This window comes from Halomarina rubra, assembly GCF_023699475.1.
In the GTDB taxonomy this organism is placed as follows: domain Archaea; phylum Halobacteriota; class Halobacteria; order Halobacteriales; family Haloarculaceae; genus Halomarina; species Halomarina rubra.
In genome coordinates this window covers 605,393-660,096 of sequence record NZ_JALXFV010000002.1, presented here as the reverse complement: position 1 = coordinate 660,096, position 54,704 = coordinate 605,393, and the positions used below count along the sequence as shown (strand labels likewise).

At 62.3% G+C, this 54,704-nt stretch carries 60 protein-coding genes and 1 pseudogene (1 of these 61 cut by a window edge); 29 read left to right on the top strand and 32 right to left on the bottom strand.

Translation table 11 applies throughout. From position 1 onward, the window contains the following. Both M1L36_RS04690 and M1L36_RS04685 read right to left on the bottom strand, forming a co-directional pair. Positions 1–1,131: the 5' portion of a mandelate racemase/muconate lactonizing enzyme family protein gene (locus M1L36_RS04690; RefSeq protein ID WP_250872551.1), read on the bottom strand. 105 nt of this gene lie to the left of the window's left edge; the window shows 1,131 of its 1,236 coding nt (coding positions 1–1,131); its start codon is at positions 1,129–1,131; its stop codon lies off the left edge, out of view. Between the two features lie 351 nt (positions 1,132–1,482). After that, on the bottom strand, positions 1,483–2,061 hold the full coding sequence (locus M1L36_RS04685; protein WP_250872550.1) for a DUF7344 domain-containing protein: 579 nt from the start codon (positions 2,059–2,061) through the stop codon (positions 1,483–1,485). A gap of 530 nt (positions 2,062–2,591) precedes the next feature. Here M1L36_RS04685 and M1L36_RS04680 point away from each other — a divergent pair. From M1L36_RS04680 to M1L36_RS04655, 6 genes are all read left to right on the top strand, one after another. Continuing rightward, complete coding sequence (locus tag M1L36_RS04680; protein WP_250872549.1) at positions 2,592–3,671, top strand: glucose 1-dehydrogenase; 1,080 nt, start codon at positions 2,592–2,594, stop codon at positions 3,669–3,671. Next, positions 3,668–4,291, top strand: a complete 624-nt coding sequence (gene gfcR / locus M1L36_RS04675; protein WP_250872548.1) for a transcriptional regulator GfcR — start codon at positions 3,668–3,670, stop codon at positions 4,289–4,291. The genes M1L36_RS04680 and gfcR overlap by 4 nt, the downstream gene beginning before the upstream one ends. A 158-nt stretch (positions 4,292–4,449) precedes the next feature. Then, the gene (locus M1L36_RS04670; protein ID WP_250872547.1) at positions 4,450–5,799 is read left to right on the top strand and encodes an ABC transporter substrate-binding protein; all 1,350 of its coding nucleotides are present in this window, start codon (positions 4,450–4,452) and stop codon (positions 5,797–5,799) included. Between the two features lie 25 nt (positions 5,800–5,824). Next, positions 5,825–6,877 carry a carbohydrate ABC transporter permease gene (locus M1L36_RS04665; protein ID WP_250872546.1) on the top strand — a complete coding sequence of 351 codons (1,053 nt, stop codon included), beginning with the start codon at positions 5,825–5,827 and terminating at the stop codon, positions 6,875–6,877. Beyond that, the gene (locus M1L36_RS04660; RefSeq protein WP_250872545.1) at positions 6,874–7,815 is read left to right on the top strand and encodes a carbohydrate ABC transporter permease; all 942 of its coding nucleotides are present in this window, start codon (positions 6,874–6,876) and stop codon (positions 7,813–7,815) included. Before M1L36_RS04665 ends, M1L36_RS04660 begins: the two co-directional genes overlap by 4 nt. Before the next feature lie 33 nt (positions 7,816–7,848). Continuing rightward, positions 7,849–9,015 (top strand): ABC transporter ATP-binding protein, encoded by a 1,167-nt coding sequence (locus M1L36_RS04655; protein ID WP_250872544.1) that lies wholly within the window; start codon positions 7,849–7,851, stop codon positions 9,013–9,015. Between the two features lie 60 nt (positions 9,016–9,075). Here the strand turns inward: M1L36_RS04655 and M1L36_RS04650 are convergent, their stop codons facing one another. From M1L36_RS04650 to M1L36_RS04635, 4 genes are all read right to left on the bottom strand, one after another. After that, positions 9,076–9,330 carry a BolA family protein gene (locus M1L36_RS04650; RefSeq protein WP_250872543.1) on the bottom strand — a complete coding sequence of 85 codons (255 nt, stop codon included), beginning with the start codon at positions 9,328–9,330 and terminating at the stop codon, positions 9,076–9,078. Between the two features lie 81 nt (positions 9,331–9,411). Further along, positions 9,412–9,681 carry a dodecin family protein gene (locus M1L36_RS04645; protein WP_250872542.1) on the bottom strand — a complete coding sequence of 90 codons (270 nt, stop codon included), beginning with the start codon at positions 9,679–9,681 and terminating at the stop codon, positions 9,412–9,414. An 85-nt stretch (positions 9,682–9,766) separates the two neighbouring features. After that, positions 9,767–10,741 carry a flap endonuclease-1 gene (gene fen / locus M1L36_RS04640; protein WP_250872541.1) on the bottom strand — a complete coding sequence of 325 codons (975 nt, stop codon included), beginning with the start codon at positions 10,739–10,741 and terminating at the stop codon, positions 9,767–9,769. Between the two features lie 52 nt (positions 10,742–10,793). After that, positions 10,794–11,111, bottom strand: a complete 318-nt coding sequence (locus tag M1L36_RS04635) for a DMT family transporter (protein ID WP_250872540.1) — start codon at positions 11,109–11,111, stop codon at positions 10,794–10,796. 133 nt (positions 11,112–11,244) lie between these two features. On the opposite strand from M1L36_RS04635, the gene M1L36_RS04630 reads away from it, so the two are divergent. Continuing rightward, the gene (locus M1L36_RS04630; RefSeq protein ID WP_250872539.1) at positions 11,245–11,559 is read left to right on the top strand and encodes a nucleoside triphosphate pyrophosphohydrolase; all 315 of its coding nucleotides are present in this window, start codon (positions 11,245–11,247) and stop codon (positions 11,557–11,559) included. A gap of 6 nt (positions 11,560–11,565) precedes the next feature. On the opposite strand, the gene M1L36_RS04625 is transcribed toward M1L36_RS04630, so the two are convergent. Further along, complete coding sequence (locus M1L36_RS04625; protein ID WP_250872538.1) at positions 11,566–12,111, bottom strand: GNAT family N-acetyltransferase; 546 nt, start codon at positions 12,109–12,111, stop codon at positions 11,566–11,568. Positions 12,112–12,272: 161 nt separating this feature from the next. On the opposite strand from M1L36_RS04625, the gene M1L36_RS04620 reads away from it, so the two are divergent. Continuing rightward, entirely contained in the window at positions 12,273–12,725 is a 453-nt protein-coding gene (locus M1L36_RS04620) for a DUF3054 domain-containing protein (protein WP_250872537.1), read from the top strand. 42 nt (positions 12,726–12,767) lie between these two features. Here M1L36_RS04620 and M1L36_RS04615 read toward each other — a convergent pair whose 3' ends face one another. Next, positions 12,768–14,081 (bottom strand): MFS transporter, encoded by a 1,314-nt coding sequence (locus M1L36_RS04615; protein WP_250872536.1) that lies wholly within the window; start codon positions 14,079–14,081, stop codon positions 12,768–12,770. Between the two features lie 260 nt (positions 14,082–14,341). On the opposite strand from M1L36_RS04615, the gene M1L36_RS04610 reads away from it, so the two are divergent. Both M1L36_RS04610 and M1L36_RS04605 read left to right on the top strand, forming a co-directional pair. Continuing rightward, positions 14,342–14,554: a DUF8015 family protein gene (locus tag M1L36_RS04610; RefSeq protein WP_250872535.1), complete on the top strand. Its 213-nt coding sequence runs from the start codon at positions 14,342–14,344 to the stop codon at positions 14,552–14,554. Between the two features lie 124 nt (positions 14,555–14,678). Then, positions 14,679–15,668, top strand: coding sequence for an ornithine cyclodeaminase family protein (locus tag M1L36_RS04605; protein WP_250872534.1), 990 nt, complete (start codon positions 14,679–14,681; stop codon positions 15,666–15,668). 50 nt (positions 15,669–15,718) lie between these two features. On the opposite strand, the gene M1L36_RS04600 is transcribed toward M1L36_RS04605, so the two are convergent. From M1L36_RS04600 to M1L36_RS04575, 6 genes are all read right to left on the bottom strand, one after another. Continuing rightward, positions 15,719–15,859, bottom strand: a complete 141-nt coding sequence (locus M1L36_RS04600; RefSeq protein WP_250872533.1) for a hypothetical protein — start codon at positions 15,857–15,859, stop codon at positions 15,719–15,721. Positions 15,860–15,915: 56 nt separating this feature from the next. Further along, the gene (locus tag M1L36_RS04595) at positions 15,916–16,917 is read right to left on the bottom strand and encodes a presenilin family intramembrane aspartyl protease PSH (protein ID WP_250872532.1); all 1,002 of its coding nucleotides are present in this window, start codon (positions 16,915–16,917) and stop codon (positions 15,916–15,918) included. A gap of 45 nt (positions 16,918–16,962) precedes the next feature. Further along, positions 16,963–17,406, bottom strand: coding sequence for a hypothetical protein (locus M1L36_RS04590; protein WP_250872531.1), 444 nt, complete (start codon positions 17,404–17,406; stop codon positions 16,963–16,965). Between the two features lie 190 nt (positions 17,407–17,596). Continuing rightward, entirely contained in the window at positions 17,597–17,824 is a 228-nt protein-coding gene (locus tag M1L36_RS04585) for an H/ACA ribonucleoprotein complex subunit GAR1 (RefSeq protein ID WP_250872530.1), read from the bottom strand. Beyond that, a complete protein-coding gene (gene srp19 / locus M1L36_RS04580) occupies positions 17,821–18,099 on the bottom strand; it encodes a signal recognition particle subunit SRP19 (protein WP_250872529.1) in 279 nt (92 codons plus the stop codon). The genes M1L36_RS04585 and srp19 overlap by 4 nt, the downstream gene beginning before the upstream one ends. An 84-nt stretch (positions 18,100–18,183) precedes the next feature. Continuing rightward, positions 18,184–19,326, bottom strand: coding sequence for a PGF-CTERM-anchored ABC transporter substrate-binding protein (locus M1L36_RS04575; protein ID WP_250872528.1), 1,143 nt, complete (start codon positions 19,324–19,326; stop codon positions 18,184–18,186). A 59-nt stretch (positions 19,327–19,385) separates the two neighbouring features. On the opposite strand from M1L36_RS04575, the gene btuC reads away from it, so the two are divergent. From btuC to M1L36_RS04560, 3 genes are all read left to right on the top strand, one after another. Then, positions 19,386–20,522 carry a vitamin B12 ABC transporter permease BtuC gene (gene btuC, locus M1L36_RS04570; RefSeq protein ID WP_250872527.1) on the top strand — a complete coding sequence of 379 codons (1,137 nt, stop codon included), beginning with the start codon at positions 19,386–19,388 and terminating at the stop codon, positions 20,520–20,522. After that, the gene (locus tag M1L36_RS04565; protein ID WP_379819586.1) at positions 20,519–21,364 is read left to right on the top strand and encodes a heme ABC transporter ATP-binding protein; all 846 of its coding nucleotides are present in this window, start codon (positions 20,519–20,521) and stop codon (positions 21,362–21,364) included. Before btuC ends, M1L36_RS04565 begins: the two co-directional genes overlap by 4 nt. Before the next feature lie 133 nt (positions 21,365–21,497). Next, positions 21,498–22,226, top strand: coding sequence for a CAP domain-containing protein (locus tag M1L36_RS04560; RefSeq protein ID WP_250872526.1), 729 nt, complete (start codon positions 21,498–21,500; stop codon positions 22,224–22,226). A gap of 212 nt (positions 22,227–22,438) precedes the next feature. On the opposite strand, the gene M1L36_RS04555 is transcribed toward M1L36_RS04560, so the two are convergent. The 5 genes from M1L36_RS04555 to M1L36_RS04540 form a co-directional block, all read right to left on the bottom strand. Continuing rightward, entirely contained in the window at positions 22,439–22,987 is a 549-nt protein-coding gene (locus M1L36_RS04555; RefSeq protein ID WP_250872525.1) for a DUF3267 domain-containing protein, read from the bottom strand. Between the two features lie 741 nt (positions 22,988–23,728). Beyond that, on the bottom strand, positions 23,729–24,037 hold the full coding sequence (locus tag M1L36_RS04550; RefSeq protein WP_250872524.1) for a hypothetical protein: 309 nt from the start codon (positions 24,035–24,037) through the stop codon (positions 23,729–23,731). Positions 24,038–24,171: 134 nt separating this feature from the next. Beyond that, on the bottom strand, positions 24,172–25,701 hold the full coding sequence (locus M1L36_RS04545; protein ID WP_250872523.1) for a glycosyltransferase family 2 protein: 1,530 nt from the start codon (positions 25,699–25,701) through the stop codon (positions 24,172–24,174). A 90-nt stretch (positions 25,702–25,791) separates the two neighbouring features. Continuing rightward, positions 25,792–25,917 carry a hypothetical protein gene (locus M1L36_RS21270; RefSeq protein WP_305794320.1) on the bottom strand — a complete coding sequence of 42 codons (126 nt, stop codon included), beginning with the start codon at positions 25,915–25,917 and terminating at the stop codon, positions 25,792–25,794. A 166-nt stretch (positions 25,918–26,083) separates the two neighbouring features. Further along, positions 26,084–27,121 carry an NAD(P)-dependent alcohol dehydrogenase gene (locus M1L36_RS04540; protein WP_250872522.1) on the bottom strand — a complete coding sequence of 346 codons (1,038 nt, stop codon included), beginning with the start codon at positions 27,119–27,121 and terminating at the stop codon, positions 26,084–26,086. Positions 27,122–27,273: 152 nt separating this feature from the next. On the opposite strand from M1L36_RS04540, the gene M1L36_RS04535 reads away from it, so the two are divergent. The 3 genes from M1L36_RS04535 to M1L36_RS04525 all read left to right on the top strand — a co-directional run bounded on the left by M1L36_RS04535 (position 27,274) and on the right by M1L36_RS04525 (position 30,090). Further along, on the top strand, positions 27,274–27,708 hold the full coding sequence (locus M1L36_RS04535) for a hypothetical protein (protein WP_250872521.1): 435 nt from the start codon (positions 27,274–27,276) through the stop codon (positions 27,706–27,708). A 138-nt stretch (positions 27,709–27,846) separates the two neighbouring features. Next, a complete protein-coding gene (locus M1L36_RS04530; protein ID WP_250872520.1) occupies positions 27,847–28,242 on the top strand; it encodes an Lrp/AsnC family transcriptional regulator in 396 nt (131 codons plus the stop codon). Positions 28,243–28,428: 186 nt separating this feature from the next. Continuing rightward, positions 28,429–30,090 carry a potassium channel family protein gene (locus M1L36_RS04525; RefSeq protein WP_250872519.1) on the top strand — a complete coding sequence of 554 codons (1,662 nt, stop codon included), beginning with the start codon at positions 28,429–28,431 and terminating at the stop codon, positions 30,088–30,090. A 199-nt stretch (positions 30,091–30,289) separates the two neighbouring features. Here M1L36_RS04525 and M1L36_RS21265 read toward each other — a convergent pair whose 3' ends face one another. Continuing rightward, complete coding sequence (locus M1L36_RS21265) at positions 30,290–30,424, bottom strand: hypothetical protein (protein ID WP_305794319.1); 135 nt, start codon at positions 30,422–30,424, stop codon at positions 30,290–30,292. A 111-nt stretch (positions 30,425–30,535) separates the two neighbouring features. Between M1L36_RS21265 and M1L36_RS04520 the strand changes: the two genes are divergently transcribed. Next, the gene (locus M1L36_RS04520; protein WP_250872518.1) at positions 30,536–30,727 is read left to right on the top strand and encodes a hypothetical protein; all 192 of its coding nucleotides are present in this window, start codon (positions 30,536–30,538) and stop codon (positions 30,725–30,727) included. Positions 30,728–30,871: 144 nt separating this feature from the next. Here the strand turns inward: M1L36_RS04520 and M1L36_RS04515 are convergent, their stop codons facing one another. After that, positions 30,872–31,021, bottom strand: coding sequence for a DUF7563 family protein (locus M1L36_RS04515; protein ID WP_250872517.1), 150 nt, complete (start codon positions 31,019–31,021; stop codon positions 30,872–30,874). 976 nt (positions 31,022–31,997) lie between these two features. Here M1L36_RS04515 and M1L36_RS04510 point away from each other — a divergent pair. The 5 genes from M1L36_RS04510 to M1L36_RS04490 all read left to right on the top strand — a co-directional run bounded on the left by M1L36_RS04510 (position 31,998) and on the right by M1L36_RS04490 (position 38,118). Then, entirely contained in the window at positions 31,998–32,690 is a 693-nt protein-coding gene (locus M1L36_RS04510; protein ID WP_250872516.1) for a DUF7504 family protein, read from the top strand. 2 nt (positions 32,691–32,692) lie between these two features. Further along, on the top strand, positions 32,693–34,786 hold the full coding sequence (locus M1L36_RS04505) for a hypothetical protein (protein ID WP_250872515.1): 2,094 nt from the start codon (positions 32,693–32,695) through the stop codon (positions 34,784–34,786). A 400-nt stretch (positions 34,787–35,186) separates the two neighbouring features. Next, positions 35,187–35,567: a DUF7344 domain-containing protein gene (locus tag M1L36_RS04500; RefSeq protein ID WP_250872514.1), complete on the top strand. Its 381-nt coding sequence runs from the start codon at positions 35,187–35,189 to the stop codon at positions 35,565–35,567. 300 nt (positions 35,568–35,867) lie between these two features. Then, positions 35,868–36,872 (top strand): aldo/keto reductase, encoded by a 1,005-nt coding sequence (locus M1L36_RS04495; protein ID WP_250872513.1) that lies wholly within the window; start codon positions 35,868–35,870, stop codon positions 36,870–36,872. Between the two features lie 781 nt (positions 36,873–37,653). Beyond that, a complete protein-coding gene (locus tag M1L36_RS04490) occupies positions 37,654–38,118 on the top strand; it encodes an ester cyclase (RefSeq protein WP_250872512.1) in 465 nt (154 codons plus the stop codon). 77 nt (positions 38,119–38,195) lie between these two features. Here the strand turns inward: M1L36_RS04490 and M1L36_RS04485 are convergent. Further along, positions 38,196–38,365: pseudogene (locus tag M1L36_RS04485) on the bottom strand (RNA-guided endonuclease InsQ/TnpB family protein); the annotation flags it as partial. A gap of 102 nt (positions 38,366–38,467) precedes the next feature. Here M1L36_RS04485 and M1L36_RS04480 point away from each other — a divergent pair. After that, complete coding sequence (locus M1L36_RS04480; protein ID WP_250872511.1) at positions 38,468–38,638, top strand: hypothetical protein; 171 nt, start codon at positions 38,468–38,470, stop codon at positions 38,636–38,638. A gap of 929 nt (positions 38,639–39,567) precedes the next feature. Here M1L36_RS04480 and M1L36_RS04475 read toward each other — a convergent pair. Next, positions 39,568–39,921, bottom strand: coding sequence for a hypothetical protein (locus tag M1L36_RS04475; RefSeq protein ID WP_250872510.1), 354 nt, complete (start codon positions 39,919–39,921; stop codon positions 39,568–39,570). A gap of 396 nt (positions 39,922–40,317) precedes the next feature. Beyond that, positions 40,318–40,539, bottom strand: a complete 222-nt coding sequence (locus tag M1L36_RS21535; protein WP_369694205.1) for a GvpL/GvpF family gas vesicle protein — start codon at positions 40,537–40,539, stop codon at positions 40,318–40,320. A gap of 249 nt (positions 40,540–40,788) precedes the next feature. Between M1L36_RS21535 and gvpA the strand changes: the two genes are divergently transcribed. Further along, on the top strand, positions 40,789–41,088 hold the full coding sequence (gvpA, locus tag M1L36_RS04470; RefSeq protein WP_250872509.1) for a gas vesicle protein GvpA: 300 nt from the start codon (positions 40,789–40,791) through the stop codon (positions 41,086–41,088). Between the two features lie 316 nt (positions 41,089–41,404). Here gvpA and M1L36_RS04465 read toward each other — a convergent pair whose 3' ends face one another. Next, positions 41,405–41,731, bottom strand: coding sequence for a hypothetical protein (locus tag M1L36_RS04465; protein WP_250872508.1), 327 nt, complete (start codon positions 41,729–41,731; stop codon positions 41,405–41,407). Between M1L36_RS04465 and M1L36_RS21530 the strand changes: the two genes are divergently transcribed. From M1L36_RS21530 to M1L36_RS04455, 3 genes are all read left to right on the top strand, one after another. Further along, complete coding sequence (locus M1L36_RS21530) at positions 41,616–41,897, top strand: TM2 domain-containing protein (protein WP_369694204.1); 282 nt, start codon at positions 41,616–41,618, stop codon at positions 41,895–41,897. The genes M1L36_RS04465 and M1L36_RS21530 overlap by 116 nt on opposite strands. A gap of 2 nt (positions 41,898–41,899) precedes the next feature. After that, the gene (locus M1L36_RS04460) at positions 41,900–42,586 is read left to right on the top strand and encodes a DUF8108 domain-containing protein (RefSeq protein WP_250872507.1); all 687 of its coding nucleotides are present in this window, start codon (positions 41,900–41,902) and stop codon (positions 42,584–42,586) included. 711 nt (positions 42,587–43,297) lie between these two features. Beyond that, positions 43,298–44,326, top strand: a complete 1,029-nt coding sequence (locus M1L36_RS04455; protein WP_250872506.1) for a homing endonuclease associated repeat-containing protein — start codon at positions 43,298–43,300, stop codon at positions 44,324–44,326. Positions 44,327–44,333: 7 nt separating this feature from the next. Here the strand turns inward: M1L36_RS04455 and M1L36_RS04450 are convergent, their stop codons facing one another. The 5 genes from M1L36_RS04450 to M1L36_RS04430 all read right to left on the bottom strand — a co-directional run bounded on the left by M1L36_RS04450 (position 44,334) and on the right by M1L36_RS04430 (position 50,827). Further along, entirely contained in the window at positions 44,334–46,175 is a 1,842-nt protein-coding gene (locus tag M1L36_RS04450) for a glycosyltransferase family protein (protein WP_250872505.1), read from the bottom strand. Next, positions 46,172–46,633: a hypothetical protein gene (locus M1L36_RS04445; RefSeq protein ID WP_250872504.1), complete on the bottom strand. Its 462-nt coding sequence runs from the start codon at positions 46,631–46,633 to the stop codon at positions 46,172–46,174. The genes M1L36_RS04450 and M1L36_RS04445 overlap by 4 nt, the downstream gene beginning before the upstream one ends. A gap of 38 nt (positions 46,634–46,671) precedes the next feature. Continuing rightward, on the bottom strand, positions 46,672–47,097 hold the full coding sequence (locus M1L36_RS04440) for a type IV pilin domain-containing protein (RefSeq protein WP_250872503.1): 426 nt from the start codon (positions 47,095–47,097) through the stop codon (positions 46,672–46,674). 631 nt (positions 47,098–47,728) lie between these two features. Further along, positions 47,729–49,327 (bottom strand): hypothetical protein, encoded by a 1,599-nt coding sequence (locus M1L36_RS04435; protein WP_250872502.1) that lies wholly within the window; start codon positions 49,325–49,327, stop codon positions 47,729–47,731. Between the two features lie 792 nt (positions 49,328–50,119). Further along, positions 50,120–50,827 (bottom strand): excalibur calcium-binding domain-containing protein, encoded by a 708-nt coding sequence (locus tag M1L36_RS04430; RefSeq protein ID WP_250872501.1) that lies wholly within the window; start codon positions 50,825–50,827, stop codon positions 50,120–50,122. 383 nt (positions 50,828–51,210) lie between these two features. On the opposite strand from M1L36_RS04430, the gene M1L36_RS04425 reads away from it, so the two are divergent. Next, a complete protein-coding gene (locus M1L36_RS04425; RefSeq protein WP_250872500.1) occupies positions 51,211–52,557 on the top strand; it encodes an RNA-guided endonuclease InsQ/TnpB family protein in 1,347 nt (448 codons plus the stop codon). A gap of 291 nt (positions 52,558–52,848) precedes the next feature. Here M1L36_RS04425 and M1L36_RS04420 read toward each other — a convergent pair whose 3' ends face one another. After that, complete coding sequence (locus M1L36_RS04420; RefSeq protein WP_250872499.1) at positions 52,849–53,142, bottom strand: hypothetical protein; 294 nt, start codon at positions 53,140–53,142, stop codon at positions 52,849–52,851. 201 nt (positions 53,143–53,343) lie between these two features. After that, entirely contained in the window at positions 53,344–53,877 is a 534-nt protein-coding gene (locus M1L36_RS04415; protein WP_250872498.1) for a hypothetical protein, read from the bottom strand. A gap of 187 nt (positions 53,878–54,064) precedes the next feature. On the opposite strand from M1L36_RS04415, the gene M1L36_RS04410 reads away from it, so the two are divergent. Further along, positions 54,065–54,704: hypothetical protein (locus M1L36_RS04410; RefSeq protein ID WP_250872497.1), on the top strand; the 640-nt coding region annotated here is incomplete at its 3' end.

Genomic DNA, 54,704 nt, shown 5'->3' with positions numbered 1-54,704 from the left:
GTCCTCGATGACCGTCTCCTCGACGAGGTCCTCCCACCAGCCCAGTTGGTAGGAGTGGTACTCGACGGCCAGCGCGTTCGGGATGGCCGCGCCGACGTGGGCGCTGGCCATCGTCGCGACCGGCGAGGCGACGTTGTGCATCGCGACGGGGACGTAGTAAGTGTCGGCCATGTCCGCTATCTTCCGCGTCTCGCGCATCCCGCCGACCTTCGGGAGGTCCGGGGCGACGATGTCACAGGCCTGCTCTTCGAGGAGGCGGCGCTGGCCGTGTTTCCGGTAGACGTTCTCGCCGACGGCGATGGGGGTGGTCGTCGACTGCGTGACCTCGCGCTGGACGTCGTGGTTCTCGGGGGGAACCGGGTCCTCCAGCCACCACACGTCGTAGTCTTCGAGCGCGTGCGCGAGGCGTTTCGCGGAGCCACCGGAGAACGTCCAGTGGCAGTCGAACGAGACGTCCGCCCGGTCGCCGACGCGTTCGGTGACCGCCTCGACGATGGCCACCTTGTGTTCGATCTCGGGGTTCCGGAGGTGCCGGTTCGCGCGGTCTTTCTCGTGGCCCGAGGGCACGTCGAGGTCGAACTTCAGGGCGTCGTAGCCCAACTCCTCGACGACGCGTTCGGCCTCGTCCGCACACGCCTCGGGGTCGGCTTCGTCGGCGGTGTGACAGTCACAGTAGACGCGCATCTCGTCGCGGTACTTCCCACCGAGTAGCTGGTAGGCGGGGACGTCGAGGAGCTTCCCGGCGACGTCGTGGAGCGCGAGTTCGATACCGGAGATGGCGGTGACGGTGACGCCACCGATGGAGCCCTCACCGGACATCTTCTGGACGAGGTGTTCGAACAGGCGGTCGATGTCGAGCGGGTTCTCGCCGACGACGAACGGCGTCATCCGCTCTACGAGTTCGGGGACGCCCGCCCCCCAGTACGCCTCGCCGGTGCCGACGACGCCGGCGTCGGTGTAGACGCGCACGAGCGTCCACGGGAAGTTGCCGTCGACCATCGTCGTCTGGACGTCCGTGATCTCGACGTCGCGCGCCCCGCGGTCGTTCGAGAGGCCCATCGTCGCAGACGAGAGGTCCCGCATCGTGTACTCGGCGTTGGGGTCGTGGAGCGACCCGTAGTCTCGACTCATAGCTACGTGTTCACTCGATGTTTAGTAAAACGTTGGGAGCTACGCACAGGTCACCGGCACCTCGCGGGTCAGTTCGGTCTCGACGCCATCGCCCGTCGCCACGACCGAGATAGTGACCGTTCTGGTCTGCTCGGCGTCGTCCGGACAGATGAGCTCCGTATCGACGACCGACAGCTCACCGCGACCGAGAGCGGCGGTCTCCTCTGGGACGTCGGGTCCGAGAGGCGCGCGTTCTCGTCGTTCGCGACGGCGACGCGCATCCCACGGTCGGCCGACACCGACGAGGACGGACCCGTCCCGCCGACGAGACAGCCAGTGCGAGTACGAACAGGACGTAGTAGCCGCGGAGGCTCACGACTCTGACTCTGGTGAGAGCGTCGTCGAACCGATACGTAATCGCCTGGTGAGGAGGGTGTGGACCGCCGCGGAGACCAACAGCGAGGCGACCACGAACGCGAGCCACGACACGTCGGGGAGCCACGCCATCGGTGGGAGTCCCGCGACGACCCCCACGAAGACGCCGACGTTGATGCCCGTCAACCCGAGGTAGTACCGACTCCACGGGATGTCGCGGCCCGGCACCACGTCGAGGTACACCTCCAGGTCCGTCGCGGGCTCCGAGAGCGTGACGATGGCCCGCCGGTCGTCGTACTCCACGAACCCACAGTCGTCCATCTTCGGGAGGTGGAACTGGTGGAGCGCCGTCGAGACCCGGTTGCGCTCGGTCGACGTGAGCGCGTGAACCTCCTTCCCACACTCCCACGCGGCGACGTTGTCGACCAGTTCCCGAAGCGGCAGTTCCGGGTCCTCGGCGTTCTTCAGGTAGTGGTACGCGTACCGTCGCCGTTGGTTCGACAGGACGTCGAACACGTCGTCCTCCGAAAGTTCTCTCGCTGTCCCCCTGACCGTCCCGACCTCCGCGTTTGCCATGTGTCGTCTCCCTCCAAGTTCGTGCAAAACGGTTGAGCAATCGAAGTTAGTTATACAGTCGAAATACGGTCTCTAAAGCCACTGAGACGGGTTGTAGTATATTTAGAGCCACGACGTTCTCGTGTTAAGGATGATGTTTACGATTTGACGGTACTAAAGCCGGTCTTATCGATTTGCCGGGGTGTCTATTGAGCGAACAGGCGTGTGCGCTGAACTCTCGAAAGGACGTACCGAAGAGTGCAGTTCGTCTTCGTCGCTCGCCGACTTCGTCGACCTGCCCATCGACACGAACGACGGCGTCGTCGAGTCACCGGCGACCGGAGCGACTCCTCGAACGAGTGGGACGGTGAGTCCTTCGGGCCATCCTCCGGCGAGGAGTGACCCCACCGTGGTCGGACCCTGGCCCGGCGTTCCGTGGCGTCGCCTCCCCGTGGAGATATACGCACCCCCGGCCAAGTTGAGATGTGCGGGCACCGGACACAAATGTTTAACTCGTAACCGAGTAACTTTGTAGACGAGAGGCGACACCCATGGACGCGATAGCACTCCACAGAGACGAGGACGGACCGCGGCGCATCGACCTCCCGCGCCCCGAGCCATCGCCCGGCGAGGCGCTGGTCCGGACGCTTCGCGTCGGCATCGACGGCACCGACCACGAGGTCATCTCGGGGGGGCACGGGACGTTCCCCGAGGGGTCGGACCACCTCGTGTTGGGCCACGAAGCGGTCGGCGTCGTCGTTGACGCCAACGACACCGCCCTCGACGAGGGCGACGTCGTCGCCCCGACGGTCCGCAGACCCGCTCCCGACGGAACGGGCAACGAGTACTTCGCGCGCGGCGAACCCGACATGGCTCCAGCGGGGACGTACCACGAACGGGGCATCGTCGGCGCGAACGGCTACATGGCCGAGTACTTCGTCTCGCCAGCGCGCGACCTCGTCACGCTCCCCGAGCGTCTCGCCGAGCGGGGGTTCCTCGTCGAACCGCTGTCCATCAGTGAGAAGGCGTTCGAACACGCCTACGCCTCGCGGTCGGCGTTCGACTGGACGCCCGAGAGCGCGATGGTGCTGGGAAACGGTGCACTCGGCCTGCTCACCCTCGGGATGCTCGTCGAGACACGGGGAATCGCCCCCGACCGGGCGTACTGTCTCGGCCGTCGGGACCGCCCGGACCCGACCATCGACGTCATCGAGGAGTTGGGAGCGACGTACGTCGACTCGCGGACGACGCCCGTCGTCGACGTCCCCGACCGCTACGAGGCGATGGACCTCGTCTACGAGGCGACGGGGTTCGCGAGACATGCCTTCGACACCGTCGAGGCGCTCGCGCCGAACGGGGTGGGCGCGCTCGTCGGTGTCCCCTCCCCCTGGAAGTTCGAGGTCGACGGTGGGGCGCTCCACCGAGACCTCGTGCTCTCGAACAAGGCGCTGGTCGGGACGGTGAACTCCAACGTCTCGCACTTCGAAGCAGCGACGACGACCCTCGACGCGCTCCCGGAGTGGCTGCTCGACGCGGTGGTGACCGACGTGGTCCCCGTCGAGGAGTTCCCCCAGGCGTTCCGCGAGGACGACGCGACTATCAAGACGGCAATCGAATTCAGCGAGCTATGAAGAACGTAGACGACCTCATCGAGAACGCGACCGCACTGGCAGAGAAAGGCCTGTCGAAGGGAGAAATCGCCGACGAACTCAATGTCTCGCGCGAGACCGCGCGATGGCTCGTCGAGCGCGGCGACCCGACGACGGACGAACCCGAGAGGGAACCGACTCGCGGCCCCGACGACATCCACGTCGACTGGTCGCGCGTGGGTACCGACAGCGACCGACTGGAGTTCGTGGGACGCGCGCTCGCGGACCTCCTGCGCGACGAGAGCGGCGTCCCGGAGGTGGTCGTCGGCGTCGAGAAGGCCGGCGTCCCGCTGGCGACGACCGTCGCCCGCGACATGGAGAGCGACCTCGCGACGTACACGCCCCGGAAACACCAGTGGAACGAGGGCGACATCGAGGACCTCGGCGGGAGTTTCTCGCGGAACTTCGCCCCCGTCGAGGACCGCGACTGCGTCGTCGTCGACGACACCGTCACCAGCGGCACCACCCTGGGCGAGACCATCTCCGCGATCAAAGAGCGTGGGGGGACGCCGAGCGCCTGCGTCGTCCTCGTCGACAAGCAGGGCGTCGACGAGGTCGAGGGAGTGCCGGTCTACTCGCTCGTCCAGGTCATCCGGGTCTGAACTCCCACTCTGTCGGTGCCCCGGGGTCGAATAGAACGCTTAGGTCGCTCCTACTTCTCTCACTCGCTGGAAAAGTTAACTCGGGGCATAGTTAACGGAGGCAATTATTAAGTGGATAGTCCTTCATTGCTCGTACAACCTTCACAAGGGACAACAGTATGTCAAAGGACAACAAAGGGAAACGGTTCTCGCGACGGACGGTTCTGATGGGTGCAGGCGCAGCAGGTGCCGCAGGACTCGCAGGCTGTATCGGCGGCGACGACTCCAACGACGGGGGGAACAACAGCGACGGTGACGGGACGGGCAACCAGAGCGGTGACGGGAGCGGCGGAAGCTCCGGTGACATGCAGCCTATCCAGTTGCTCCACGCCTGGTCCTCGGGCGACGGGAACGCCGCCATCGGGGCGCTCATCGAGGGGTTCCAGGAGGCACACCCCGACGTCGAGTTCGGCGAAGAGCCGGTCAACGGGGCCGCTCGTGGTAACCTCGACCAGGTCATCAGCAACCGGCTCCAGAGCAACGACCCACCGAGCACGTTCCAGACGTGGCCGGGCAAGACCCTCCAGAAGTTCGGCGACGCCTACGAGAGCATCGAGGAGGACGTCTGGACGGACGACCTCACGAACAACTACCTCGAAGGGCCGAAGACGCAGGCTCAACTGGACGGGACGTTCGTGACGGTGCCGCTCAACATCCACCGCATCAACAACCTGTTCTACAACGTCAGCGTCGTCGAGGAGGCGGGTGTCGACCCGACATCGCTCTCCTCGCCCGCGGACGTCGTCTCGGCCTGTCAGCAGATCTCGGACAACACCGACGCCGTGCCGTTCGCACAGCAGACCAGCGGCACGTGGTCGACCACGCAGCTCTGGGAGACCGTCCTGCTCGCACAGGCCGGCATCGACGGCTACGAGAGCTTCATCAACGGCGAGGGTGACAAAGCGCAGGTCCAGTCCGCACTGGAGAACGTCGTCGAACTCAGCGAGTTCTACCCCGGCGACTCCTCGTCCATCGACTTCACCGAGGCGAACACGATGGTGATGGAGGGAGACGCCGCATTCATCCACCAGGGCGACTGGGCAGCGGGTGCGTACCGTGGCAAGGACGGGTTCAACTACGGCGAGCAGTGGAACCAGGTCACCTACCCCGGCACCTCCGGGAGCTACCTGCTGAACATGGACTCGTTCCCGTACTTCGCGAACAACCCATCGCCCGAGGCGACCAAGACGTTCCTCAGCTACTGTGGGACCGCCGAGGCGCAGGTGCTGTTCAACGCCGAGAAGGGGTCGATTCCGCCACGCGGTGACGCGGACGTCTCCCAGCTCGACACGTTCCAGCAGGACCAGTACGACGACTTCAACAACGCCGACAACCAGCCGCCGTCCATCCAGCACGGTCTGGCGGTCGTGCCGGCCATCAAGACGAACATCGACGCCGCGTTCAGCGGGTTCCTCGAGAACTACGACGCCGCGACGACCGCTCAGGAACTCGTCGACTCGTTCAAGTAAACCCCCCTTTCCCCCCTCGTCTCGCATGCGCAATCCTATCGCTCTACTCAGACGCCGCTGGTCCGACAGTGACGACGTTCGCACCGACGGCGGGACCGTCGACAGCGGCCAGTCGTTCTGGAACCGTGATTCGGTCCGGTCCGCACCGTTCTGGCTGCCGCCGTTCCTGCTCGTCGGCCTGTTCGTCTACGGGGCCATCCTGTGGAACATCGTCCTGTCGCTGACGGACTTCCAGGGTCTCGGCAGCCCCGACTACTCGAACCTCGACTTCGAGAACTACCTCGCCGCGCTCGCGGACCCCATCGACGGTCTCCTCTCGGTGCTCCCGTTCGTCAACGGTGGTGCCGTCGAGGCCCGAAGTCCGAGTTGGGCGCAACTGTCGGTCGAACCCATCTGGAACTCCGCGTGGAACACCGTCGTGTTGATGGTCGGGTTCACCGTCGTCTGTCTGGCGCTCGGTCTGGCGCTGGCCATCCTCGTCGACCATAAGATACGCTACGAGAACACGTTCCGGACCATCTACCTGCTGCCGATGAGCCTCTCGTTCGTCGTCACGGCCAAGTTCTGGCTGTACATGTACAACGTCGAGACCGGGCTCATCAACGTCGTCATCACGTCGCTGGGGTTCGGGGCGGTCGAGATCGTCCAGAACCCCGACCTGAAGCTGCCGGCGGTCGCGTTCGCGCTCGTCTGGCAGTTCAGCGGCTACGCGATGATCGTCTACCTCGCGGGGTTGCGGGCGATTCCGACGAGCCACTTCGAGGCCGCGCGTATCGACGGGGCGAGCACCCTCCGGATGTACCGGCGGGTCGTTCTCCCACAGCTTCGGACGGCGACCGTCAGCGCGCTCGTCGTGTTGACGGTGTTCGCGCTGAAGGCGTTCGACTTCCTGTTCTCGATGTACAGCGGCTACCAGCCGGGACCGTCGGCGGACATCCTCGCGACCCGGATGGTCCGCGAGGCGTACGCCAACCAGAACTGGGCGTACGGGTCGACCATCGCGGTCGTCCTGTTCGTCATGGCGCTGTTCATCGTGACACCGTACATCTACTCGCAGTACCAGCGAGGTGAGCTATGAGTCAACCGACCGCGACCGACGACCAGACGGGCACCGAGACGGGACTACTGGCGGGCTACACGCTCCGACGCATCACGCTGTACGTCGTGTTGCTGGTGATGGCGGTGTTCTACCTCGTCCCCATCGAGACCGGGCTGATGACGTCGTTCACGGACCCGGACAGCTACACGGGACAGGCTCCGTTCTTGCCGCCGCTGGAGCCGCTGATTCCCGGCTCCGGGACGTTCTCGGCGCAGCCGTGGACCAACGCGTTCGACATCCTCGGCCAGGGGCTCGTCAACAGCCTCATCCTGGTCGTCCCGGCGACGGTTCTCTCGGGGCTGCTCGGGAGCATGGCCGCCTACGGCCTGACGAACGTCGACTGGCGCGGACAGGTCGGCATCTACATGCTGTTCGTCGCGGGCATCTTCATCCCCTACCAGGCGGTGTTGGTGCCGCTGACGCAGTTCTGGTACAACGTCGTCCCGCTACGGACGACGTTCGTCCCGGTCGCGGAGGTGCTCCCGTTCATCCACGCGTACCACTGGAAGCTCGTGGCGCTCATCGTCACACACGTCGCCTACGGGCTGCCTATCTGTACGCTGCTGTTCAGGGCGCACTACAAGAAGCTCTCCGACGAGATGCTGGAGGCGGCGCGTCTCGACGGCGCGTCCATCTCGCGCATCTACCGACGCATCGTCCTGCCGCTGTCGATTCCGATGTTCGCGGTCGTGTTCATCTACCAGTTCACGCAGATCTGGAACGACCTGCTGTTCGCGCTCACCATCGTCCAGTTCGGTGACGCGGCGGTCGTCACGCAGGACCTCGTCGGTCTGGGCGTCTCCCAGTCGGGGACGAACTTCCCGCTCCGGATGGCCGGGGCGCTCGTCGCGGCGTTGCCGACGCTGGTCGTCTACGTCTTCTTCGGCGACAAGTTCGCGCGAGGGGTGGCGGCGTAAGATGAACACTGCTGGACACACAGGTGAATACGAATGGCAGAACTGAACCTCGACGGCGTAACGAAGGTCTTCGGTGAGGGCTCGGGCAACGAGGTCCTCGCGGTCGAAGACGTGAACATCGACATCGACGACGGCGAGTTCCTCGTCCTGGTCGGCCCCTCGGGGTGTGGGAAGTCGACGACGCTGCGGATGGTCGCCGGGTTGGAGTCCATCTCCAGCGGCGAGATTCGACTCGACGGGCGGCGCATCAACGAGCAACCGCCCGCCGCGCGGGACATCGCGATGGTGTTCCAGAGCTACGCGCTCTACCCGCACATGACGGTCCGCCAGAACATGAGCTTCGGGCTGGAGGAGTCGACGGACCTCGACGACGACACTATCGAGTCGACGGTCACCGACGCCGCCGCGAAACTCGACATCACGGAGTTGCTCGACCGCAAACCCGGTGAGCTCTCCGGGGGCCAACAACAGCGCGTCGCGCTCGGGCGAGCCATCGTCCGCGACCCCGCGGTGTTCCTGATGGACGAACCGTTGAGCAACCTCGACGCCAAACTCCGCGCGGGGATGCGCACGGAACTCCAGCGCCTCCAGGAGGACCTCGACGTGACGACGGTGTACGTCACCCACGACCAGACCGAGGCGATGACGATGGGCGACCGCATCGCCGTCCTCAACGACGGTCAGTTGATGCAGGTCGGCTCGCCGCTCGACCTGTACCACCGGCCGGCCAACCAGTTCGTCGCGGGGTTCATCGGCGACCCGTCGATGAACTTCTTCTCCGTCACCCACGAGGACGGCCGCCTCGTCGGCGAGGGGTTCGCCTACCCGCTGTCGTCGGAGACCGAACGCGACGTCGGCGACGTCGAGGACTGTGTCCTCGGGGTCCGACCGGAGGACGTCACGCTGGTCGGCAGCGAGACCGACGCCCACGACTTCCAGGTGGACGTCGACGTCGTCGAGCCGATGGGTAACGAGAACAACGTCTACCTCTCGTTCCCCGATGCCGACCCGGACGTGAGCGGCGACGGCCCCGGCACGTTCGTCGCCACCGTCGGCGGGATGCGACAGGTCGAACGCGAGTCGACCGTCGTCGCCCGGATTCCCGAAGACGCCATCCACGTCTTCGACGCCGAGAGCGGCGCGGCGCTCCACAACCGCGTCCTCGACGAGAGCGTCGAGACGCAGCCGACCGTCAACTGACCGCGACGCTCCGTTCTGCCGGAATTTCGAGAGTTCAGTATCAGGCGAGCGGCGCGCTCGTCACTCGCCGTGTTTTTCGTACGCTTCGGGGGTGTAGGTCTTCAGCTCCAGTGCGTGGATGTCCCGGGTCATGTGCTCGCCGAGCGCGTCGTAGACGAGTTGGTGCTGGGCGACGAGGGACTGCCCCTCGAAGGCGGGGGAGACGACGACCGCAGCGAGGTGCGTGTCGTCGTCAGGGTTGCGCGGACGGAACACGTCGGCCTCGGCGTCGTCGATACCGGCTTCGATGAGGTCGGCGACTTCCTCGGGTGTCATACCGACGCGTCGGTGAGCGGACGGAATAAACGCCATGGGTCGGCGCGGTCGCGGCGAAAATTGAGGTGTGAGTGGACTGGGTCAGCGCCGGACCTTCGAGGCGCTCTTCTTGACCCGTGTCGTCAGCCCCGCGGCCTCCTCTTTCTGGTGGGGGTGGACCGGGAACGCGAGACGCACGGTCGTCTTGTACTGGGCGATCTCGCCGTCGATGACGTCCGCCGTCTGGTCCGTGATCTCGATTCCGTGGATGTCGTCGATGGTCTTGGTCGCCTCCTTCACGGCCTCGCGCGCGGCGTCTTCCCACGATTCGTCGGACGTCCCGAGCACCTGTACGATCTTTACAGCGGTCATGGTCACGTCGAGGTAGGCACCCCAGGGATATGTCGGTAGCTAGCGTCTGCCGTGCTGAGACTCCCAGTCTTGGACCGCTCGGTGCTCAGAGCCAGTCGTCGAGACCGGTCTGGGTGAGCGCCTCCTCGATGCGGTCGAAGCCACGGTCCACCTCGCTGGCGGGGATGGCCCACTCATCGCAGACGAACGCGCGGGCGGCGTCGACGTCCGGCGAGAGGTCGGTGTCGACGTCGTAGTCGTCCGTCGTCGCGGGGTTGAGGAACAGCGACCGGATGCGGTCGGCGTTGTCGATGTACTCCTCGCGGGCGTCGAGGACGCCCCAGAGGTCGCCGTGTTCGTGGACGAGCTTCACGGCGGTCTTCGGTCCGACCCCCGAGAGGCCGTCGTTGAAGTCCGTACCCATCAGGATACCGACGTCGACGAGCTGTTCCCACGTCAGGTCGTGGCGGTCGAGGGTCGCCTGGAACTCCATCAGTTCCGGGTTGCCTTTGCTCGTCAGTTGGCGGAGCGTCCGCGGTGCGCCCAACAACAGCGCGTCGTAGTCTTCGCTGCCGACGTAGTCGGCGTCGCCACGACGGGCCATGTAGCTGGCCTGCGCCTCCCCTTCGGCGGGCGCTTCGACGACCGGGACGTCAAGCAGGTCGAGTAGCTCCTTCGTCGTCTCGACGATGAGCGGGGTGAGTCGTTGTGTGCGCGATTCGAGCGTGGCGATCTCGGCGGCGTCACCGCGCTGGCGGGCCTCGTCGAGTTGTTCTTCGTAGCGCTCGCGTTGTTCGCGGCGCTCGTCGACCTCCTCGGATTTGAGTTCAGTGACACCGCCGTCGAAGACGAACACCGGCGTCAGGTCGTTCTCGACGAACTTCGGGAGGCCCTGAACGACGCCGATGAGGTTGGCGACCTCCTGACCGTCTTTGGTGTACGCCGCGCTGTTCGTGAACCGGACCGTGGTGGTGAGATATCGGTAGAGCCAGTTGTGCGCGTCGACGGCGACGACGCCCGAACAGTCCTCGAACGAAACGTCCTCGATGACCGCGAGCTGTCGCAAGTCCGCGTTTCCCATTGTCGGAGAGTGGTGGGTGGCGGGCTTGAATCTCCCGAGACCAGACCCGGACTCACGCCGTCAGTTCCAGCCCGACGATGCCGACGACGACGACAGCGATGAACAGCCCACGGAGGGCCGTCGCGGGCTCCTCGAACAGGACGACACCGCCGACCGCGGCCCCGACCGCGCCGATGCCTGTCCAGACCGCGTAGGCGGTACCGATTGGGAGGTCCTGGACGGCGCGGGCGAGCAACACCATACTGACGAGCAGGGCGACGACGGTGACCGCGGTGGGGACGGGCTTCGAGAGACCGTCGGAGGCCGCCAGCGACAGCGCCCACACGACCTCGAACAGCCCGGCGACGAGCAACACGAGCCACGGGTTCATATCCGTCGTCGTGGACCGGGCGATGAAAGCCCGCCGGTTCGACGTGGTGGGTGCCGTCTCACCGACACCGCCTCGGCCAGCCACCTCTCGACGGTCCACAACGTTCACATTCTACGTCGCAGAGTCTCGCGGTATGGTCCGCGAGTACGACAAGCTGGTTCGGGACGACGTCCCCGACGTCGTCGAAGCGAACGGCCAGCGACCGGTCGTCCACACCGTCGACGGCGAGGAGTACCACGACCGACTGGTCGACAAACTGGACGAGGAGGTCGCGGAGTACCGTGAGGACCGCTCGGTGGACGAACTGGCCGACGTGCTCGAGGTCGTCTTCGCACTCGCGGAGATACACGGTGTCGGCAAGCAGCAGTTGGCCGACCGCCGGGCACAGAAGGCCGAGGAACGTGGCGGGTTCGATGAGGGAGTCGTCCTCGACCGGGTCGAAGAGTAGCTCGGGTCACTCGGGGGAGACGACCGGGGGCGACCCTCGCTCGCGTTTCTCGCCGAGGAAGGCGCGTTCGTCGTCGCTCAGGTCGCGCTCGGCGAGCAGCGCCAGACCAGCGTCGTAGCGAGAGCGGTCGCTCGGGTGGACCATCACGAGTTCGGCGAGGCCCGTCTCCCGGCCGGTGAACCCGAAGCCCGCCTTCGAGAGCGCCTCGTAGCTGTAGACGTTGTTGACGGCGATGCGGACCGTCCCGTAGCCTCGCTCGTGGAGTCGTGCGGTGGTCCACGCGGCGAGGCGGGTGCCGATGCCCTCACCGCGACGGTCGGCCCTGACGGTGACGTAGCGCAACCAGACCGCGTCCGGGTCGGTCCGGTCCTCGGAGAACGCGATAGCGGCGAGGATGCCTTCGGCGTAGTCCTCGCGCGGGTCGGGGAACGTGGGGGCGGCGTCCTCGGCGAGCGCGACGGCCTTCCCGCCGGGGACGACGAACTTCCCGGCGTAGGCGTAGCGCTCGTGGTCGAGGCGGAACGCGGCGTCGTCGCGGACCACGAACTCCATACCGGTGTGAGCGAGGCGAGCGGCTTAGCGGGTGTGGTCGTGGCCCGCGAGCGCGCCGGGGGGTGCAGCGAACGCCAGCACGGACAGTGCCAAGAGTGGTTGGCGGCGGCGGTCGAGTGACGAACGCGGGAGTGAAGTCCCGCCCGCCCCGAGACGAGGGTATGGCATCGTCCACCAGTGCCCTCCGTGGACGTATCGATCCCTCACCGGCGACGCTCGGGTTCGTCGTGGGCGACCTGCTGCTCGTCGGCGCGCTGCTGGCGACCGGCGTCGTCAACCACGGCGGCGACCCGCTGGCACAGGTCGGCGCGTTCCTCGGGACGGCACTGCCGTTCTACGTCGGCTGGCTGCTCACCTTCCCACTCGCGGGCGTCTACGCGCTGGAGACACGTCGGTCACCCCGTGCGGCCGTCCTCCGGGTCGGTGGCGGGTGGGCGAGCGCGGCCATCGTCGGGTCGGCGCTGCGAGCGACGGCGTTGTTCTCCGGGAACGCACCGCTGACGTTCGTGGCGGTGATGGTCGGTGTCGGACTGGCGGTGCTCGTCCCGTTCCACCTGCTTCCGTTCCTGTCGGGAGCGGTGGGACGGCGCGGGACGGGCGAGTCGAGTAACTGAACTGGCAGTCGGCGACGTGGAGGCAGAGGAGGCGGGTCGTTCTCAGGCGCTCGACGGCGAGGAGCGACCGCGAGCGCGACTGTAGAGGCCGAGTCCGAGCAGACCCGCGAGCAAGCCGAACCCCGCGAGGATGGTGAACAGGACGGGCTGGCTGAACTCCGCGAGCGCGACGCCCGCGACGGTCGCGCCGAGTGCGCCGACGCCGAACACGCCCAGGTAGGTGTAGCCGTACGAGAGGCCGCGTGCCTCGGGCGGGGTGTACTCGGCGACGGTCGCCTGGTAGAACGGCTGGACGAAGAAGAGGAAGAAGCCGAGCAAGGCGCTCAGAACGAGCAGCGGGAGCAAGCCGGCTTCCGCCGCGGGGAGGTACGCGAGCGCGATGACCCCGAGGGTGCCGTAGCCGACGGCGAGACCGAGTTCCACGTCGATGCGGTCGGTGAGCTTCCCGCCTGCGTACTGCCCGGCGACGCCGACGGCGAGTAGGCCGGTGTAGATGTAGTTGCCCGGTTCGAGTTCGCGGCCGGCGAACTCGACTGGCTGGATGGCGTCGAAACCGCCGAACAGTTCGGGCAGGAAGGTGAGCGCGCCGCGGTAGTACAGCCCCGAGAGCATCACGACGGCGAAGACGACGACGAACCCACCGACGAACAGGTGCCGAGAGGTGGCGAGGAACTCGCCGAGCGAGTCGACGCCGGGGTCGGCTTTCGATCCTCCGTCGGAGCCACCGTCGGCGGCGACGGCCGCGGTCTCGTCGACGGAGACGCGAGTGGCCGCGAGCGCGCCCGCCAGCGCGGGGAGCGCGAGGATGCCGGCGACGAGTTGCCACTCGTTGCTCAGCGCGAACAGGAGGATGGTCGTCAACAGCGGCCCGAGCGCGGTGCCGACGTTGCCGGCGGTGCCGTGGTACGCGAAGGCGTCACCGCGCTGTTCGACCCCGCGGGTGATGAGCGACAGGCCGGCGGGGTGGTAGACGCTGGCGGCGGTCCCCCAGAGCACGAGGGCGACGGCGACGACGCCCAACTCGGGGGCGACGCCGATCACGGGGAGCGATTCGGTGCCGAACAGGCCGGCGATGGCCGGGGCCGCCCCGAGCAGGAGGAACGACCCGCCCATCCCGACGAGACAGACGACGATGAGTTCCTTCGACCCGTACCGGTCGGCGAGGACGCCGGCGGGGAGCGAGCCGAGACCGAACAGCGAGAGGCCCAGGGTGAGGACGACGCCGATGACCGCCTCGGTCGTCCCGAACTGCGAGAGCCAGATGGGGACGAACACCGGGAACGCGAACTCGTAGGTGTGGACCATCGAGTGCGCGAGCATGACCAACCCGGTAATCGCCCGGTCGTTCTCGTTCACGACACATCTCCTCAGAGAGCGCGTTTCAAGCCGTCGGTTCGGGCAGTGTTCACGCGAACCTGTCCAGACTAGTCGGTGAGTGTGAGTGTAACCCCACCGTGACTAACGGACGTATATAGCCTTTGTGGCTAAAGCAACTCATAACTTATGAGAAACACACATAGTGACTATGCTGGTATCACAGATTGGGTCGGTCGATGGATACCCGTCGATATGAGGGCAAGATTTATACCGAAGGTAACCATACGTGATGTTAGACGATGACTGGATACTATGATATCGTCCTCGGCCTCATTCCGCTCGCGCTTCTGGGGATCTCTGGGGGACTCTACGTCGCCGGCTTCGCCGTACCAACGGCAGTGAGCATCGCCGGCCTCGTCGCCGTCACGCTCGTCGGGCACGCACTGTTCGTTCGCGCCCCGACCGACCCCACGCCCGTCGCTCGCGACAACGCGCCCGTCAACGCGGACTGAGCCTGGATTTCGACGCCCGCCGCTGCCAGCCGAGTGACCACCTTCCTCGACCGTTCGCCTCGTTCCGCCGAGTCGAATCACCCTTCCCACCAACGCTAAGCCGCTCGCGTCGGTGGGTGGGTGTATGACGGAGCTGTTGTTTCTCACGAGCGAGGACGTCGCCGGCCTCGCAGACGTGGCCGACTACGTCGACGCGGTCAGAGCGGGGTACAGAGAGCAGGGGCCGGCCGAACCACGGACGAAACTCGTCAACGAGGAACCGCCCGGGATGCTCACGAGCTACATCGCCATCCTCCCCGAGACGGGCGCGATGGGCGGGTACACCTACGCTGCCGGGTTCGGCGACGCCGACGTCCACTTCATGACGCCGCTGTTCGACGCCGAGTCGGGCAAGCCCCTCGCGATGCTCGACGGCGCGAGCATGAACCCGTTCAAGACCGGCGCGGTCGGCGCAGTGGGTATCGACGCGCTCGCACGGACCGACGCCGAGACGCTCGCCATCATCGGCTCCGGCGCACAGGCGCGGGGCCAACTCCGCGCGGCCGCGACCGTCCGCGAGTTCTCGACGGTGAACGTCTACTCGCCGACCAAAGAGAACCGCGAGTCGTTCGCCTCCGAGATGAACGGCGAGATCGACGCGGCCGTCGGCGCGGTCGCCTCCTCTGACGCCGCCGTCGAGGGTGCGGACGTGGTCGTCACCGCGACGAACGCCAGCGAGCCGGTGTTCGACGGCGACCTGCTCGAACCGGGCACCCACGTCACCGCGATGGGTCAGTACGACCCCGAGAAGCGCGAACTCGACGCACGGACCATCGAGCGTGCGACGTACGTCCCGGACCTCCACGCTCGCGCGACCAGCGACGCGGGGTCGTTCCTCCAGGCGATGGACGAGGGCGTCGTCACCGAGGACGACATCCACGGCGACCTCGGGGCGGTGCTCACCGGTGACGTGCCCGGCCGCCAGTCCGACGACGAGATAACGGTGTTCGACTCGGGGGGAACGGGCATCGAGACCGTCGCCGCCGCTTACATGCTCTACGAGAAGGCCGTCGAGGCCGGCCTCGGCCAGACCATCGACATCGCGCCGGGGAGCGAGGCGCTCACGGGGCGCTGAACGCAGGCCGGACGACCATCTCGAGTTCGCTGGGCCGGAACGGATCCGAATCAGGGCGACGACCCGCCGTTCGGGGGACCGCCAAACAGGCGGAGATACCAGTAGACGCCACCGACGGGGACGAGGAGTATCGCGAGGAACCCGACCACCCCGAGGAGAAGCTCGTACCACGGCGTCAGCTGTTCGGACATACCCTCCATCGAGACCGACACGGCAAATAGCTACGGACGACCGCTACTCCCGGTTCTCAGAGGTACTGTGCGAGGCCGAGCGCCTCCAGCAGCGGGACCCCCGCGAGCACCGCGCCGACAAGGTAGCCACCGATAGCGCCGCCGTTGAGCAGTGGGAGGCCCGCGTGGGCACGGCCCTTCATCACGAATCGGACGAGCACCAGGAGGCCGACGAGCGTCCCCACCAGCGCCGTCAGCGCCGGCAGCGTCATGACGGTGTTCTCGACGAGCGCAGGCGTATCCTCCAGGAAGACACCGGCACTGACGACCAGCACGGTCGGCATGACGGCGTCGCCCAGTCCGATGTAGAACGCGTCGCGGTCGGCAGGCTCCGGTCGCTCGCGGGCGCTCGCTTTCATCGCGTCCTCGCCGTCGACGGCACCGTCTTCGCCGTCCTGTTCGCCGCCGTCGGTCGCCGTCTCGCCATCGAGGTAGGAGTACGACCACGTGAGCGGGACGACGAGTACGACGGGCACTTTCAGGTCCATCACGCCCGACGCCAGCGAGAGCATGTGTTCGGTGCCGTAGACGCTGATGGCGTCGTAGACGGCGAGGACGGTCAACAGGAGGATGGCCGGCAGCAGACCGAAGCTGATGCCGAACAGCGCGGCCGCACCCATCCCCATCAGGACGCCGACGGCGTCGATGACGTACCACTCGGGGTAGACGAGCAGCGCTACGGCGAGTGCGAGCGCCACGACGACTGCGGGGCCGTTGTAGCCCGCGAGCGTGAACGCCGCAGGGAGGACCACCGAGAGGGCATAGAACGAGAGCCACGTCCCCGAGAAGACGACGAGGCCCCGGATGAGCACGTCGGCGTCGTACTTGAACGCCGCGAGCATGAACGCTGTCGCGACGAGGATGGCACCGACGTAGACGACGCTGTTGGTCGGGTCCGAGGGGTTCTCGACGGTCTGGTAGCCCGCGTCGACGAACGGGTTCGCGAGCACGAGGGCTCCGAGTTGGACGAGGAGGAACAGCGCGAGCGTCGCGCCGGCAGCGACGAGGGACCGTCTCATAGTCGGGGGTTCGGTGCCGGACGCTTGGGCGTTGCGTTACGTGGCCTACTCGCAGGCCATATCGGTGGTCATCGTCCGGTCCTCGGCAGACGACTCGCGCACCGCGACGCCCACAGACCAGTCGTTGCAGTCGAACTGCTCGCTCGGGATGGAGACGGTGTGCTCGACATCTCCGAGTCGAATCTCGGCAGTGTAGTCGGCAGCACTGTGGAAGAAGAGTTCGAGGTAGCCGTCTTCGGGGAACTCGTGGCTCACGTTCAGGAGTTCGATATCTCCGCCAGCCGTGAGGACGAGGCGGCCCTCACGAGCGCCCGCACCGTTCCAGATTTGGAGTCTGTCGTCGTACTTGCCGTCGCCGACCTCGTACCACTCGACGAGCGGGCCACCTTCCACGTCCGGGAACGCCGAGAGGCCGTGGGTTGTCTCCGGGCGGTATGGCCGTTCGCGGGCGGTCGGCGGTTCGTCGGGTGTCGGCGACGCTTCGCTCATCGGTGGTGAGGTGGTCAGTACGGGCGTCTCCGTCACCGGCGTGCCACGGTCGGTCGGGTCGGACGACTGGCCGTCAGTGGAGAGACAGACAGCGACCGACCCGACGAGCAGAGTTGCGGAGCAACGGAGAACGTGACGACGGGAGGGCATCGTCCCGACTCCGGCGACCGCCGATAAGTGCTTTCTCCTCTCAGCGGGCGTACAGGACGTTGCCGAGCAGCGTCGGGAGGTGGACGCCCGCGTCGGGTGTGACTGCGAGATACGGCTGGCTGACGGGACCGAACACGTCGACGACGCGGCCCACGTCGTCGAGGTTCTCGTCGAGAACCATCGACCCGATGTCGGCGTACTCCTCGTCGGGGGCGCGGACGACCGCGAGTCCCTGTGCAGTGCGGACGACCTCGCCGACGCGCTTCATGTCCGGAGCGCGCCGACGTAGGCGGCGACCGCCTGGAGGAGGTCGGACTTCCCGGCGTCGTCGGCGTTCTGGACGATGACTCGCCCGCGCGTCTCGAACTCGCGAGGGTAGCGTTTCTCACGTTCGACCACGGCGTCGTAGCCGACCTGCTGGACGGCCTTCGCTATCTCCTCGACGGTCGGGTCGGCGACCGCGAGGTCGAGCGAGACCCGGCGGCCCTCCGCGCGCGAGCAGTTGGCGTCGAGCGCGGCGGGCCAGATGACGTTCTCGACCATACCGTACGGTCTCCGCGGGCGAGGCAACTAGCTTTCGGGACACGGCGAGCGCGCGAAAGTCGAGAAGAGCAGCGCGCGAGGTGGTCAGTCGCGACGGGCGAGCAGCGCCGTGGCGAGCAGTGCGAGGAGCGCGGCGGCGACGCCGAAGCCGGGACCGCTCCCGGAGGAGGTGGTCTCTGCGGTCGTCGTCGAGCCGCCCTCACCAGTTTCGGCGGTCGTCGTGGCCGGCACGTCGCTGGTCGTGCCGGTCGTTGCTCCCGGCTCGGTTCTGGTCGCGTTCTCCACGGGCGACGTCGTCTCGTTCGTGAACGCCTCGGGGTGGAGCGTCTCGGCGACGTTCTCGATGGCGACGGCGACGCGCGGCGCGGCCTGGCTGACGTAGTTCGCGTCGACCTCGAGCGTCTGGTTCTGCTGGACGGCGGTCGTCCCGGCGTACGCCTCGTTGTCGGGGATGGCGGTCCCCGAGGGGTAGAGGATGTAGTCGGGGTTCGCCGCGGCAACGACTTCGGGGTTCAGCTGGCCGAACCCGGTGATGTTCTGCTCGGCAGCGACGTTGGTGCCGCCGGCAGTGGTGATGATCTCGTCGACGAACGTTCCCGAGCCGGCCGTGAAGCCCGAGGAGACGTAGAGCACGTCGGGCTGCTCGCTACCCTCGACGGCCGAGCGGACCGCCTCGACGCGCTCGCGGGTCTCGGAGACGGTCGCGTTGGCCTCCGCACAGGAACCGACGAGGCGACCGACGAGGTCGGTCTTCTCGTAGATACCGTCGATGGAGGTCGGGAAGCCGGTTCGGTAGACGGTCAGGCCGGCGTCACGCAGCTGGTCGACCGTCGCGTTGGGGATGATGTCCGGAGCGATGACGAGGTCCGGTTCGAGGTCGACGACCGTCTCGACCTGGACGCTCAGTCCGTCCTCGGTGTAGACGTCCGTCCGGGAGTCAGAGCCGTTCAGGTACGCCGTGTACGAGCGAACGGGCATCCCGACGACCTTCTCCTCGGCGTCGACCTCCCACATGATCTGGGCGATGTCGGCACCGAGCGCGACGACGCGGTCTGGCTCTTCGTCGAGTGTCACCTCGGTGCCGGTGACGTCCGTCGCCGAGTACGGGTAGCTACACTGTCCACTGTCCTGTTCGACCGGGTTCGACTCGACCGTCGCCCCGAGGGCGGTCGCCGGCGAGACGACCGCCACGAGGACGAGGAGACAGACGAGTAGTGTTCGTCGCATCGCTTTCGGGTGCACGCCAGTGCAACAAGTATTTACCTAATCCAACCACGCTTGAGAACGTGCATCGGTGGCGACGCCTCGGCGCGTGGTGTGGCGGCCTAGCGGCAGCGCTGGTCGTCGCCTGTCTCGCGAGCGTCGCCTACGGCGCGGTCGACCTCTCGCCGGTGGTCGTCGCGAAGGCGGCACTGAACGCCGTCGCGGTTCCCGCGGGACTGTCGCTCGCGGTGTCGTCGGTCGGCGTCCCCGCCCTCGGGCAGGTGCCGTGGCTCGCCCCCGACGTCCAGTACGTCCACCCGTTCGCGTTCGCAGTGCCGCAGTCTGCCCAGACCATCGTCGTTCAACTGCGCGCGCCGCGGGTGGCGCTCGCGGCGGTCGTCGGCTTCGCGCTGGCGAGCGCGGGCACCGTCATGCAGGGCTTCTTCAGAAATCCGCTGGCGGACCCCTCCATCATCGGCGTCTCGACGGGCGCGGCCGTTGGCGCGGTGTCGGCCATCGTCTTCCCGGGCGTCGTAGCCGCGCTCCCGTTGTTGGGGCTCGTCCCGTTCGTGGGGTCGTTGCAGGTGTTCGCGTTCGTCAGCGCGCTCGCGACGGCGTTTCTCGTCTACCTCGTCGCCACCGACGGGGGCCGGACGCCCGTCGCGACGCTCCTGCTCGCGGGCGTGGCAGTCCAGGCGCTCCTGGGTGCCGTCGTGTCGTATCTCCTCATCCAAGCCGGCGAGAGCGTCGACCAGGCGCTGTATTGGCTCATGGGCCACCTCTCGAACGCCTCGTGGAACGACGTTGTCGTCACGCTCCCGCTGGCGCTGGTCGGCTTCCTCGTCCTCGCGGCGTACGCCCGCGACCTCAACGTCCTCCTGATGGGCGAGGAAGACGCCCACGCGCTGGGTATCGAAGTCGAACGGACCAAACGCGTCCTGCTCGCGGTGTCGACGCTCGTCACGGCGGCGGCCGTCAGCGTCGCGGGCGTCATCGGCTTCGTCGGTCTCATCGTCCCGCACGTGATGCGTCTGCTGGTCGGTCCAGACCATCGCAACCTGTTGCCGACGAGCGCGCTCGCGGGCAGCGTCTTCCTCGTCGCCACCGACGCGGTGGCGCGGTCGGGGCCGACCGAACTCCCCGTCGGCATCGTCACCGCGGCGCTGGGTGCGCCCTTCTTCCTCTACTTGCTGTGGAGCCAGGAGGTGCGTGCGCTGTGATTCACGGTCAGGACGTCACGCTGTCGCTGGGCGGCGCTCGAATCCTCGACGACGTCTCGTTCGGCATCGAATCGGGGACGTTCACGGCCGTCTGCGGACCGAACGGGGCCGGGAAGACGACGCTGCTTCGGACGGTCAACGGCGCGTTATCCCCGGACGCCGGCCGGGTGGTCGTCGACGGCGAGGACGTCGCGACGCTCTCGGCGAAGGCCATCGCACGACGGGTCGCGACCGTCCCCCAGGACACGAGCGTCGCGTTCGACTTCCCGGTCCGAGACGTGGTGGCGATGGGCCGGACCGCTCACCGCGGGCGCTTCGAGCGGGCGACGGCCGACGACCGCGACGCCGTCGACCGGGCGCTCGAACGCGCACAGGTCACCGAGTTGGCCGACCGCCCCGTCGGGACGGTCAGCGGCGGGGAGCGCCAGCGGGTGATGCTCGCCCGCGCGCTCGCCCAGGAGACGCCCGCGCTCGTCCTCGACGAACCGACGGCGAGTCTCGACGTGAACCACCAGATCCGGACCCTGTCGCTCGTTCGCTCGCTCGTCGAGGAGGGCAAGACCGCACTCGCGGCCATCCACGACCTCGACCTCGCCGCACGGTTCTGTGACGAACTGCTCGTGGTCGCCGACGGCCGCGTCCTCGCTGCGGGACCACCGACGGACGTCCTCACCGAGGACGTCGTCGAGCGGGCGTTCGGCACGCGCGTCGCCGTCCGGACGAACCCAGTGACGGGGACGCCGACCGTGACGACCCTCGGCAGCGGGACGCACACGCAGGACCTCACGGAGCGTTCGGTCGCGCCATCGGCGCACCGGCCCGACGGCGGCCACGAGGAGTGAGCGCCCACGAACGGGGCGACGAGAGGAGAACGGCATACCGCGCGGCCAGCCCCCGACACACCGTCACTGCAGTTAGTTCCGAGCGAATGTATGTATCCAAAAGCTAGATGTATCCCGAGGCTAACGACACCCCATGGTAAACAAGGTCCTCATCGTCGTTCTCGGGGCCGTCGTCCTCGCCTCGCTGGTCGTCGGTGGGCTGCTGGGGATGCAGCTCGCCGGGAGTGACGGCAACGACACCCTCACGACCGCACCGACAGCCACCGACGCGTCGACGCCGACGCCCGCACCGAACACGACGCCGACACCGAGCGCCGCGACCGCGACACCGACGCCCGCCTCGACCACCACCGAAGGGGCCGCCTCAACCCCAGCGACGACTCCCGAGCCGAAGTTCTCGCCGTCCTCGGTGAACACGACTGCCGTCGAACTCGAATTGCGTGCGCTCGTCGACGAGGAGGTCCGGGCGGACCGAGGGCCCCTCGAGAGCGAGTCCGTCCTTGACGAGATGGCGCAGTTCCACGCCACGAACATGGCAAAACAGGGCTACGTCGACCACACCGCTGGCGGGTACAACACGAAACAGCGCTACGAGAAGTTCGAGCGTTACTCGCACTGTCGCGTCCCGACCAACGACAACAGCGGGCTTCGCGACGGCCAGGAACTAGAGGTCAACAAGCGCGTCTCCATCAACGTGAGCGGTGACTGGACCGAGGAGGACATCGCACAGCAGGTACTCGCAGAGTGGCGTGCCGACGAGGACGCCATGGAGCGACTTCGCTACGCGAACGCCGAGGAAGCCGGGATGGGCGTCGCCGTCTCGCAGGACGCCCGCGTCTACGTCGCCGTCGACCTCTGTTGACCGCGCCGTCGCGACGGGAGGCGTGACCGCTCTCCAGCACCGCTTGCTGTCGCTCCGCTGTCGAAGTCGAACCCTTCTATCGTTCTACCGTCGATCGTCGTACGGATGAGAACTCCGCGAGCGTCGGTCGTGGCCGTCGTGATACGTCTCGGTATCGCTGCTGGTTGCTGGAGGATCGTGGTGAGTTTCGGGGTCGTGAGTCCGCGGGGCTCTCACTTGGGCCGGGCGTACAGTTCGCGCGCGTCGTCGGGCGTCACATCGAGGTAGACGACCGTTCCTGGGGGCTGGACCGCCAGCCACACCGCACCGACGATGTCACCGGCCGCACAGGCCGTGTTGACGAGGACGGCGAGCGTGCAGGCCGCGACGACGAGCGGGTGGGAGACGGTCAGCGCCGCCGTGAGGGCGACGCCGCCGACGACCACCGCGGGTGCGAGGAGGACGGCGAGGTTCTGCCCGCGCGCGACGTGCTGTCGAAGCGGGGCGGCGTGAGGCGTCGGGAACGCCCAGTCGATAGTCGCCGAGAGCCCGAGCGACCGGGCCGTGAAGTAGTGTGTCAGTTCGTGTGCGACGAGCACCGGGCCGATGCCGAGGAGGATGACGGTCCCCTCCAACAACGAGATGCCGTCGAGGACGGACCCGACGGCAAGGAGTTCCCAGCAGGTGGCAGCGAGCGCGAGCGCGACGAAGTCAACGGCCGCACCGCCAACGGGGTAGCGTCGGTACGGTTCGTACCCACCCGGTGATTCGACGTCGTCCATCTGACCGGAGGGCAGTCTTTCCCCCACAAATACGTTGGGGTTCCACTGCTCGGCGTCGCGGGGGTGCCTGGCGTGAGCCACCGCAGGCGCTCGGCGGTGTGAGCGGCCCCAGAACGGTCGTCTCCCGTGTGGGTCGACCCCACCGGGTGACGCCGGTATGCAACGTGTGGCGAGAGAACGCGTGTGGCTAGACCTTTCCCCCGCGAACAGTCCTATGTGGTTCCACAGTATTGTTATCCGGTCTCTTCCGGGTGAGAAGCCTCTCGATACTCCGGTCGTCACACGACGTCGACCGACCACTCTGACCACGCGACCGCGAGACGACGGCTGACCTCCATTTGGAAGAATTAGAGCGTCTGAGACTTCGTGGGACAGTTCGAGCGCCAGACAGCCTGTGAGTAGGGAGTCACTTTCGAGGTGGAGAGCGAGACCACGACACTGGCGAGGTTCACATGTGAATTCGCCAAATCCACACCCGTAACGTGGCAACTCGCTGACTGACAAGGGACGAACCAGAGTCACCGTTCGGTGACGGTGAGGACACATTGGCGCTTCGGGAGGCGCGGTCCGACAGGGGCCGGAGCACGAAGCTTTTTGAATCAGACCGACGTCAGTCGAAACGACGACCCCAGGCACGGGATCGTCTCGATGTCATTCGCAGTGGCCGGCGGATCTCCGCCGGCGCTGTTTCGTTTCTACGGTCGACAGTTCGGAGAGCGACAGCGCTCGGCGGCGACACGACTACCCCGTCGGGAACGTCAGTGCGACGACCCCCACGGCGAGTAACGTGACGACCGCTAGTGCTCCCGGTCCGAACGTGTAGTCCAGCCACGACTCGACGTAGCCCCGCGTCACCGGCAGGATTGTGGCCGCTCCGAGGAGTGCGAGCAAGCCACCCAGCGCGCTCAAGAGGGTTCCCGCGGTGAGACCGCTGATGGCCACCGTGAGGACGAAGAAGCCGGCGAACCACGCCATCGCGCGGCGCAGTTGGTAGCGCCACAGGCTAGCGAAGTCACCTCCATCCGGCGACGACGGTGAACCGGTCGACATGCCTCTTTGTAGCGGGCATCGGGACGTAAACTATCGGGTCGACGCTCGTCGAGGCGACGAGAGCGGTCGGCGTTCGAAGAAGAGACACAAATTCGAGGCGGAGCCCACGACGTGAGTCGGGGGAGGAAGCCGACCTACTCGATTCGCCGCCCACCGTCTGCCTCGACTCGCCGTTGTGTAGACTGACCCTGCTCTTCTCGCTGAATCGCCCCTAGCTCGCCGGTTCGGTCGGGACTCGTCCACTCCAGGTCCGGCGAGATGAACACGTCGATGACGCTCTTGAGCATCACACCGTCGAGGAACTGTCGGTACCCGAGGACGAACAACGGCGAGTACACCGCGAGCTCGAGGTCGTCGTCGCCCAACCGGAGTGCGAGTACCGAGAGGAGCGTTTGGAGGAGCGTGAAGAACGCGAACAGCGAGGCTACTCGGATGAACGATCCCGTCAGCAGTTCCACTGCGACGGAGATTAGGACGGCGATGCTGACGATGGGGACGATGGCGACCGTGAACGCCTCCATGGGGAAGGCGAGACTGTGGGTGTACCCGAGGCTGGGGCGAGAGAAGACGTCGCGGTGTTTCAACAGTGTCTGGACGGTTCCGCGATACCACCGTAGGCGCTGTTTGTACAGGTCGCGAAGCGTGTCGGGGGCCTCGGTGTGACACAGCGCCTCGCTCGCTTTCGTCACGCTCCCGGATTTCAGAATCTCGACCGTTGCGTCGCGGTCCTCGGTGAGCGTCTCGCCGGTGAACCCGCCGATGGCTTCGAGCGTCTCGCGGCGGTACGCCCCGAATGCTCCCGGCACGACGATGACCGTACTGACGGCGTCGTAGGCACGGCGGAACAGTTGGATACCGACGATGTACTCCAGTTCTTGGACCTTCGTGAGCAGCGAGTTCTGATTGACGACCGTCAGGTTCCCCGCAATCGCCCCGACGTCCTCGTCTCGCTGGAACGTCCCCGCGACGGTCCGTAGCGTGTCTCTCTCCAGCAGACTGTCGGCGTCGACGGTGACGACGATGTCCCCAGTCGAGTGACAGAGACCGTGGTTCAACGCGGTGTACTTTCCTCCGTTCGGTTTTTGGAGGATGGTGATACTCTCGTCACTGGCCGCCTGAGCCTCCTGATAGGTTCCGTCGGTACTCCCGTCGTCGACGATGACGATCTCTCGTTTCTCGGCCGGGTAGTCGGTCTCTCGCAGAGCACGGATGGACGCACCGATGCAGTCCTCTTCGTTGTACGCCGGCACGATGACGCTGATAGTGGGGTACGGCGCTTCGGCGTCTGCCTCCGGTTCACACCGACTGACGTGATAGAACGCCAGCGGAAGGAACACCGAGTAGTAGAAGAAGATAAAGGCGAGGCCACCGAGCAACACGAGCGACACAGGCGAGAGCACGCCCCACTCCAGTTGCAAGGCGGTGTAGCCGAGTGGGACGAACAACAGGACAACGAGCGCGAGCGACGCGGCTCTCGTCGCGGTCGTCTCCGCGTTCGTCACGAAGAATGGAAGCAGGCCGACGAGCGCAGCGCCCACCCCAACGACCGCCGTGATGAGGAAGATATCCGTCGAGATGATGTGGTAGAGCACCGAGAACAGGACGACGAGGAGTGCCGTGATTCCGATGAACTCCTGCTCGTCGGTCAGTGAGCGTCCGACCATCTATTGACGATTCAAACTACTTCCCTACAATAAACCATACGGAATGTTTGTGAAATTATCTCCGAGGTATCCATTTCAATATTCCATTTTTCACGAGACTTTCTCGTCGGCTTCGAACATGTCGGCTGTGCCATCTATTGGGTCGAGAGCGAACCGGTAGTCCGGAGTCGTTGAGACGACACCGGAGGATTCGCCGAGGAGCAAGAGCGTGTCCATCTGACGACGGCGTGGCTGATGGCTCGGCGACTCAACGTATCACCGGACGCGTGGTGACTACGCCACCGACCGACATCGGAGACCGGTCTCACGACGGAACATCTACGATGAGAACCTGATAAATCGCGAGACGCCAAGGCGAGTCCCCAGGGCGTCCCGAAGGAGGTCAGTCCATCGCGAGGACGACCGCACCCACCTTGTGCCCCGTGTCGACGTAGCGGTGGGCCTCGGCGATTGCCTCGAGTGGGTAGGTCCGGTCGACCACCGCCCGGAGTTCGCCCTGGTCGAGGAGTTCTCGGAGCACCCCGAGGTTGACCTGCTTCTCGCTGGCCGGTTTCACGCCGGTCGCCGCGAACTTCGCTCGTCGCCCGCCACCGAGTCGCGTCCGAGCCACCCAGTAGCCGACCCCGGCCGACGGGACGGTCGTCAGGTAGACACCAGTCGGCGTGAGTGAGTCCCTACACTCGGGGTACGAGCGTTTCCCCACCACGTCGAAGACGACGTCGTAGCGCTCGCCCGTCGCGGTGAAGTCCGTCTCGGTGTAGTCGAGGACCGTGTCCGCACCGAGCGACTCGACGAGGGCGACGTTGTCCGTGCTACAGACGCCGGTCACGTCCGCGCCGAAGTGGGCGGCGAGTTGGACCGCGAACGTTCCGACGCCCCCGGACGCGCCGTTGACGAGTATCGACTGGCCGGCCCGGAGGTCGACTACGTCCCGCAGGAACGCCAACGCCGTGAGCCCCCCGTCGGCGACGGTCGCCGCCTCCCCGTGGTCGACACTGGACGGCGTCACCGCCAAGACGGCGTCCTCGGCGAGACAGACGTACTCCGCGTGCGCCCCCGTCTCGGGGGCGGTCGTTCCGAAGACCCGGTCGCCCTCGGCGAAGCGGGTGACGGTCGCTCCGGTCGCCTCGACGACTCCTGCCAGCGCGTCCCCCGGTATCGCCTTGGGTCGCCGAAGTCCCGAGAACAACCGAATCGGCGCGGGCGACCCCTCTCGCGTCGCCGAGTCCGGTGGGCCGACGGTCGAGGCGCGCACCCGGACCAGCACCTCGTCGGGAGCGGGCGTCGGTCGCTCGACGTCCGAAACCTCGAGGACGTCCGGCGACCCGTATCGCCGCGCCGTCACCGCCCGCATCCGCCCGCTCTCACCCGCCGCTCTGTCGGTCGTAGTAGATGCCATCTCCGGCGCGGGATACGCCATCGGTGGTCGTAAAGCGAATCCACGCCGATGAGAGTCTCTCGGGACCGGGCGCGCTCGGTCGGAGCGATCGGCACGACGACAGTCGAACGCCGTCGAACCCAGTAAGAACCGTCCCCCGAAGAGCTATCCGTTCGATCTCCAAACAGTCACCGATGCGTCACCCCGTCGAATCTGTACTCCGCGGCGCATCCGGGTCGACCTGTCGCGCCGCGAACGTCGTGGCCCTCTCGCTGGTCGGGTTCGTCGTCACCTTCGCGCTCTACGCCGTGGGTGTGTTCTCCGTTTCGGGGGGTGTCGTGTTCATCCCCTCCCACGCGGCGGTCGTCGGAATGCTCGCCGCCGCAGCTGCCGGCCTCGCTCGCGGCGGGCTGGTCGCGGCGTGGACCGTCTCATTCGGCGTGTTGTACGGCTTTCGCGCCGACCACGTCTTCCTCGGACTGTCGTACCGCCCGCTGCTCGGTCGCGTCGCCATCTTCGTCGAACCCGAGAGCCTCGCCGTTTACGGCATCGAGGCGGTCATCGTCGGGACGATACCGTTCGTCGTCGCTCGCGGTCTGCGGTACGGCGTGACGTCGCTTCGTGAGTAGTCGCGACACCGCGGCTGAAACCACTGGTGAGCGATGTCGCTGTATCCTCTCACTGCGGTCACCGACTGCCATCGAGGAGCGGCGCTGTTACCGATTCGCCGCTGCAGTAACCGACGGGGTCGTATCGTCGCGAAGGAGATGGGGGAGAACCTCGTCCAACGTGGCGTTCTCCTCGGGGGTGTAGAACCGATACCACTCGCCGCCAGATTCGACCTCGACCCGGACGCGGTCGGACTCGGTGTGACGATCCTCGTCGAGGTGTTCACGAAAGACGACCGGCCACACACGGTGAGTGGGGAAGCCATCGCCGCCATCGAGGGGGTCGAGAAGGTGTTCTTCACGATGGGGAGTACCGATTTCATCGCGCTCGCACGACTCCCGAACAGCGACTGCGTCGAGCGACTGGTGTCCGACTTCGAGGCACTCGACGAGGTCGCCCGGACGGACTCGACGTTCGTCATCGACAGAGCGCTCGACAGCCACTACCCGCTCCAGCAGTACGACGTCGAGACACTGCTCGACGTGCTTGACTGAGACGGGTGAGGGTGCCGCGGTCGGACGACAAAGGCCGCATCGTGACGACGGACCGGCCCTCGAACCGCTGGCGACCCTGTGCATCGCCACACGTAGCACACGTCACCGAGACAGCAGTGACGGTTCAGCATTCGCCGTAGAAAAGAGGCTTAGGGCTGCTCGGAGAATACTTTCGCCGAGAACCAGATGCGCGAACTTCGGAACATCGGCGGCTTGCATCCCAGCGACTACACACGCCGGCAGTGGTTCGTCCTCCTCTACGCACTCGGACTCGGCTCGACCGTCCTCGTCTTCACGCTGGCCTACTGGTGGGGGATGCGAACGCTCGAGAACGATCCCCGAACGATCTATCGGTCGCTGAACGCCGTCGTCGCGACGATGACCACGACCGGGTACGGAGCCGACGCACCGTGGCAGACACGGACGATGAACGTGCTCATGGTGACGATGCAGCTCGGTGGCGTCGTCATCGGGTTCGTGACGTTGCGCGTGCTCGTCATCCCGCTGTTCGAACGAGCCCCCCTCAAACTGGACGACCGACTCTCACTCAAGGACGACCACGTGGTCATCACGGAGTATCAACGCGACACGGAGGAGTTGCTCGACGAACTCGAACGGCTCGACGTCGGCTACGTGTTGCTCGAACCCGACCAGACCGAGGCGAAACGGCTCTCGGACGAAGGTTATCAGGCCATCAACGGCGACGCAGAGTCGCGTGGCGACCTCGACCGTGCGAGCATCGAGAAGGCGTCGTTGCTCATCACCGACGCTGGAGACAGGACTGCGAGTATCGTGTTGACGGCACGTGAGGCCAACGAGGACCTGCGCGCCGTCAGCTTCATGCAGTCGACCCGCCGACGGGCCGCGCTCGAACAGGCCGGTGTCGACCGAACCGTCGCACCGCACGCACTCATCGGGCGACGACTCGCCGAGAAGGCGACCACTCCGATATCGGTCGACGCACCGGGTGGCGACAACGACGGCTTCGTCATTCGAGAGATACTCGTCCGGCGAGACAGCTCACTCCACGGTGTTCGCGTCGGCGACTCGCCGCTGGCGGACCATCCGTCGTTGACGCTCGTCGGCGGCTGGTTCGACGGGGAGTTACGCCTGCCGGCGTCACCCGACGACCGACTCGCGCCAAACACCGTCCTCCTCGTCGCCGGCCATGAGAGTGCAATCACCGACGTCATCAGCGAGACCGCGGGAGTACAGTCGCCGCGAGTCTCCGAACCCGCCCGTGTGGTCGTCGCCGGACTGGGTGAGGGGGGCGCTGCTGCGACCGAGGTTCTTCGCGACCACGCGTCGGTGACGACGGTCGACGAACGACAGGCGGCCGACCCGGACGTCGTCGGTGACGTCACCGAACCCGAGACGCTTCGCGCTGCCGATATCGACGACGCCGCTGCGCTGGTCGTCACCGTCGACGACGACTCGACGACCCTGTTGACCGTCGCGTTGGCCCGGTCGCTCGCGCCCGACCTGGAGATTCTCGTACGCGTCACCGATACGGAGAAAGCTGCCCCCGCGTTCAGAGCGGGTGCCGACTACGTTCTCTCGATTCAGCGAATCTGCGCACGACTCGTCGCAGCCGAGGTGCACGGCGAGCGGGTGATGAACCCCGTCAGCCAGGTTCGACTGGTTCGGAGCGACGCGGCGCCGTACGCGGGGCGTCGTCTGGCGGACGTTCGTCGGAGTACGGACCGCGACTGGACGGTGTTGGGACTCGTCCGCGACGGGTCGGTCTCCACCGCCGACCGAGAGACGATCGAAGCGGACGACGAGATTCTCGTCGTCGGGAGCGACCAGGCCATGCAGCGGTTCGAGCGCGAAGAGTCGGCCTCTTGAGTGAACGACAGGTGACACGCCTCCGCTCCGTCGAGGCCTGCGAACCGACCCACGGTTCACTCGCGGCACGTTCTACCGACTGTCTCACGGCAGTCGAACACGAAAGGGGTTCGTCGCGTGGGTTGTCGATATCGGGAGCCACAGCGCGTGGGTCTACCGCGAGCCTGCTGCTCCGGCCAACGTTAGCGGCAGGGAGGCGTCAGTCACCCTCGGAGAGATGACGCCCACGAACCGCGTTGCGGTCCTCCGGGAACACGGTCTCGAAGGCCGCGAGGGCTACGGAGAGTGCCGTCAGTGCGGCGAGCGTCACGAAGGCGACGACCTGGAGCCCCACGTAGATAAGTCCGAGCGAGACCGACGACGATGAATACAGCTAGACACGCTGACAGCAGGTGGGAATCAGTGTAGTCGGTACAGATACGCTGGTAGCGCAGTCGGTAGAACCATGGCAGAGAGAGTCACGATCGATCTCCTCGACGAGTCCGGCAGACCCCGCAGTCAGTTCATCGACGCGAACAGCGCCATCGAGGCTCGAAAACTGGCCGTCACCCGTGCGTGGATACGGGGCGTCATCACCGGGGCAGTCGGTGTGTCGACGGTCCTCGCACTGGTGAGGTGGCTCGGTGACGAGGAGTGACTGCGGCCTCGGGTACTCGGACCTCAGGCCGACGAGCACACGCCGACAGCGAGTGCCTCTGCTGTCCAGTGTCCGACGTTGCTGAGGAGTCGACGTCGTATCGACGATAAAGACGAATCGCGTCGAGTGTCGAGGGAGTCGTCGCTACCCCTCGGTCGCCCGACGCCGTGCTGATTCGGCGATTCCGGCGTTCGCCGAGCAGTGTGGACAGGCCATCACGTCACCGTCGTTGTCGGCGAACACGCTCACGAACCGCTCGGAGATGTGTGCCTGACAGTGATCACAGGTAGGCATATCCACCTTCGAGAAGACACCTCGGACGGAAAGTGGTTGCTTTCGGCGAGTAAATTTCCTGTAAATTTTCACGAGGTCCCCACCGACAGAGTGTCCCGACGGCGATACACCCCGCCCAGTCGAACGGTGCGCGGGTTCACGCGAGGACGTACCACTCTGACGCACCGAGTCTGCTCGCGGCCGCTCGAAGAGTGGTCGGTGGACTGCTGGCGCTCACTCCGGGGGAAACCTGGTCAGTGGACGACGAACTGGTTCTGCGAGCCAGTGGCCACGTGTCAGACCGTGGGTTCGAGTTTGTTTCTCGCGAACGTCTGGAAGCGGAACCCCCGACTATCGAAACTGGAGGACCGGTCACCGACGGCGTCAGCGGGAACGAGGTGGAGGCAGGTATGGACCGAACGCCTCCGTAGTGCCACGTGCTCGTGCGAGCCCTTCACAACTCGCAGGTGAACTGTTCGGCGATGTGATAACAGGCGTTCCGTCTATAACTGTAGCCACGGACTGTCCAGCGATCAGAGTCGTCGGTCGTGCAGTTAGACGACGAGACCCGGGTAGCAGTCGAGCCACAGGTATCGCAGGTTGCGGATTGGACGGGGGCAGGACGGCTCGCTCTGACATCGAAGGGTAGCGGGTGAGGTGGTCGAACTTCGGAACGTCGCGTGGCACTGGTACGACGAGCACACCTCGATGTCGCTGACGGGGGGTCGGCAGTGGTGGTCCTGCGTTCGTCGCAGAAGCCGAGAGTTGCTCGCTGCGTCGTTTCTGATTCCTCCGTGATGGCCGGGGCTTCCGACCCCTCCTCCGCACCTACAGTTCTCGTGGCGGCGTCACGGTCGCTCCGTCCCCAGTGGTCGACACCCCACGAGACGAAATCGGACGGCCCCCTCGTCACAGAGCCGTCGTTCTCGAATCCGGAAGTAGTATCGGACCGTGCATTCCGGTTAATTTATCATCACGAGCGCGGTTGCACTTTACAATGAGCGCTTCGCCCGAAAGCGACGACCCCACTCGCGGAGGCCAGCGTCGCTTTCGGGAGTCACTCCTCGAACTGAAACGGGAGGGCTGTCGCATCCTCATCACTGGTGAGGTCGACGCCTCGATTCGAGCGCGACGGAGTCGACAACTGTTCGGAGAGGCGACAAATCGCCATCGGATACTGGCCTCGACGACCCTCGGTGAGGACGACATCGCCGAGCATCTCCCAGGTGAGCACCCACTCTCACGGTCCGGTACCGAGGTGATCCGACTCGACGATATCCGGTCGGTGAGCGTCGCGGAGACGTACTCGACGCCGTCCCACCTCGAAGCGAGCAACGAGTTCGCCGCGTTCCAGTGGCGAATCATCGATGCAATCGCACGCCACCGCGTGGACCACGCTCCAGCGCCTGCGGAACTCCGCGTGGGGGTCGCGACACTCGCACCACTCGTCGACGAGTACAGCGCCGAGACGATTCGTGAGTTCGTCCACCTCGTCGGGAAGGAGACGGTCGAGTCCCGCGGGATGGCCCACTTCGCGCTCGGACTCGATGCACGACGACCGATCGCGAGTCGTCTCCTCCCTCTGATGGACATCCACGTCCAACTTCGGCAACGAGAGGGCGAACCCCCCGAACATCGCTGGACCCTGCTCAACCACAACATACACACCGAGTGGTTACCACTTCGGTGACAATGGCAGTCTCAGGACCATCTGCCGAAATAACAGATGGTCGGCTCAGAGTCACGGACCCTGGAGAAGGTGTCACGCTATCGTTCGGGGGAACGTTCAACTCTGAGACAAGTCCTGCGGACACTGAGCGCTTTTACGTTCCAATCGAGACCGCCGTTCGACTGCAGTCCAGCGAACTCCGGATTCCGAAACTCGTCGACCTCGTCATCATGACGACCGAAGGGGAGGCGATCGCTGAGGCAGTCAACAAGCAACGGGTCACTGTCCCGGACGGGCAACACCTGATCCAGATCACGTCGATCGGGGTCGTGTGTTATCTCCGCGTCAACGGCCCGGTTGAGACGTTCGTCGCAGATGGCGAGCGAGTGCTCTCGTTCACTGACGAGACTATCGAGGTCGGACTCAGGTCACGCCACGAGTATCCGAAGGCGACGGTCCGAACGACCGACCGACCACGGGACATCATGCGCGCGATTTCGTGTTTCGGCTCGGCACTCCAGACGACGAGTCCCGAGCGGTCCTGGCCGACGCTTCGTGGCTGTCCGCCGTTCATCGACACTGGTGCTGACGAGTTCGAAGCGCCCGCCGGACTCGAACGGACTGAGACTCCCGTTCATATCGAAGTGCCCCCCGAACTCCAGTACATCTACCCGGTCGCCTCACTGGCGATGTACCTCGACGCGCAGGTCGTCCCTGGACCGGACCCTGTGCTCGTCGCGGACGGCGTCGAACACGACCTGGGAGGGGCAGGCAGATTCGAACGGACAGTCCAGCGAACGCTCGAACAACTGTTCTTCTTCGACTGTGTCGCTCGGACGGACGGACTCTATCTACTCAACCTCCACGAACGGTCGGTCGTCGACGAGCGCTCGGAACTCGACTTGACCGCACTCTACGACCGCTCGCTCCCAGAGCAGGTCAACGCCTACCTCTCAGAGCCGTGGTCGCTCATCGAGGACATCGTCCCGACGTGGAAGCTCACTGCAGACGTCGCCCCGCGACCAGTCCACGCCGGGTATCTCCCGTTTGCGGCGAACGATCTCGCTCACATCCGAGTACCGACGGACTGTGTCGAGAGGAGTGGAGACACAGCAGACGAGAATCTGGCCGGTGTGATCGCCGACTTCGAGCGTACCAATCCAATCGAGACGCCCACCGAGTTCCAACCGACGGATGCGGCACAACCCCCCATTGTGACCACGTCTGCTGTCGAGAGTATCGAGCATGCGTGGGTCGGTGAAGGCGTCCCGATCGGTGCGTCGAAACCGACGATCGAAGCCTGCCGCAGGCAACTCAACCCAATCGGTGAAGGACTGGTCTCCGTCCAAGTAATCGTCAACGACGCATCGATGCGCGACGAGCGCGTCGTCTCAGAGTTGTACGGCCTTCGTGACCTCATCGAGATGGAGGTGAGTATCGACGAAGGATGTACGATCGCTGAGACACGTTCACTGCTCGAAACAGAGGCCGATTTCGTCCATTACATCGGTCACGTCACTGATGCAGGATTACAGTGTTCGGATGGCTATCTGGATGCGAGGACGCTCGACGAAGCAGGAATGCGAGCGTTCGTACTCAACGGGTGTCGGTCGTACCAACAGGGCCGAGCGCTCGTCGAATGCGGAGCAATCGGCGGTGTCGTGACGCTCTCTAACGTGACGAACGTTCCCGCGACAGTCGTTGGCCAGCAGATTGCACAATTGCTCAACGCTGGGTTCTCACTCAGTGCTGCGCTCGAGGTTATCGGACGAGAGACGGTGACCGGACGGCAGTACGTCATCGTTGGTGATGGCAATGCTGCGCTCACAGCACCTCGGTCGGGGGGTGCATTTCGTCTCAAATTGAACTCCACGGACAGCGGATATATGCTCTCGTATTACTCCTACCCAGTCACAGGGTGGGGTCTCGGAGCGACAGCAACACCCAACATCGGAGACAACACTCAGCAGTATCTCACTGGAGGCCATGTGGCGACGTTCTCGGCGACAAAAAGCGAGACTCGGGACCTCTTTGATACCAATGTCCGATTACCAGTTACTGTCGATGGTACTTTGCACTGGAGTAACGAGATTGACGTCGATACTGTTGTCGACTGAGTTACGGTCCTGCGCGGGTGCTTGCGACGGATTCGATCAAGAATCCACCTTCAGATCCACCCAGGTACAACAGTGCGACGTAGGTCATTCCCATCAGCTTGGGATGCTGTGCGAGCAACGCTTTCACGGAGTGTCCTTTGGTGGACATACATGATTTCGTGTCGCGCTCCAACGAAAATTTTTCTAAAAGAATTGAACAGTATTGCTGTGCAATATTAATCTAAAATCGGCGAGCGTTGGGGCAGCGGGTCTGTAGAGAGCATATTACACGACGAGTGATTGTCGGCTATCCAGTAGCGGGCTTGAGAGCACCGTTCGTCGCCTGCTCAGTGGTTGGGACCAGCTTTGACCTATCCATTTAGGCAACTGAATTACTCTCTTGTACGTCATTCTCTACTGTATGAGTTACACTGATTCGGAGACTCCACCCGGTGAGGTCGCTCGGTTGTTGGAGACTGATACCCGTCGACAGGTGGTCGCGTTCTTGCTCGAGGTCGGGGGGTCGTGGGACGTCCGGACGCTCGCCGACGAGCTCGTCCGACTCGACCCCGCCGTCTCCCCCGATTCGACCGATAGTGAAGACGCGGTCGAGCAGCGAGCGATCACGCTGTATCACTGTGCGCTCCCGAAGCTCGCGGCTGCGGAGGCCGTCGTCTTCGACCGCAAAGAACAGACGGTCACACCAGGAGACCGCCTCGAAGAACTCGGGGCGTATCTCGGCGACGAACCCGACTACTCCGGTCTCGACACGCAGTCCGGCGGCCTCTCTGCCAGCAGCTAATCCACAGGCCGGTCGGAACGCCCTCCGGCGGTCGTCTGTGGTGGCGAGTCGACCATCGCGAAATCCTCGATGTAGGAGGGGTCTCCGACGAACGGTCGAGTTCGCTGGTGACTACGCGCCCGGTCGCTCGCCGTTCGGGTGGTGTGAGCGGACTCGCGGCCGAGAGGAGCGGTCGACGGTGAAGTCGTACCGCCCCCACGGTCCTCGTTCGAGGAGTCCGATCGAGAGAATTGGTCGAGACCGACCGTCTACCCTGCCGGTGACTCTGGGTTTTTCAGTCGCTCGTCCGAAGCTCCGCCGATGACTGAGGACTCACAGCTCGGATTCGTACAGCTCGGCGACACGGGACTACAGACGAGTGAACTCCAGTTCGGCACGTGGCGCTTCGGCAAGGAGACCGAAGAAGGGAACATCGAGATCGGCCAGGAGCGGGCACACGAACTCCTCGATGCCTACGCCGACGCTGGCGGGCGGTTCATCGACACTGCCGACGTCTACGGGGGCGGGGACTCCGAGCGCTGGATCGGCGAGTGGCTCGAAGAGCGTGACCGCCAGCGCTACACCATCGCTTCGAAGATCTTCTGGCAGATTCGCGAAGGCGACCCCAACTCGCGAGGAAACAACCGCAAGAACATTCGCCATCGACTCGACGCCCTGTTGGACCGCCTCGATACCGACTACGTCGACATTCTGTACATCCACCGCTGGGACGACGATACCCCGACGCGCGAGCTGATGAAGACGCTCAACGGACTCGTCGAGGACAACAAGGTCAACTACCTCGGTACGTCGACGATGCGCCCGAACGCCTGGAAGGTGGCCAAGGCGAACGAAATCGCCCGCGCGGAGGGGTGGGAGCCGTTCACGGTCGCCCAGCCACGCTACAACCTCGTCGACCGGGAGGTAGAAGGCGACTACCTGGAGATGACGCGGCACTTCGGCATCGCAGTCTGTCCGTGGAGTCCGCTCGGCCAGGGCTTTTTGACGGGGAAGTACAGTCGTGAGGAGGGACTGACCGGAGAGTCACGAGCCTCCGAGTCGAGCCGGTTCGAAGACGCCTACCTCACCGAGGAGAACTTCGACGTTCACGACGAACTCGAAGCGGTCGCCGAAGAGGTCGACGCCAGCCCCGCCCAGACCGCGCTCGCGTGGCTCATGCACCGCGACGGTGTCACCGCACCCATCGTCGGCGCACGTACCATCGAGCAACTGGAGGAGAACCTCGGTGCCGCGCGTATCGACCTCTCCGAGGAGCAGGTCGACCGGCTGACTGAATCGAAGGCCGGTCCGTACGGCGGACTCTAAGGGCCGGGACTTCGGGGATTTTCCCAGAGGTACATCAAAAGCGAACGGCATCAGCCGTAAACAAGCTGGGTAGGGTAGTTTCTCCTCCTCTCTATGACAGTTGAGTCAGCACGAACAAGCGAAAAAGAAACTGCTCACGTCGATTGCCGGTATTGGTAGACAGAGAGCGTGAGTCTATCGCTCAGTCATTCAATGGGACCGCTGGCTTGGCGGACGAAAACTGATGCCATAGGAGAATTTACATGGAATAATGTCCAGCACAGGCACCGTCTCTCAGCGGAAGTTAGCGCTCATCGCTATCGCTACGTTCGTAGCCGGTAGTGCCCAAGCAGCGAGAATTGTCATTGGCGAAGGTGGCGATTTAGCGCTTGTCGCAGCGGTGTGCTTCATGCTCGTATTCCTTATCTCTGCATGGCAGTTCTTCCGGAACTCTCGCCACCCGCCACAGACTGCGACTGCAAGATAGGCGGCACGTATCTACCAGCTGCGTCACTACGACTCGGTCTGAAAATAACGCCGCTCGGTGTTTGCCGGTTTTGTTAGATGCAGAGCGTGGGTCTAACTGTGGAGAGTTCGACTTCTCGAAATTTTGTCGATTTTATCGTGCTGCACACAGGGCGCATATTCAGCAGTTCAATTGTTCAGTCCGAAATTCACGTTGAGCGTTCGATGCAGTACTGGACGGTAGCACTCGTCGAGATACTCTGGTTCAGCGGATAGGCCACAAATCCTTCAGACTGGCTTATCGTGCTATAAGGCGTATCTGATATCGTGATTGGCCATGGCTACACCCAACGAGAACAAGGAAGTTGTGCGACGGTACTACGAAGTGGCCTTTAACGAGGGGCGGATTGATTTGCTTGACGAACTGATTGCAAAGAGCGTCGTCAATCATGATCCTATCTCGGACGAAACACTCACTCCGGAGGAGGCGAGGGGATTCGAGGGATTCGTCCGTCACGTTGAAGCCGCACGTGCGGCGTTTCCCGACGCAATGGTGACGATCGAAGAGATGCTCGCCGAGGACGACAAGGTCTTGGTTCGGTTTACGTTTGAGGGAACGAACGAGGGGCCGTTTGCTGGGTTTGAACCCACAGGCAACCATGTCAAAGGGTCGAACATGGTTCTCATGCGACTCGCAGACGGGATGATTGTCGAACGCTGGGAGGAATCCGACAATTTGGAGTTCCTCCAGCAACTCGGCATTCTCCCCTCGTCAGAAGACCTCATCAAAACGGTGGCCTGAGAGGATAACTCTCACCTCTGTGCGGCGGTCAATGGCCACCACACCTAGGGTTGTTCCACTGTGAACCTGCCCCGAGGTCAAGTCTCGGGGCTTCCTGCTTCCACGACGCGCTTTGCAGCCACCCGCGAAGGGTGAACACAGGGAGCGCAGTCTGCACAGGCGTTGCTTCGGAGCGTCCCGCCCCTAACCGCTTGCGACCGCGAGAACGGATGTTCTTCGCCGCATTCAGGTCGCGGTCTTCCTCGTAAATACCTTCTGCGAAGAGTGAGGGATTCACGGCAGGGGGTTGCCAGAAGAACGAACGACGCAGGCACTGGGGTTACCCGTCTTTCCACCCTCTTTGTTGAGCATGGCAGGTTTGATCCAGCGAACAGCACAGTCCATCGACGATATGTGGCACTCAATCTGGCACGAGTCGAGTCGCACCGAGAAGATCATCATCGCCATCGCATTGCTCGTCACCGGCCTGGCCATCCCGGTGATTCCAATCGTCTGGATTGCTCGATTCATCGCTAAGTGAAGTCGTGCTCAGGCGAGCGCAGTCTGGTACAGTTCTCGCACTTTCGAGACAAGCCCATTCACGAGACTGACGGCCAACCAGTTACTGATCAGGCCGAAACACCACCGCAGTTTCCACACATGGTCCAAACCCCCGCTAGAAGCCCCTACAAAGCCACCTGTGGAAATGCCACCACCGCTAGCGCCCCCATCTACACTGGTGATTACCACGCCACAGTCGGCCATCGACTGAAACCCCCGAATGCAGGCGATAGAAGAGGTCAATCGAAGCTGTGAGAGCGCACCTCAGCCCAGTGACGACAGCGCGAAATCGCTACAGGGTGGCCAATTGTGGAACTCGATTCGGGTCGAAACGTCGCCGTTCGGTGGCGTTTCTGCCTCGGCTGTGTGTGACCCAATATCTTGAATACCGCGACTACAGCCATTCAGACGCCAGTATCTTCAACCGTGACGATGGAGTACTGGCCACTCTGGCGGTGCGTGTGTTGATGCGATAATCGCCATACTGCGACCATGTGTGGAACTTTGAGCCCACGATTCGCGTTGAACGTCCTGCTGGAGTGTCAGCCGACGACTCGACGCATCATTCGAAAACCGCGATGAGAGGCCCCAATAAGCCCGCAAACAGTAGTTAACCAGGTTCGTGTATCTCGAATCACCTCCCTTCATGGCCACGCACACTGTGGCCTTGAGGCCACCACCTGATCCACAAACAGTCAGAGGAGTCTTCTAGCGGGGATTCAACCCATGTGTGGAAATATTGGCTGTAGCCATCATGACTGTGAGTTAATCATTGCATCTAGTTGGTAGGCTGGTGTGTGGAAATCGTACACGACTCAGTGTGGTTTCGACAGTCTCGTTTCCCCCACGCCAATACCCAACATTCATCAGTATGTGTTCAAACCGAAGGTCATGATGATTGGTAAACAGTCACGTGTCCTTCCTCTCCTCCTCAATCGATGTGTCCGAGACGTCTTCGGTGCCCTCCTCGCTCTGTGGGTGACCCTCGAAGCCGGTGTCCTCCCCAGTTCTCTGTACGGGTTGCTCACACCGCTCTGGATTCCTTCGCTTCTCGCCTTCGCGGTCGGCACGACTGTCCGTGACATCGCTCCCTTCGCCGCAGGAAGCACCCTCCTCTTTGGTGTCGTGGTCATGTTCGTCACCTACGTTGAAGCCGTGGTGCTCGCGAGTCTCGTCCGATACCTCCGAGGGATGTACAGGACGAACCAGCACGGTCAATCCGAACGAACGGCGTCCTGAGAAGGCAAAAAACGAATCAGCCATACAGGCACATCCGATTAGAGTTCAGATTCTGTGTCGAGAATATCGCAGAAGCTGGCCAGGGGGCTTTCATTTCGCGACGTCTTCCGTGAGCGGTTCCGCCATGCGCTTACACGAGATTAAGGAGAAAGCCCACGACGTCAGTCGTGGGATGAATCACGAAGCCGTGAGCGTGCTTCGTGTACCGACAACAGCCGCCGTATCGAACACGGCCGTAGAGGACAACCCATCCATATCTTCCACACTGGCGGATGTGATCGAGTTCGCCCCGATACGAGTCACACCGTGGGTGGACACTCGCACGTTCTTCAACGAGTGGTACCCCAACGAGCAATGTCTCAACGAATAGTTCACGATTCGCCCGCTTGGAGCTGCTCACCACGCTTCTCGAGTGCGGCCTCAAGCGCCTTCAGAGCGACCCTGAGCTCGGCGGCGACTCCCTCTGGAGTGTTGGGTGAACATTTTCCGCCCGGAGTCTATCGTATCGACTTCGGAAACAACCGCCGAGACGTCCTCGTGGGTAATGGTATATACTCGCTTGCTCCCGTTGACACCGGAGGTCTCTTTGTCGAGGTCGGTCGCGCCCACAATACCGTACACGTACAGATTTCCTTCAGACATGGGCACTCAGAGGTGTGATTCTCAGCCAGCAGTCCGCGCGGACTTCGCACATCTCCCCATGAAATGCGGCAATCGAGACAAGGTGTCTGGCGGATGCTAAGTAGTAAGACGGTATCGAACACAAATACCACACACCTCATTGAATATGTTCTAATTATCCATTAATAAGCATAGTAAAATTACATTCGCCCATTCTTGTCGTCAGTCTGATACACGTTGGGCTCTGAGAGGGCCTTTGAGGCTGATTCCATGACACAACGAGCACCCGAATCGTCAAGTCTGGCAGACGCCCTCGACAGAATTCTCGATAAGGGCATCGTCATCGACGTCTGGGCCCGTATCTCAATCATTGGTCTCGAACTGATCACCATCGAGGCTCGCATCGTTGTCGCCTCTGTCGACACGTTCATCCACTACGCTGAAGAAATTACGACGTTAGAACAGGCGAGTGCCGAAGGCGAGTTAGACACGGGAGGGAAAATAGCGATCGACGAGCGAGAGGAGACAGAAACCAGGCCAAAGGGAACCAGAACCCAACCGGCCACGTGAGTCCCCCCACGACGTCAGCAGCGACTCACACGGCTCGAAGAACACGACCATCTCACCAACCTGTACGGTGTCGGGCTGGATGAGCTCAAAGGAGACCCACGAGAGGATACCATCGACAGAGCAGCAATTTTTGAAGACAATATTATACCCCATGTCAAGAAGGGTCACCAGTCAAGTACGCAATGAGTCTGGCGTACCACAGCGTCAATTCATCGATACAAGCCGCGCCCTCGAATTGTGGAAACGAGCTGCTGCACGGACATGGAGGAATGCGAACTCCGATTCAACGAACCTTGCTTGAGCCGTCTCTCAGGACTTACACTGTGCTTTGATTAGATTGGATTTGGACATCAATTGGATTTTCTTTAGCAGCCACCAACCAATCATGTAAACCTGATTGAAAATCTGACATTACTAACAGGGTTTCAATAAGTTTTATCAGTGCGTAAATTTCAGTTGAAATGTCTATGTCGGGAGAAACTAAGACGCCAGGACCAAACGAAGAATTTTGTTCGTCTTGTGGCAGTGTGATTAAGAGCGCGGCAGAAATTTGCCCCGAGTGTGGGGTACGAGTCAGCGAACCAGCCTCTGATGCCGGTGATTCTGACAAAGACCGAACGACAGCCGCCATCTTTGCGCTCATTCTCGGTGGACTTGGGGCACACAAGTTCTACCTCGGTGAAACTGGATGGGGAGTGCTCTATCTCGTCTTCTGTTGGACGTTTATCCCGATGCTTCTCGGGTTGGTCGAAGGAATCATTTACTTGACGAAATCTGACGAAGAGTTCCAACGCAAGTACGTCAACTAACCATGACCAGAGACCACGGGTACGATGAGAAGTTTTGCAAGTCCTGTGGAGACACAATCAAAATTAAGGCAGAAATCTGCCCAAGCTGCGGCGTTCGAAATGGTACGTCAGCATCGTCTTCGGACCCAACAGCTTTCTGTACCTCATGTGGTGAAGAGGTGAATGCCGCAGCGGAACTTTGTCCGAACTGTGGCGTCCGTCAAAGCGGAAATCAGAGGTCAGGTATCAACATCTCCGATATGAACATCGATGTTGACTCACAGCCGATCATCATGATCGTACAACTCCTCGCTGGCGGGTTTTTCCTGTTAGCGGGAATCGGAGCGTTTGCTGATGCCGGTGAGTCTGGAGTTATCGTGTCAATCATTACGGGGACGCTGTTGATAGGCATCGGAGTCGTGCTCATTCCCCAGTTCAGACAGCGACTGCAGAGCGAACACAGCGTGTTTACATTCGGTGAGACGGCTTCGGTTGACGAAACGACCGTTCAGTCTTCTTCTAGTCCGTGCACCTCCTGCAATGGGCCAGTCGCTCCCGGGCTCCGTCGGCAGTATAAAAAAGAGAAGGTGTTCTTGGGTGTCACGCTCAAAACCATCGACTCCGGTGAAAATGTTTACTGCCAATCCTGCGCTAACGCCGAAGTCTCTCCAACCACGATCCCTGCGGCTGTCGGTGAAGCGTCGTCCTAAGCCGCTGCCCTCTATTCTTTGGGTCAATATAGGATTAGCTCACTCGTATCCCTCTCCAACTTTCTGGCCAGGGCGATATTTCTCGAGTTGTTTAAACAGAGATTTCCGAAGCTTGGAGAAGACGTTCACCCTCTACTCCACGTCCCCCACAATCGGCTCCAGACCACGAACTGCGGCTTTTCCATCCGGTTATACGACACTCTATCGTCCAGTAAGGGTGTCAGATACGACAAGCCATAAGCTAGTGGAAATCGTAGTATAGCGTACAGAGCGCGGTCTCGCCAGGACTCATCAAACCGACTCACAGCGCGCGATTCGTGACATGCGATACAACTCGCTGTGAGTGTGAGAAGGATGGGAAATGGCCGGGCGGTAGGACGCCCGACCGCGCTTTGGCAGGACCAAAGCAATGCTAGAGACAGCCCCAACTACCGAAAGGTTTGCGCAGTCACAGAGAACGACGGTTGAATACGCAGAGTGGATGGCTCGCTCGTTTGGAGCGAGCGATAAGTCGAGCGTGGAACGTGTCGAGGCAGGTCGATTCAGTGACTCACAGCGCTCCGACAGCCCTATTTTGTCGTCGGGCACGACGGGCGTGCCCTCAATAGGCATCAACAAGCGGGTTGCACAGCAATCAAACGAGACGGCGGCACAATTCTTGCGTGGTTCGGAGTTGCAGGTTGAAACGCCAGGAGAGGGGGACACTCGGTAATGCCCGGGATTCCTGAGGAAGATCTGATCGAAGCACTCCGTGAACTGGCCGATGAGTTGGGCAAGACGCCCACTCAGACCGAAATGAACGAGTCTGGGGAGTTCTCGTACCGTCCCTATTACACGCAGTTTGGTGGGTGGAACGACGCGTTAGCGGCGGCCGGGATGAGTCCCAACCACCGGAATTCCGTGAGCGAAGAGGAGTTGATCCAGGAGCTACGGGAGGTCGCTGAGCGGGTTGGGCGCGTTCCGCGGATGGCCGACATGGACGAGCATGGCAAGTTCTCGGCGTCGGCGTACCATCGGCGGTTCGGCTCGTGGCCTGCAGCGCGGGACGCTGCAGGGTTGCAGGAGCGAACGGAGACAACGCGGAAGATTGGACGGGATGCATTGCTCGCTGCACTCGTAAGGTTAGCTGAAGAGGTGGGGAGGCCACCGTCCCAAGAGGAGATGAACGAATACGGCGAGTACAGCTACCGGCCCTACTACCGTGAGTTTGGAACGTGGAGTGGGGCACTGGAGGCCGCGGGGCTGGACCCTAACGCAGGGCGAAGTAAGGGCACCTCGGACGAGAAGTTGCTCAGAGCGCTGCGTGAACTCGCCACTGAGTTGGGGCGTACCCCCACTATTGACCAATTAAACGAGCTGGGGGAGTACTCCATCTGGCCGTATATCCGTGCGTTCGGGTCGCACAACGAAGCGGTCGAGGCAGCGGGCCTCACCATTAACAAGGAACACGGAACGGTCGAGGGAACCGTCGAGTATGGCGTCAACTGGACTACCCAGCGGCTCAAGGCGTTGGAGCGTGACGGTTGGACCTGTCAGGACGAAGATTGTGAGATGACCGACCACGAGCATCGCGTCCAGCACGGACAGGGGTTGGACGTCCACCACCTGCAGAAGGTGCGAACATTCGACTCGCTCACGAAGGCGAATCGGCTGGAAAATCTCGTGTCGCTCTGTCGGTCGTGTCACGTCCAGTGGGAAGAGAGCAAAGCACCAACGTTTGGAAAAAGCCACAACGAATAGCTGATTTCTACGCTATGAGGAAGCGGAGGGCAAGCCAGCGTGCGATGGGGATTACGAAGTCTCCTACAGAGGCGAGGTGACTAAGATTCGTAAGCAGGATGAACGTCGTGCCAGCAGCGACTGCCAGCCCGATGCAGACGGCTCCAAGACGAGAGGAACGTCGCTTCGTCACCGAGAGCAAGGCCCATCCTCCAACGAGAGTGGCGACACCGAGCCCAATCCACGCATGGGTTTGCAATAGATCGGTACCAGTCGTATCCGATATAATGAGATAGATTAGGAGGGACTGTCCACCGATGAGAACGCCACTCGCAGTGGTCCAGTAGACCATTCGGGATTGTTTCTCGAACACCTCACGTATAATCGAAAGCCGAGCGATACCGTAGAGGCCGAGTGCATACAGTGGAATCAAGTATCGAGCTCCTATCTGGGCGTGGAGGGGGAGCTTGGGAATATAGACGAGGAAGAACAGAATAGCGAAAATGAAAACGAACACGTCAACGGCGAAAACTGGGCTTTTCCGGTCCGGAATAGTGAATCCGTTCTTGACTTTGACGAAGAGCAGTGCAGGGAATGCGACGAATACCCCGAGAATTGGTGCCGTCTCAACCATCGCAAGTTCAACTTCCGCGTTCCCTTTGTCAATGAACGGCTGAGCCACGCTCCCGCTCCGAAGGAATGTTCCAACCAATCGGAGTGGCTGCTCGAACATGACAGTGATTCCCCTCCCGAAGAGGTTGGTCAATATCAGTAGTTTGCTACTTGCGCCTCCACCACTGTTAGAATTAGATCGTCCACTTTGACCGGAGGACACAGTACCTCCATCGTATGCGGGCCACAGGTGAGGAGGTTCGATTGGGCTACCGATGACGAGATAGTTGGTCAAGAAAAACGGCACAAGCGAGACCGAAAAGGCGATGACAGTGATTATTGCAGTCCGCAAGTCGTTCGAAGGTGCTGTTGGAATGTCAACCGCAAGGAGGGTGATGAAAATCACCAACCCTTCCATCGCATTGACCCAAGTCACCAAACCAACCCAGACGTATGCGAGCGCGCGGAACTGCCGCATCTTTCGCGTGTCACCTGCCTCCCGCGACCGATACAGGCAGTAGATTGTCGCGAACAGCAAGCAAGTGACTACTGCGTGTCGCTTAGGAATTGATGACCAAAATCCGAATCCCGTAGCGAGGATGGTGGTCAAACCCGCGAACACGCCAACGCGGCGTGAATGAATACGGGCAAGAAGGCGATAGAGCAATACGGCGACGAATGCGGAGGCAACAACTGTACTCAGTTCAAGAGCAATCAGTGGGAACCACTTCGGATCGAGGGGAGTTGCTACCGCCAGATTACCTGCGAATATGAGTAGCGCAAGACCGCTTCCAACAACAGAGAATTCCGTCTCGTAGTTGAATATCGTACCCTGCAGGAGCACAAGTCCGAGAAGCAGAAGGCTCCAGAGAGCGGCGAACGCAACGCGTGGGTCGGCAACTTGTGATACTCCTTCGAGTGCCCAAAGGAACGGGAGTGCAAAGAACACGTGACCAAAGTTTCGGCCATAGAGATCCCCATCAACGAGGAATACGCCGGGGGAATCTGCTACACCATACCGAACTTCGTCAATCCAAAGGTGGCCGTCTGCAACACCAACCAACGTATTGGCGATGGTCCAGTTATCATTGATGAAAAACCCCTGGCGAACGAACATCAGTCCAAACAAGACCACTGCTAGAAAGACACTAGCTCCAATCCGGTCTCCGAACAAAGCGAAGAAAACCTTCTTCAATCGAGTTGAGGCATCTTCTGGATAGCTGTTCAAACGGCTACTGAGAGCAGAGGAGATGCTCATTTGCGGACCTCCACAGTGATGTTTGATGTATGGATTTTTTCTGCTTTATCGCGGGAACGTAGCTCTAATTCTACGACTGCGTTGTAGGTCTCGTTCTGAACCTCTTCAGATGATAGAGAACCATTTGGTGTATCAAGAACCACAGTGGAGTCGCTTTCAGATAGATATTGCAGACCAGTGTTGTAGTATTGTAACTCTGGGATGTGAACTTTGTATACGAGTACGGGGCTTCCACGGACGTTGCTCACGTTGGCAATAACGGGAGGTGTGTCAAACCGCAGATTCGACTCGTTTACTTGGTCAATTGTAGCCGAGCCTGGTGCCTCGGTGATACTGACTTCCCCCCACGGCTCGGTAGTGAAGTCTGCGAGTCCGATTACTGGTCCTGCGATTAGTGGAGTTGTCACTAATAGGGATATCGTGACAAACAAGATGCTCTTGGGTATGTCGCTATTCATTGAAAGTGGGAATGCAGTACCAGCTGCGGTCTAACGAATTAGACCGACTCGGTGGTCTGCTGAATGACGGTCTTCGAGTCGCCCTTGTAGGCGACCACAGTCACGCGGACCTCGTCACCATCCTGAAGGGAACCAGCACCGAATGTTTCAACCTGGCCCACTTCGTCCATCGTCGCGGAGGAAGAGGTGAACGTTCCGGAGACATCCACTTCCTCAACGGTGACAACAATTTCGTCAGCGTTGCCTGCGGTTGTGTACGTCACGTCAACCTGGTTGTTTGCATCGTCAAAGTTGATGTTTGCACCAGCGTTGACGTTCTCCTGCACGGAGTCGCCGAGACCGAGCGTCATCGATGCGATGACAGCCGCCAAGATTACAGTGATAGCGACCATCAAAATAACACCAATTACTGGGCTGACCGCACGATCATCGCCAACGAACGTCGATTTGATTTTGTCGAACATTTGTATGTACCTGTCGCGACCCACGTTGCCAGGAGTCCAGCCGCTACGCTTATGGCGCAAGGCACAGTAATGCCTGGTAGAGCGCGAAAGCGCGGCGATTACGGGCTCGGTGGGTCACCCCCACCGGCCTTCCTTTCACTTTCGTCCTGAGCGTCGGGTTCGCTTCAGTTACACCTGAGAGACTCCGGGAATATAAGTCTATCCTAAATATCGAACTTTCATGGCTCGCAGAATATCACGGGCTTAAACAACGGTGTTCGGGCCTTAATACGACGTTATCGGGTGTTTGGGGACTTCTGAGACACCTCTGAAGTCGTGAATGTGTAAATGGCTCTTTATATTTCTGGCGGCTAGGGCGTGATTTTTCGTGTGATTTGGACGGTCCTAACGGTTTGAATCGACGCCGGAGATGGAGGTTCGTGATTTTCGAGTGATAGGAATGTCGTGGAGTTTCTGGTTGGGGGAGTCGTGGAGCGCGCATACAGATGTGAACGGTGAACGGAGTCGTCTGAGCGGTGGGGGATCTGCGCGGGCCGTCGGTATGGAGTCCGTGTGGTGAAGCAGGGAGACCCACAGGGGGTCGGAACCCTCGAGTATTGGCCCGGGGAACCACCGGTCTGAGAAGGGGTGGTCAGATGAACATCGCGATGGTGGCGAGCGTTTTGAGTATCGGGACGATGGGGGCTGCTTTCTCGAGGACCGTCTCCGAGGTATCGATGATGGTGTCGATGGAATTGACGATGTCTTCAGCAAGTACCCCGAGTGTGCGCACCTTCTCGAAGTAGGGTTCGACTCCCTGTGCGTTCTGCACCTCTTGAGCGGCGGTCTCTAATCGGTCTTTGTCCTCAGACGGGAGGTCTGCGTCGGGAAGTTCGGCGAGGAGGTCTGCAATCTGGAGGTCGATGTTGTGCCTGAACTCATTGACGATATCGACGGTGACGTCGGCGGTGGCCGTGGCGTCCGCCCAGGTCTCGACGTGGACGTCTAGTCGGTTGATCTTATTGACGAAAGTGTCGACCATGAGGTTCAGTTCGCCTATGACCGCGTCTCGCTCACCTTTCAGTTCCTTCTCATGGTTACACTGGACGATGAGTATCGGGACAACCTCGTTTGCGTAGTTCCGCAAGAGGGTGTAGTACTCCGAACTCGTCGGGAGGTTCGAGCCCAACATCAGCCCTGCGGCGTGGTCGAACTCGGTCTGTGCTTCTCGGTACTGCTCGATGGCACGGTCGTATTTCATTCGTTTCTGCAGGTCCAGTCCTTCACACTGGCGTAGTCGGCCGGTCGACAGCCCGAGTAAGCTTGGCCAGATCGCTGCAATACGCTCTCTGACTACCGGTGGGACCTCACTGGTGTCAGCATCGATAGCAGGAAACATGTCCTCGATGACGGTTTTGCACGTGTTTCGTGCGGATTCGAAATGTCGAATTGCGGTACCGTAATCGCCTTGCTGGTGACTTCTGGTCGCTCTCGCGACCTGTTCGAGATACCCACAGATAGCGATTTCCGAGTTTAGTAACGCAGTCCCCGATTCTTCAAGTTCGTCGGTGAAGTCGTCGGTGAGGTTCCGGAGGCGAAACGCGGCTTGGTCGAACAGATTTGCTGCTTCCGCGAAGTTCTGAAGGTAGAGCGCGTGGTTACCTTGACAGAGTGTCTTGTACGCAGCACTCATCTGTGCGAGTAACTCGTTTTCGCCTGCGGCTAGCCTCGTTTCGGCCTCTTCGAACAGGTCAGCTGCTGCTCTGGTGTTGCCGGTCAGCAAGGCAGCATGGGCTGCGGAGAATCGGTGCAACGACTCCCCTTCACTGTGGAGTTCCTCGTAGAACTGCAAGTCAGATTCAGTTCGTTCGACCAACGTGTCGAGTCCGTTCTCGGTCGCGATGGTGTGAATCGACTCAGTCGTGTCGATGACGGTGCTGAGTGCGGTGAGCGAGACGTCGAAGTACTGTGTTGCCGAGGCGTGATTGCCGCTCACGAACTCCACGATTGCGTGTTCTTCTTCGGAGAAGTACGCGTACACGTCTGGGAACACCCGTTCGATGAACGAGCTATCGATTCCCTCCTGCTCGAGTATGCCTGTGTACTCTTCGAAATCAGTGATCCAGATGGTCACTGCGTCCGTGGTGTCCGACTCGGCGAGGGGGCCACCACTCGTGAACTCCTCAGTGATGAAGTCACCGGGGTACACGGGCTCGTCATCAGGGTGACCAGCGTCTTCATCGTGTTCCATGCTATATGGTAACGGAGCACAATAGCATAAAGTTGTCATATAGTAATCAGAAAATGGGTGGGTCTGTTCGAGGAGGCAGTGAGAATGGTTCGTCGGGTCTGGGGGAATCAAGCGAAGGACCTGAGTCATGAGCAAACGGAGTGTAGCCAGTAGCCCACAGTACGGACGTTGCTGGAATCGCCCCTCTCGCCCGTGTTGTCACGAGGCGTGGATTCATCACAGCCAACTGAGCCCCAGATGTGAGACGAGTGGGGTCGAGAACGGGTAACGACCCGACGTGGGCGCAGATCTCCATTGCTCATCGGCCTGCTTCACTCACCCCATCGATTCAGTTCCCGGTACGCGCCGAGTGAACGAGTCGAGCAAGTCCCTTCGACGACTGAGCAACAAGCTCAGAGGTGCTCCCACAGGAGGGCAGCAACCGCTTTACTCTAACTCAGATAGCGTGTGTCGACCCAATGGAGGTGTGTCTAAATGCCTCCGACCAACCCCATGACGCGACGAGTCTGTTCGTGGTATCGGACGGACGGAACACCGAGTGAACACGTACAGGGAGCTTGCTTTGTGCCCGTGTTCTGAGAGTGATCTTCCGGTGAGCGGGACTCGTCGGACCAGGGGGTCGTGATACAGAAAGCGGGCCGATTGTGACTGTCAGCGCAACGCGTTCGTCTCGACGAACGTCTCAAAGGTAGTGTGGTCGACGGTGAGGAATCGACCACCGCTGAACCCTGCGTTGTGCATCATGAGCAACACGGACGAGTGAGGCGACAGTGAGCGGAGTCGATGGGTCGTTCAGCGGTCCTCACAGGCGCGACCATCGTCGTCGCCGTCGAGTCCGTGGGGGTCGGTGGTGTCTCGTTCGTAGATACGTTGGGCTGCTTCGTGCGATGAGAAGTCGTCGCAGTTGTAGTCGCCATCGGGAGGAAGCGGTGGGATGCCGTTCGGGTCACTGAGAGGTGAGGAGGTGGTAGCGAGGGTAGGCTGTTGGGTGTTCAAGGTTGGTTCTGTGGTGTCTGGAATCGGCTGTGGGGTATCCGAGGTCGGCTGTGGGACATCCGGGGTCTTTCGATCAGTAGGAGCGGCGTCGGTCGGCGGGGCGGTCGAGACGAGAGTTTGGTCTGGTGACTGTTCTGCAGGGGACGCCATCGTAGACTCTGTGCGTGGTCTCGCTGTTGGTCCAGAGGTGGCTGGCGAACTCACAGGAGGCGCTGACGGTTCGGCGGTGACGTCCTCTTGTGCGGTGGTTGAGCGACCAGCACTGGCGGGTGAGGATGTCGCAGACCTGCGAGTGGTCACGCTGTCTGGTGAGATGACAGTAACGGTCACGGTGCTGGCTTCCTCTTGGAATTCCTCATCCAGGGCGGGCCCGGAGTTGCCGTCGATGTCATCGAGTTCCTCGAGGGCTCCGGTCAGCATCCACAACCCCCAGCTGAGGATAGCAACAGTGACGATCAGGGCAAGCAGTACGACCACCAAGACGCCCTTCCAGAACCCAGCCATACTATCACGGGCGTCGTTCAGAGTGCTGATGATTTAGTTACAACTTCGTGTCTGGTTCGAAAGCTCGCTGTATTGTGAGTGTGTGAATCTCCCGGACAGTCGACATGGCAGTCGGTCGCGGACAGAGGTTTAGACGTGTGTGATGGCTTCGTGCACGCGCGGGTGATATTGGAGGGTAATGGAGGGTATGTTTGTCTTCGCCCTCCCAGCCCTGACCGCACTCCTCATAGAATATCAAGGCGGAAACCCACGACTTCAGTCGTGGGAGGAAGCCGACATGATTTGAAGCTGTCCACGAGCAGTAGCCTCCCGACAGCCCCATGTCGTCGTTCACTTTCACACCACAGCGACGGTTTAACACTCTATCACCCGTTCGCTCGGGCATGGGCGACGACCGGCCGAAACGAGCCGTGCTGATTCCGCTCGTCGTCCCTGAAGAACGCATTAACGACCTCCACTGGACACGATTCAAAACCGCCCACTGCCAGCAACGAACGAGCGACCTCGGCTGGGACGCCCCGAAACGACCCGACGACCTGCTCACTGACTACGAAGACGCCAACGACGCCCTGTACGATCCGCTCCGCAAGGAGACCAACCAGTTGCACGCGAACCTCGTCCAGGCTGCGATGCGCGACGTGACGAGCAACCTGTCCTCGGCGAAATCGAACTGGAACGCAGGCGACCGCGTCAACCAACCCACGTACTCGATTTGCCGCGAGGATGGCTCGTACGTGATAACGTATGACAAACGAGCGGCGACGTTCCACAAGCACAAGGTCTCGCTCGCTACCGTGAGCGGGCGTGTCGAGTGTCAATACGTCCTGCCTGCAGAACTGGACGGGACCCCGTACGAGCGGTACGTCCTCGACAGTCGCTGGTCGTTTGGCACGTCGAAACTTGTTTTCGACGGGGAGCACTTCTGGCTGCACGCCGTCTGCAAACGACCACGACCTACCCAACCAGTGTGGAACAAACAGTCAGCCGCTGACTACAATGGTTCTGACACGCAATCGAGAATCAGACTTCTCGGCGTGGACCGCAACGTCGACGGCTACAGCGTCGTGACGAGCGTCGCAGGCTTCCACGGCAACGCCGACGCGTTGAACGACCGCCGTGAGCAGTTCGAACGGGTTCGGGGTGGGCTTCAGCAGACTGGGACACGCTCAGCACACTTGACGTTCCACGAGATGAGTGGTCGTGAGTGGCGACACTTCGACGCATACGCTCACGCTTGTGCGAACGGTATCGTTTGGGACGCGCTGTGGGCGCGCTGTACGCACGTCGTGTTCGAGAACCTCACCCGGATTCGTAAGCGCATCTCGAACTTGCCGAAGTTTCAGCAGTGGCTGTTCAAACGGATTCGGCGCTACGCTGAAGACAAGTTGGAACTGCTCGGTATCGAGACTGCGACGGTGAATCCGCGCAACACCTCGAAACGGTGTTCGAACACCGAGTGTGATTCGTGTTCGCGGTCGAACCTCTCGGGGAAGGACTTCGAGTGTGTCGACTGTGGACTCAAATTCAACCGAGATTACAATGCAGCGCGGAACGTCGCGTTGCAGTGGTTTGCGGAGAACGACCATGGCCAGTCGAGCCAAACGTGCTCGGCTGGTCGGGCCACGAGTCAGCTGGCCCTGAAGTCAGGGACGCTTTCACCGAGCGGCGACTTCACCGCGTGGGACTGGCTGTCCACTGACAAGCCCACGGCTTCAGCCGTGGGTCGCTGACTGTGCTCAGTCGTCGTGGCCGAGCAGACATCCACTGGAGAGGAGGACTATGGGAGAGATATGGGAAAGAGTGCAGCGAGCCCACCATGAACAGTGACCCTCGGGCCAGTGTTACTCGATGGTTCTGTGTCTGCAACGCGTGGAGGCCACTCGTGGTCGTATTTCGATGTGCAGACTGTTGTAGACAATCGAGTACCGTACGTCGCGTCTCGCCACCTCAGCGCCTTCCCAACGAATGGCTGTTCGCACGACAGGGTGTCATGGCCGGTCGGCTCATAGCCCGGATCTCGGTCAGGCTTGCCCGCGGGCTATGAATGCGGCTCTGGAACGGCGGGCATAGAGGCCGAGAAAGACGAGGACGACAAAGGAAGTGAGCACGATGAGAAGTGCCATCCGGCCGTGGCCTGCAGCGATAGCTCCATAGCCTGGTTGTGGTTCAATCGGTGGCAATCCGTATGCACTCAGCATCTCGTCGAATACGAGACGAAACGCCAGCCAAAGCCCGGAGAAGGTGAGTGCAGCCGGGATGAAGACGAACAATAGAAGATCGTTCATCAACTCGGCTGGATCATCGGATTCAAACATAGCCATTAGAGACAGTCTATAATTATTGAACGTTTCGCCACGAGTCACGATGCCAGAGGGTGAGTGAGCGGGCGCGCGGTGAGCTAGATATGGTTTCAGTTGTGAAGTGGGTTGAGTTCGCCGTGGTTGATGGCGCGTGGAAAGGGATTGAGGAGATTTTCGCGGCGTTTGGTTATTGGTCTCGGTGACCGACTTCGCGGACTATAGGAGGACCTGACCGAGTTGTTCGATGTTGACTGGTTCCTCACCTGGGGGCGTTCCCTGGTCGGTGTAGTCAAGGACGAACAGACACGGCTCTGGGGGGATGGGGACGGTGAACGATGTCCCTCGGGTATCGAGGACGCTGAGGTCGTCGCGGATGGGGACGTCGCGGTTGCCATCGACGAACGGGTCCCACTCATCACGGTCGATGAACAGACAGTCGACGGGATGGGAGCCATGGACTGTGAGTTCGTAGTGAAGGTGGCGGTCGTCATCGCCCGTGTTACCGTGGAGGTAGTGTGCGCTGTACTCACCGGGAGTGAGGGTCGCGAGGCCCTCAGTTGTTGTCTGCCAACTTGAGCTGACGGTGTAGTACTCAGGGTTGTCGGGGAACTCATCGCCATTATCGGGGATGCCATCGCCATCACCGTCAGGAGCTGGTGTTGGGGTTGTGGGCGAGTGTTGGCCGAACGTGGTGCAGCCAGCGAGGGTGGTGAGCGCTCCGGTGAGGAACGCACGGCGGGAGGGCGCCATCGTGTTTGCTCACGATGTCACACGGATAACCATCACGGGTCTGCGCTCCGAATGAAGACGGGGTGGCGTCTGCGTAGCCACTGGTCGGTTCGTTGCTGGTCAGAATCTACCAGCTCGCCGGAGTCAGTCCGTGATGTGCATTGAGAACTGTAAGGTCTATATCAGTGAATTTCATCTCGGGGAGTAGATGAGTGTCAAGCGAGGATTCGTGGTGGTGCTGTTGGTCATTGCGGGTATCGGGAGTGCGTCTGCGCTCGTGGTTTATCCGATTGCAGATGAGTACTTCCCAGCGAAGGTACCGGGGGGACAGACAGGGGTGCAACCGGAGATATTCCACCCCGATGACCCGGTGCCGACGGACTTTTCGTATGGTGATGGAGACGGGCAGACGTATCAACGCGAACTGGCAAACGGGACCGTCGTCGAACGGCCGATTCCTGAGTTCCAATCGTCGAGGATGGAATCGCAGGCCCGTGAACAGTTGATGGTCCGGTACTGGAATATAAACGTGACACAACCGATGGGTGGCGCACGTCTCGGTAGTGTCGCGCGTGTCCACAGCTACCGGATGGCCACCGAGGGGTTCGTTGGGCCACGAGGTCCAAACGAGAGCCGACTGGTCGAACAATACGAGACGGGGGCGGCCGCCTGTGAGGCCGTTACCCGGGTGACGGTCGTCGAGGAGTTCGAGATGTACGAGCGGCCCTACACGGGGTTTCGCGATGAACCGACGAACATGACGTACGTCTGGCCGGCCAGCATCGAGATGAACGAGTCCCGTACCGTGTGGGAACAACGAATCGAGTCCGCCTTACACCCTGAACTGC

What these genes read in the sequence shown, in the direction of transcription:
- M1L36_RS04685 (WP_250872550.1), bottom strand. Translation starts at nt 2,061, where the DNA reads ATGGCAAACGCGGAGGTCGGGACGGTCAGGGGGACAGCGAGAGAACTT.
- M1L36_RS04680 (WP_250872549.1), top strand. Translation starts at nt 2,592, where the DNA reads ATGGACGCGATAGCACTCCACAGAGACGAGGACGGACCGCGGCGCATC.
- gfcR (WP_250872548.1), top strand. Translation starts at nt 3,668, where the DNA reads ATGAAGAACGTAGACGACCTCATCGAGAACGCGACCGCACTGGCAGAG.
- M1L36_RS04670 (WP_250872547.1), top strand. Translation starts at nt 4,450, where the DNA reads ATGTCAAAGGACAACAAAGGGAAACGGTTCTCGCGACGGACGGTTCTG.
- M1L36_RS04665 (WP_250872546.1), top strand. Translation starts at nt 5,825, where the DNA reads ATGCGCAATCCTATCGCTCTACTCAGACGCCGCTGGTCCGACAGTGAC.
- M1L36_RS04660 (WP_250872545.1), top strand. Translation starts at nt 6,874, where the DNA reads ATGAGTCAACCGACCGCGACCGACGACCAGACGGGCACCGAGACGGGA.
- M1L36_RS04655 (WP_250872544.1), top strand. Translation starts at nt 7,849, where the DNA reads ATGGCAGAACTGAACCTCGACGGCGTAACGAAGGTCTTCGGTGAGGGC.
- M1L36_RS04650 (WP_250872543.1), bottom strand. Translation starts at nt 9,330, where the DNA reads ATGACACCCGAGGAAGTCGCCGACCTCATCGAAGCCGGTATCGACGAC.
- M1L36_RS04645 (WP_250872542.1), bottom strand. Translation starts at nt 9,681, where the DNA reads ATGACCGCTGTAAAGATCGTACAGGTGCTCGGGACGTCCGACGAATCG.
- fen (WP_250872541.1), bottom strand. Translation starts at nt 10,741, where the DNA reads ATGGGAAACGCGGACTTGCGACAGCTCGCGGTCATCGAGGACGTTTCG.
- M1L36_RS04635 (WP_250872540.1), bottom strand. Translation starts at nt 11,111, where the DNA reads ATGAACCCGTGGCTCGTGTTGCTCGTCGCCGGGCTGTTCGAGGTCGTG.
- M1L36_RS04630 (WP_250872539.1), top strand. Translation starts at nt 11,245, where the DNA reads ATGGTCCGCGAGTACGACAAGCTGGTTCGGGACGACGTCCCCGACGTC.
- M1L36_RS04625 (WP_250872538.1), bottom strand. Translation starts at nt 12,111, where the DNA reads ATGGAGTTCGTGGTCCGCGACGACGCCGCGTTCCGCCTCGACCACGAG.
- M1L36_RS04620 (WP_250872537.1), top strand. Translation starts at nt 12,273, where the DNA reads ATGGCATCGTCCACCAGTGCCCTCCGTGGACGTATCGATCCCTCACCG.
- M1L36_RS04610 (WP_250872535.1), top strand. Translation starts at nt 14,342, where the DNA reads ATGACTGGATACTATGATATCGTCCTCGGCCTCATTCCGCTCGCGCTT.
- M1L36_RS04605 (WP_250872534.1), top strand. Translation starts at nt 14,679, where the DNA reads ATGACGGAGCTGTTGTTTCTCACGAGCGAGGACGTCGCCGGCCTCGCA.
- M1L36_RS04600 (WP_250872533.1), bottom strand. Translation starts at nt 15,859, where the DNA reads ATGTCCGAACAGCTGACGCCGTGGTACGAGCTTCTCCTCGGGGTGGTC.
- M1L36_RS04595 (WP_250872532.1), bottom strand. Translation starts at nt 16,917, where the DNA reads ATGAGACGGTCCCTCGTCGCTGCCGGCGCGACGCTCGCGCTGTTCCTC.
- M1L36_RS04590 (WP_250872531.1), bottom strand. Translation starts at nt 17,406, where the DNA reads ATGAGCGAAGCGTCGCCGACACCCGACGAACCGCCGACCGCCCGCGAA.
- M1L36_RS04585 (WP_250872530.1), bottom strand. Translation starts at nt 17,824, where the DNA reads ATGAAGCGCGTCGGCGAGGTCGTCCGCACTGCACAGGGACTCGCGGTC.
- srp19 (WP_250872529.1), bottom strand. Translation starts at nt 18,099, where the DNA reads ATGGTCGAGAACGTCATCTGGCCCGCCGCGCTCGACGCCAACTGCTCG.
- M1L36_RS04575 (WP_250872528.1), bottom strand. Translation starts at nt 19,326, where the DNA reads ATGCGACGAACACTACTCGTCTGTCTCCTCGTCCTCGTGGCGGTCGTC.
- M1L36_RS04560 (WP_250872526.1), top strand. Translation starts at nt 21,498, where the DNA reads ATGGTAAACAAGGTCCTCATCGTCGTTCTCGGGGCCGTCGTCCTCGCC.
- M1L36_RS04555 (WP_250872525.1), bottom strand. Translation starts at nt 22,987, where the DNA reads ATGGACGACGTCGAATCACCGGGTGGGTACGAACCGTACCGACGCTAC.
- M1L36_RS04550 (WP_250872524.1), bottom strand. Translation starts at nt 24,037, where the DNA reads ATGTCGACCGGTTCACCGTCGTCGCCGGATGGAGGTGACTTCGCTAGC.
- M1L36_RS04545 (WP_250872523.1), bottom strand. Translation starts at nt 25,701, where the DNA reads ATGGTCGGACGCTCACTGACCGACGAGCAGGAGTTCATCGGAATCACG.
- M1L36_RS21270 (WP_305794320.1), bottom strand. Translation starts at nt 25,917, where the DNA reads ATGGACACGCTCTTGCTCCTCGGCGAATCCTCCGGTGTCGTCTCAACG.
- M1L36_RS04540 (WP_250872522.1), bottom strand. Translation starts at nt 27,121, where the DNA reads ATGGCGTATCCCGCGCCGGAGATGGCATCTACTACGACCGACAGAGCG.
- M1L36_RS04535 (WP_250872521.1), top strand. Translation starts at nt 27,274, where the DNA reads ATGCGTCACCCCGTCGAATCTGTACTCCGCGGCGCATCCGGGTCGACC.
- M1L36_RS04530 (WP_250872520.1), top strand. Translation starts at nt 27,847, where the DNA reads ATGGGGGAGAACCTCGTCCAACGTGGCGTTCTCCTCGGGGGTGTAGAA.
- M1L36_RS04525 (WP_250872519.1), top strand. Translation starts at nt 28,429, where the DNA reads ATGCGCGAACTTCGGAACATCGGCGGCTTGCATCCCAGCGACTACACA.
- M1L36_RS04520 (WP_250872518.1), top strand. Translation starts at nt 30,536, where the DNA reads ATGGCAGAGAGAGTCACGATCGATCTCCTCGACGAGTCCGGCAGACCC.
- M1L36_RS04515 (WP_250872517.1), bottom strand. Translation starts at nt 31,021, where the DNA reads ATGCCTACCTGTGATCACTGTCAGGCACACATCTCCGAGCGGTTCGTG.
- M1L36_RS04510 (WP_250872516.1), top strand. Translation starts at nt 31,998, where the DNA reads ATGAGCGCTTCGCCCGAAAGCGACGACCCCACTCGCGGAGGCCAGCGT.
- M1L36_RS04505 (WP_250872515.1), top strand. Translation starts at nt 32,693, where the DNA reads ATGGCAGTCTCAGGACCATCTGCCGAAATAACAGATGGTCGGCTCAGA.
- M1L36_RS04500 (WP_250872514.1), top strand. Translation starts at nt 35,187, where the DNA reads ATGAGTTACACTGATTCGGAGACTCCACCCGGTGAGGTCGCTCGGTTG.
- M1L36_RS04495 (WP_250872513.1), top strand. Translation starts at nt 35,868, where the DNA reads ATGACTGAGGACTCACAGCTCGGATTCGTACAGCTCGGCGACACGGGA.
- M1L36_RS04490 (WP_250872512.1), top strand. Translation starts at nt 37,654, where the DNA reads ATGGCTACACCCAACGAGAACAAGGAAGTTGTGCGACGGTACTACGAA.
- M1L36_RS04480 (WP_250872511.1), top strand. Translation starts at nt 38,468, where the DNA reads ATGGCAGGTTTGATCCAGCGAACAGCACAGTCCATCGACGATATGTGG.
- M1L36_RS04475 (WP_250872510.1), bottom strand. Translation starts at nt 39,921, where the DNA reads ATGGCTGATTCGTTTTTTGCCTTCTCAGGACGCCGTTCGTTCGGATTG.
- M1L36_RS21535 (WP_369694205.1), bottom strand. Translation starts at nt 40,539, where the DNA reads ATGTCTGAAGGAAATCTGTACGTGTACGGTATTGTGGGCGCGACCGAC.
- gvpA (WP_250872509.1), top strand. Translation starts at nt 40,789, where the DNA reads ATGACACAACGAGCACCCGAATCGTCAAGTCTGGCAGACGCCCTCGAC.
- M1L36_RS04465 (WP_250872508.1), bottom strand. Translation starts at nt 41,731, where the DNA reads ATGAGCGCAAAGATGGCGGCTGTCGTTCGGTCTTTGTCAGAATCACCG.
- M1L36_RS04460 (WP_250872507.1), top strand. Translation starts at nt 41,900, where the DNA reads ATGACCAGAGACCACGGGTACGATGAGAAGTTTTGCAAGTCCTGTGGA.
- M1L36_RS04455 (WP_250872506.1), top strand. Translation starts at nt 43,298, where the DNA reads ATGCCCGGGATTCCTGAGGAAGATCTGATCGAAGCACTCCGTGAACTG.
- M1L36_RS04450 (WP_250872505.1), bottom strand. Translation starts at nt 46,175, where the DNA reads ATGAGCATCTCCTCTGCTCTCAGTAGCCGTTTGAACAGCTATCCAGAA.
- M1L36_RS04445 (WP_250872504.1), bottom strand. Translation starts at nt 46,633, where the DNA reads ATGAATAGCGACATACCCAAGAGCATCTTGTTTGTCACGATATCCCTA.
- M1L36_RS04440 (WP_250872503.1), bottom strand. Translation starts at nt 47,097, where the DNA reads ATGTTCGACAAAATCAAATCGACGTTCGTTGGCGATGATCGTGCGGTC.
- M1L36_RS04435 (WP_250872502.1), bottom strand. Translation starts at nt 49,327, where the DNA reads ATGGAACACGATGAAGACGCTGGTCACCCTGATGACGAGCCCGTGTAC.
- M1L36_RS04430 (WP_250872501.1), bottom strand. Translation starts at nt 50,827, where the DNA reads ATGGCTGGGTTCTGGAAGGGCGTCTTGGTGGTCGTACTGCTTGCCCTG.
- M1L36_RS04425 (WP_250872500.1), top strand. Translation starts at nt 51,211, where the DNA reads ATGGGCGACGACCGGCCGAAACGAGCCGTGCTGATTCCGCTCGTCGTC.
- M1L36_RS04420 (WP_250872499.1), bottom strand. Translation starts at nt 53,142, where the DNA reads ATGTTTGAATCCGATGATCCAGCCGAGTTGATGAACGATCTTCTATTG.
- M1L36_RS04415 (WP_250872498.1), bottom strand. Translation starts at nt 53,877, where the DNA reads ATGGCGCCCTCCCGCCGTGCGTTCCTCACCGGAGCGCTCACCACCCTC.